A 49824-nucleotide genomic window follows, 5' to 3' on the forward strand; every position below is an offset into this window, starting at 1 on the left:
TGCCCTTGGCCTCCAGCGACTGCACGTCGCTGGCCTGCAGGTCGAGCACGAGATCTGCATCGCCGCGCTCGACGAGGTTGGCACGGGTCGCCGGCTCCGGCACCGATTGCACGATGACGCGCTTGAAGTACGCCGGCTTGCCCGGCGATCCGCGATTCCAGGCCTCGTTGCGCTTGATGATCACCTGCTCGCCCGGCTTGAAGCTCTCGACCGCATAGGCGCCGCTGCCGGCGGTGTGCTCCTTCAGCCAGGCCGTGGCCCAGGGATCGTCAGCCGTCGCGTGCTCTTTCGCCACTTTCGAGTTGATGATCATCGGGTAGACGGTGGCAAGATTAGGCAGCGCAAGCTTGTCGGGTTTTGGAAGCGTCACCTCGATGGTGAGGGGATCAATCACCTTGAACTGATCGGCCGACGTCAGCGAGCCCGTCAGCAGCTGCGCCTTGCCGAGGATCGGCGCGGTGACGCAGCGGTCGAGCGACCACTTGACGTCTTCGGCCGTGACCGGCGAGCCGTCCTGGAACTTTGCATCCTTGCGCAGGCGGAAGGTGATCTTCAGGCCGTCGGGACTGACGTCATAGGATTCGGCGAGCTCGCCGGTGATCGTGTCGAGGTCGAACACCCATTTGCCGTTGAGCTGCTTGCGGCCGAATGCCACCAGCCGGTCGTAGGTGCTCATACTCAGCGCGAAGGATTCGCGGGTCGAGCCGGGGATGTTGGGATCGAGCGTGTTGACGGACGCGCCGGTGACGTAGCGCAAGGTCTCTGCCCTGGTTTGCGCTTGCGACGGCGCAGTGGCGACGAGCAGCAGCGCAGTGGTAGCGAGAACTGAGGTCGCCAGTCTGAAAGACACAAAACGCATTGGTTTTTCCCTGAATTTCGAACGAAAACGCCAGCAAGGCAGGTTCAGAAGGAAGCAAGTTGCGCGCCAGTCCGATCGGACATTTCGAGGGACGCGACGTCGCGACGGCGCATGGGTGATCACAGCGATTCCCCCATTTCTCGCGCCTGACGCGTCACCACGGCCTGCGGCACGTCATAGGCGCTGAGCGAATCCCAGTGCCGTTCGACATCGGCGCGAAACAGGCCGCGCGTCAGGCCGTGGACCAGCTTTGGAACGGCGGTCGTCATCGCATTGATCGACGAGCCCGACGGGCCGAAGCTCATGGTCGAGGCGACGGCGAACAGATGGATGTCGGCGATCCACGGCGTCTTTCCGGGCACACGCTCGATGAAGGCATAGTCGTCGGCGAGATAGGGAAAGCGGCCGAGCCGTTCGTTGCGTTCGTCTTCCGGCGGCTGGTAGCGGTCGGCCCAGGTCGCGATGTTGCCGGCACATTTGGCGAGCTCGCCGCGGTCGGCAAAGTCCATGTCGATGCCGGTGCCGCAGATGACGAAATCGGCGGTGATGGCGCCGCGCGGCGTCTGGAGTTCAACGCCGTTATCGGTCTTGCGCGCGGCTTCGACCGGCGCACCCTCGTGCAGTGTGAAGTTGGCGTGACGCGCGCAGCGGTCATAGGTCGGCTGCGGAAATCCCTCGCGCATCTCGAGGATCTTGCGCATGAAGCGCCAGCGCCAGGCATCGTCGAGATCGCTGAGATGACGCAGGAAGCCACGAAAGGTCAGCCAGCGATAGGGCTGGATCACCTGGATCTGCGCACGGCGGCACAGCAGGTGCACTTCAGCCGCACCGGCCTCCAGCGCAGTCGCCGCATTGTCGAAGGCGGAGGCGCCGGCACCGATGACGGCGACGCGCTTGCCGCGCAGGCTTTCGAAGCCGATGTGGTCGGCGACGGTCGCAACAGAGCTCGCCGGCAGATGCATCAGCTGCTCCGGAATCATCCAGCCGCCCATGCCCTCCTGCCCTGTCGCCAGCACGATTTTGCGGGCATAGAGCGTTTCGACCTCTCCTGCCCGTTTCACGCGCGCAGCGAGCAGGCCGGCGGCCGCCGGCGCGATCTCCTTGAGCTCGCAAGCGTTGCGCACCGGCAAGCCGACCGTGCGCCGCAGCCAGAGCAGATACTCCGCCCAATGCTCGCGCGCGATCAGGCCGAGCTCCTGCCAGCTCGCCGTGCCGAAGCGGGCCTCGTGCCAGGACTGATAGGTCAGGCTGGGGATGTCGAGGTCAGGACCGGTGTAGTCCTTCGGGCTGCGCAGCGTCGGCATCCGGGCGTAGGTGAGCCACGGGCCCTCCTTGCCCTCTTCGGCCTTGTCGATCAGTAGGATGTTGCTGACGCGCGAGCGCAGCAGGCCGAAGCCGATGGCGATGCCGGACTGGCCGGCGCCGATGATGAGAACATCCAGCGCCGGCTTGCCGTCTGGCCCTGCTTTCGGTTCGAGCCACGCCGCGCCGGGATGCGCGATCCGAGCGAGATCGGCGTGCACGTCCGCTTCGAGCTGGATGAGCGCCTCACTCATGCCGCGAGCCAGCCTCCGTCGACCACCATCACGGTGCCGGTCGTGAACGACGAGGCATCGCTGGCGAGATGCAGCGCGGTCTGCGCAATCTCCTCCGCCCGGCCGAACCGTTTCATGGCGTGGCGGTTGCGCGAAGCCTCGCGCACTTCCTCGGAATTAGCGTGACGCGCAAAGCTGCGGCGAAGCATCGGCGTGTCGATCGCGCCGGGAGCGATTGCGTTGACGCGGATGCCGTCGGCGGCGAAATCCACCGCCATGGTGCGCGTCAGGCTGATGATCGCGCCCTTGGCCGCGATATAGGCGCTATTGCCCTTGCCGCCGGCTATGGCGAGCTGCGAGGCCAGCGTGATGATCGAGCCGCTGTTCTGCCGCTGCATCTGCGGCACCGCCGCCCGCGCCCACAGCCAGGTGCCGCCGACATTGGCGCGGAACACCGCATCCCAGTCTTCCAGGCTCGTCGTCAGCACCGTGCCGCCGCAGGAGAAGCCGGCCGCGGTCATCAGGATGTCGAGCCGGCCATGCCGGGCCACGACGTCGCCGACGACGGTTTCGGCGAATGCGCCATCGCCGACGTCGCCGACATGCGTCGTCGCTTCGCCGACCAGGCTCATTGTTTCCTCAAGACCGGCGGCGTCGCGATCGACCAGAGCAAGGCGTGCGCCCTCCTCCGCGAACAGTTTTGCGCTGGCGCGGCCGATGCCCGAGCCCGCGCCGGTGACGATGGCCGTGCGCCCCTGCAGCCGCATGTCAGATCCCCTCCCTGTGCTGCATCCACCAGGCGCTCATCGCAGCAGCCGAGTCCGCACAGCCGAACCGCGCGCGCCAACCGAATTCGTCGGCCATTCGCGTCACTGAGAGCGGCGCGCGATCGCCCCCATGAAGCTTGATGAAGGTCTTCTCGCCCGGCTCCGCCAGCCGACACTCCAGCCCGGGATGCAGGGCCGCAAACGCCTCGCCCCATTGCAGCGCCGACCAGGCCGTGCCGCTGGAGATGTTGTAGAGCCGGTGGCGCGGCCGCTCGGCTTCGATCAGCACAGCCACAGCCTCGGCAGCGTCCGGCGCGTAGGTCCAGTCCTTAATGCCCCGCGCCGGCAGCAGCGCCGGTTCGCCGCGCGCAAACTCCGCCAGAATCTGAAACTGGAGGCTTGGCGTGTCGCGCACCTTCCCGATCCGTTCCCACGGACCGAACACTGCGCTTAAGCGCACACTCAGAAAATCGCCTCCCCACAACTCGGCAAGCCGCGCAACGCATCTCTCTGACGTGAATTTGCTGATCGCGTAGAAGGAGACGGGATCGCACGGCGTCTCCTCGTCCAATATCGGATAGCGTTGCCCCGCCGCGCCATAGGCGGATGCCGAGGACAGATTGATCACGCGCCGAACACCGCGGCGGATCGCAGCGCTCAGAATCGGGAACTGAGCCATCACATTGATCTCGAGGATGGTCGAGGTCATGGACCGCTCGAGCTGCTCCCCGGCGGTTATGGCAGCGCCAAGGACCATCGCATCAAAGCCCTGCTTCACAAGTGCGTCGATCCGCTCGACGTCCGAGATCTCGCCCTGAATAGTCGTGAGCCGCTCCCGGTGGTCGGCAAAGGATCGCTCCGCTTCAGCCGGAAGTTGCTTACGATCATACAGCGTCACCTCGTGCCCACGCGCGAGCAGCACCTCGGCGAGATTCAGGCCGACAAAGCCGGTGCCGCCGAAGATGACGATCCTCATCGCGCGCAATCCGCCATCACAGCAGCCTGGCTCCAAAATTCCGTTCGGGATCCATGTCGGCGACGAGCCGGCCGGTCGGCCTGGCCGCCTCGCCGCCGCTGCGTGCGAGGAATTTTCCGCTGCCGGCGCTCGCGAGGCACTTGTCGCCCTCGATGATCACGCGGCCGCGCGAGAGCACCGACACCGGCCAACCCTTGAGCTTGCGACCCGCGAACGGCGTGTAGCCGGCGAGGTCGTGCATCATCTGGTCCGCGATGGTGACCTCGCGGCTGGGATCCCAGATCGCGATATCGGCGTCGGCCCCGACGGCGATCGAGCCCTTGCGCGGATGCAGGTTGTAGATCTTTGCGGGCGCCGTCGCGGTCAGCTCGACGAACTTTTCGAGGCCCAGCCGTCCCTTCGACACCATCGCGTCGAACAACAGCGGCAGCCGCAGCTCAAGGCCCGGCAGGCCGTTGGCGACCTGCTTGAAATTCGGGTTCGGGCCGGCGCGCAGCTTGCCGGTCTCGTCGTAGCGATACGGCGCGTGGTCCGACGAGATGGTCTGGAGATCGCCGAGCGAGAGCGCCTGCCACAGCGCCTCCTGGTCGGCATGCGTGCGCGGCGGCGGGCTGCACATCCACTTCGCCCCCTCGGCGCCGGGCTTGTCGAGATCAGCGGCGGTCAGAAACAGGTATTGCGGGCAGGTCTCGGCAAAGACCTTGAGCCCCTGCCCGCGCGAGTCGCGGATCACCTTGGCGCCTTCGGCTGTCGAGACATGGAAGATCATGATCGGCTGGTCGATCAGCGCCGCCATGCCGATCAGCCGGGTGAAGGCTTCCGCCTCCGAGACGCGGGCGTGGCTGACGGCGTGGTATTTCGGCATGGTGTAGCCGCGCGACAGCAGCCGCTTCACCATCCAGGCGATGATGCCGTGGTTCTCGGCATGCGCGCACAGCATCGCACCGGACTGGCGCGCCGCGAGCAGGATGTCGAGCAGCGGCTCGTCGTCGACCTTGAGCCGGTCGTACGTCATGAAGATCTTGATCGAGGCATGGCCCTGCTTCACCAGCGCGGGAATGTGTTCCTCGACCGTCTCCTTGGTCGCGTCCGCAATGATCATGTGAAAGGCGTAGTCGATCACCGCACCCTTCTTCGCCAGGGCGTGATAGTCGGCGACGACCTGTGGCAGCTTCATGCCGACATGTTGCGCCGCGAACGGAATCACCGTGGTGGTGCCGCCGAAGGCGGCGGAGACGGTGGCGCTCTCGAACGTATCGGCGTTCATGATGCCGGCGGCCGACAGCTGCTCGATATGGGCATGGCTGTCGACCCCACCGGGCAGCACCAGCTTGCCGCGCGCGTCGATCTCGCGCCTTCCGGGAGGAAGCCCGCGGCCGATGGCCGCAATGGTCTCGCCGGAGACGGCGACGTCGGCCTCGAAGACATCGGTCGTGGTGGCGACGTGGCCGCCGCGGATGATCAGGTCGTAAGCGGGTTCAGTCATGAGGCACTCCGTGATAGGCTCGAGGCACGTTCGCTTATTCTCGCAGGAAGTCCATCATGTCCCGGCCGCGCATTCTCGTCATCAACCCGAACTCCAACCACAAGGTCACGCAGGGGCTGGAGGACGCGTTGAAGCCGCTCGATTTCGAGGGCGGGCCCGAGGTGGTCTGCCAGACGCTGGCCGAGGGTCCGTTCGGCATTGAAAGCCAGGCGGACGCCGATAGCGTTGCGATCCCGCTGCGAAAGCTGGTCGAAAGCGACAACAGCTCGGCCGCCTTCATCATCGCCTGCTACAGCGATCCCGGACTGCAGGTTTGCCGCGAAGGCACCGACCGCCCGGTGTTCGGCATCGCCGAGTGCGGCGTGCTGACGGCGCTTTCCCGCGCGGAGACTTTTGGCGTCATCGCGATCGCCCAGCGTTCGATCCCGCGTCACATGCGCTATCTCAGACAGATGGGCCTGACCGACCGCTTTTCCGGCGAGCGGCCGCTGAACATGAGCGTCGCCGAAACCGCTTCGGGCGAAGGTACGCTCGCCAAGATGATCGAGGTCGGCCGCGCGCTGCGCGACGAGGACGGCGCCCGTGCCGTCGTGATGGGCTGCGCCGGCATGGCGCGCCACCGCCGCGCGCTGGAAGACGCGCTGCGGATTCCCGTCATCGACCCGACACAGGCGGCCGTCACCATGGCGCTGGGTACGGTGCAGTTCTCGGCTCACTAGGCGTCCTTCAGCTCTTTGGTGTCCTGGCGCGCGAGCCATTGCGCATGGCTTTCGCGGACCAGGGCAAACGTGTCGCGCTGGGTGGTGTAGAGATTGCCGAACATGCGGCCGATCGGCCGATAGGCGTCGAGATCGACATACATGTTGGCGGTATCGACCAGGCCCTGGCGGGCGTGAACCCGCAAGACCTCGCCGACCAGGAGCTCGCGATCGGGCGAGAAGGTCAGCACGACATGGCGCCGGCATTCCAGCGCGAAGGGGGCCGCGGCGAGGCGCGGCACCTTCACGTCGACGGAGGGAAGCGTGGCCAGGCCCGTCGCGGCGACCTCGCTGGCGCCGGAGGGAAAATCGACCGCGCAGTCGTTCATCGCGCCTGACAGCGCCTCGTCCACCATGTGCACCACGAACTCGCCGTCGCGATGGATGTTGCGGGTGGTGTCCTTTGGCGCGTGATCCGGCTTGTGCTGGAGTCCGAGCACGATCAGCGCGGGACTCTCGGAGAACACGTTGAAGAAGCTGAACGGCGCGGCATTCACCGCCCCGTTCTCGTCCAGCGTCGTCACCAGCGCGATCGGCCGCGGCACCACCACGCCGCACAGCAGCTTGTAGCGATCGCGCGGATCGAGTTCACGCAAGGAGATGCCTTTGTCAGCCATCGGCGTCACGTCTCCGGCGGCGGCACCGCGCCGGTCTGGCTGGTGATCAGGCCGTAATGTTCGATGCGGCGATGGCGAGCGAAATCGAAGATCGTGGTCTTGCCGAAGGCCGTGGCGTCGAGGTCGCAGGCGTGGACCAGCACCTCGTCGTCTTCGCTCTTGGCCTCGGCGACAATCTCGCCATTGGGATCGACGATCAGGCTGCCGCCGAACAGCGCATGACCGTCCTCATTGCCGGCCTTGGCGACTGCGACCACCCAGGTCGCGTTCTGATAGGCGCCGGCTTGCACCGAGAGGCGGTTGTGGAACAGGCGCTTCTCGACGCCCTCCTCGCTCTTCTCGGCATTCACCGACGGCGTGTTGTAGCCGATCAGCACCATTTCGACGCCCTGCAGGCCCATGACGCGATAGGTCTCGGGCCAGCGGCGGTCGTTGCAGATCGCCATGCCGATGATGCCGCCGAGCTCGCGCCAGACCTTGAAGCCGAGATCGCCCGGCTCGAAATAGCGCTTCTCCAGGTGCTGGTGCGAGCGCTTGCTGTCGTATTCCACATGGCCCGGCAAATGCACCTTGCGGTATTTGCCGACGATCTTGCCGGTTTTGTCGGTCAGGATCGCGGTGTTGAAATGATGACCGTCCGGCGTCAGCTCCGCATAGCCGAAGTTCATCGCGATTCCGTGCTGCGCCGCGCGCTCGAACAGCGGCCTGGTCGCCGCGTTCGGCATCTCGCGTTCGAACCAGATGTCGAACTCGGCGCGGTCCTCGACGTACCAGCGCGGGAAGAACGTCGTCAGCGCCAGCTCGGGATAGACGATCAGGTCGGCACCCTTGCTCTTGGCTTCGTCCATCAGCGCTATCATGCGTTTGACCACGGCCTCGCGGCTGTCGGCTTTCTGGATCGGGCCCATCTGGGCGGCGGCGACATTGACGATGCGCATCAGCGAATTCCTGATTTCTTGAGTTTCTTGGCGAGGCTTGGGATCGCACCTTCAGGGGCGTGTTGGCGCGCGCAGCATATCGCAGCCTCGCGCTGTTTTTCCAGCCGAGCAGCTTTCATGCCGTCCGCCCCCATTCGGCATCCTGCAACAGCCGCCAGTTGACCTTGTTGCTAGCGGTCCGCGGCAGGGACTCGACGAAGACGACGGCGCGCGGCGCCTTGTAGCTCGCCATCGCGCTCCGCGCCCAGCCGACGATGTCGCCCTCCGACGTCGTCGCGCGCGCGGCGTCATCGAGCACCACCAGCGCCTTGACGGTCTCACCGCGATAGCCGTCCGGCGCTGAAATGATGCAGCATTCCCGGATAGCCCGGTTCTGGTACATCGCCGCCTCGACCTCGGCCGGCCACACCTTGAAGCCGCTGACATTGATCATCCGCTTCAGGCGGTCGACGGCGAAGAAATAGCCGCCGGCATCGCGGTAGCCGAGATCGCCCGTGCGCAGGAACCGCTTGCCGTCCCGCTCGATGAAGGCTTCGGCATCCGCCTCCGGCCTGTTCCAGTAACCCTGCAGCACCTGCGGCCCGTGCACGACGATCTCGCCGACCACGTTGTCGTCGAGCTCGACCAGGCTGTCGGGGTCGATCACCCTGGCATCGGTCTCGTGCACGGCGATGCCGAGGCACTGCCGCTTCGGCGCCGCCATTGGATTGAGGTGCGTTGGAGACATCGTCTCGGTCATGCCGTAGCCCTCGACGAAATCGAGCCCAAACCGCCCCTTCAGCCGTTCCGCGACGGCTGTCGGCATCGCCGCGCCGCCACCAGTCAGCACCTTGAGCTTCGCAAAACATTTGTCGCGGAAGCTGGCGCTGGCGAGCACATCCACGATCATGGTCGGCGCGGCGTTCCAGAATGTGACGCCATAGGTCTCGAACAAATCCGGCAGCAGATCCTTGTCCCAGCGCGCCATCAGCAGCAGCGTGGCGCCGGAGACGATGGCGGCATTCATCGAGCCCTGCATGCCCGCGACATGGAACAGCGGCATGAAGCCGGTCATCACGTCGCTGCCATCGAGCCCATACCAGCGCGCCTGCAAGACGGCGGTGAACAGCGCGCTGCGATGGGTGTGCATGCACGCCTTGGGCTTGCCTGTTGTCCCTGAGGTATAGGGCAGGATCATCAGATCCGCCGGCCCCGCCTCCATCGCACCCGGCTGCAGGTCCTGCATTATCGCGGGCGACCACGAATACCAGCCCGGCGATGACGGCGGCTCCAACGGCGCTTCGGTCACGCATGATGGCAGCGTGTAGGGCGTCGCGGCTGGAACTTCGTCGCGGTACCGCGCGACAATCCCATGCGTAATCGCCTCGCCTACCAGCGGTGCAAACACATCGCTTAGCTCGCTGCCGATGATTGCAACCCTGGCGCCGCTGTCCGCGGCGAGATACGCGATCTCGGCGGTCTTGTTCATGGGATTGACCGGCACGATCACGCCGTTCGCCCGCATCGTCGCATAGTAAGCGATGACGTACTGCGGCGAATTCTGCAGCGCGATCATGACGCGGTCGCCGCGCTTCACTCCGCAAACGCCTTGCAGAAAGCCGGCCATGGCATCGACCCGGTCACGCAGCTCGGCGTAGCTCAGGCTCGCCCCGTAGAACATTGTCGCCGGATGCGAGGGACGTTCACGTGCAGCACGCGCCAGCGCGTCGTAGAGCGTCCCCTCCGGCATCGCGAGATACCAGGGCTCGTTCGCCGGCCAGGCCGGTGACATCAGGGACGTTGTGTGGTTCACCCGTGCTTCTCGTCAGCGATATCCAGGCCGTGGTCGAGCGCGTCCAGAAGCTGGTTAGCCTCCCTCTCGGAAATCACCAGCGCCGGCGCCAGGAACAGCGAGGTCTGCTCGCCGCTGGTACCGATCACCGCGCCTGCTTCCAGCGCGCGTTCCGCGACGCGCGAAGCAATCGGCACCTCGGTGGTGTCGGCGTGCCAGGTGCGCCAGTCCGGGCCGTGCAGCTCAACCGTCCAATGCAGCCCCTGCCCCGCTACGCGCTGCACGCTCGGATGCTTTTGTGCGATCGCGAGCAGGCGGCGGGCGAACAGCTTCTCGAGGCTCGCGATGTGCTCCAGAATCTTATCGTCGCTGACGACCTTCAGATAAGCGCTCACCGCAGCCATGCTGATCGGATGACCGCGCAGCGTGCCGTAATTCTGCCAGCTCGTTCCCTTCAGCCGCTCGACGATGTCTTTCGACACCACGACGGCAGCCACAGCGGCCGCGCCGCCACCGAGCGACTTTCCGAGCGTCACGATATCGGGGCGGCTCTGCGCGCCCTGGAACGCGAACCAGCGGCCCGCGCGGCCCGCGCCGGTGACGACCTCGTCCGCGATCCAGTACGAGCCGGCCTGCCGGGCGCAGCGCGCGACCTCATCCTGATAGGCACCGTCGTAATAGATGCCGCCCTGGGTGTAGTCGATGATCGTCGCTGCCGTATCCGAGAGCAGGCGCGGAGCATCCGCCAGATATTCACTGGGCGGCGCTTTGTTGGCCGGCGCGCCGTAGATCGCGCCATGCGGCGCCGGCAGGATCCGCACCGGCGCCATCGGTGCCGGCATCTTGGAGCCGCCGGCGTGCACGGCGAGACCGCCGTGCCATTGCGGCTGCACGGTCATGCTGCGCGACAGGCCGGTGATGCCGTGATAGGCGCGCTCGCGCGTTGCCAGCGCCGAGCGCTGCGTCAACGCCTGGCACAGCGACAGCGCCATGTCATTGGCCTCGCTGCCGCTGATGCAGAAGCGCACCGCGCCGACCCAGTCCTCTTCGCCCTTGAAGGCGATAGCCATCAGATCGTCGGCGGCCTGCTCGCGGCCGACCCAGGTCCAGCCCTCGTTGACGACGGGCGTATCCGCCGCGCGGCGGATCGCCTCCACCATTGCGGGATGGCGGTGGCCGAGTCCGCCGCCGGTGTTGCTGCCGTCGATCAGCTTGCGGCCATCCGCAAGGTGAAAGTAGACGCCCTCGCCGCCGACCACGGCCATCGGCGCAGCCTCGCCCGCATTCAGCCCGGTTCGCAACAATCTGCTCATCGCCACTGCCTCACTCCGCCGGAACGGCGCCGTAGCCACCGCCACCGCACATCTCGATCGTGACGAGATCGCCTTGCTGCAACACCAGGTTCGACTTGCCGTCGATGGCGACGTTGGCGCCCTGCCGGACCAGCGAGATGCGGCAGGCCTCGCCGGGAGAGCCGCCCTGCATGCCCCACGGCGCCATCACCATGCGCTCGATGCAAGTGGTCAGGTGCATCGAGGGCGCCAGGATGCGGTAGGTGCGGACGGAGCCGTCACCGCCGCGATGTGCGCCCGCGCCGCCGGAATTCCGGCGAATCGCCTGCTGCTCGAGCCGGATCGCGTAGTTCGCCTCGATCACCTCGACCGGTGTGTTCGAAGTGTTGGACAGATGCACGCGGGTTGCGGACGTGCCGGCGCGATCGTGCCGCGCGCCTTCACCGCCGCCATGGACCTCGTAGAGCATCTTCCACGACCCGTTCGGCCGCGGCTCGGCAAAGAACAGCACGCCCGCGGTGGTCGCCCCGCCCGCCGACAGACGCTCGGGAATGGTGTCCTGCATGGCGCGAAAGATCGCATCGACGATGCGCATGGAGGTCTCGTGATTGCCGGCGGCAACGGAGGCGGTCCAGCCGGGCTCGAGGATCGAACCCGGGCGCGTGATGATGGTCAGCGGCCGCAGTGCGCCGGCGTTCTGCTGCATGTCGCGTCCGCTCATGATGCGCGCGGCATAGGCGACCGCCGAGCGCGCCATGAACGGCGTCGTGTTGCAGAAATTGGAGACGCGGTCGCAGCTTCCGGAGAGGTCGAAGGTCGCTTCATCCCCGCGAATGGTGATCTTCACATGGATGCGCGCCGGCGCATTGTTTGCGCTGCCGTCGTCGAGATAATCCTCGCCCTCGTAGACGCCATCCGGAAGATCGCGCAGTGCCGCCCGCATCTCGATTTCGGAGAGGTCGTGCAGGCGCGACTGCGCCGCCATGAAGACTGCCTTGCCATGCTCGCGGCAGAGCTCGACGATGCGCTTCTCGCCGGCCTTGGTCGCCGCGATCTGGGCAAGGAGATCGCCCTCGCAGGATTCGGCATCGCGAACGTTGGCCTTGAGCAGCTGCACGATCGGCGTACTGAGGCCGGCGGCAGTCGCGATCAGCACCGGCGGAATCCGCATCGCCTCCTGGAACGTATCGACGGCCTTGGCGAAATAACTGCCGGGCCAGGTGCCGCCGATGTCAGGCCAATGCGCAAGGCTGACTGCGAAAGCCACGATCTCGCCCTCGAAGAAGACGGGGCGCACGACCTTGACGTCGTTGAGATGATTGCCGCCGAGCGCGCCGACATTGTAGATCACGACGTCGCCGTCGTTCAGGCCATCGCGCGGCATCACCTTCAGGAGTTCGGGGATGGTGTAGGCCATCGCGCCGAGATGGATCGGAATGTCGCGGCCCTGCCCGACCAGGCCGCCATGGCCGTCGGTAATCGCCGATGACAGGTCGCCGGCCTCGCGCAGGAGCGGCGAGCGCGCCGAACGCGTCATCACGAGGCTCATCTCCTCGGCCGCGGCGGAGAGCCCATGCCTGATGACCTCGACGACGAACGGATCGAGCTTCATGCCGCCCTCCGCGTCAGGAACAGATTGCCCGATGGATCGGGCCTCGCCTGCCAGCCCGGCGGCACCACCACGGTCGACCAGGCGTCTTCGATGATGGCGGGACCATTGATGGTCTCGGTGAGCGACGCGCGGTCGACGATCGCGGTTGCGATGTCGTGGAAGCCGTCGAACGAGCAGGTGCGCGTGGTCATAGACACTGCCCTCGCCGCGGTCGCCGGCCGGCTGACAATTGTCGTCGACGGGCGACGGGCCTGCACCCGCACCGACTCGATAACGCAGGGTTCGCCGGTCGCATAGCCGAACAGCTCATGATGCCGCGTCAGGAAGTCCTGCTTCAGCCTGGCAACGTCGAGCGGCAGCGTGAAGGATACCGGAATGGCGTCGTTCTGCGCGGCGTAGCGCATCAAGGCCACCAGCTCGACCTGGATCTCGGCCTTCGCAACATTGTTGGCGAGAAGCGGCGCCGAGGCATCGGCAATCAGGGCCTCGATCCGTTCCGAGACGCGCGCGAGATCGATGCCGTCGAGGGCAGCGCGAAGGGTCTGCTGCTGCAGGAAGCTGAAATCGGCAGTGAGGCAACCCAGCGCCGAGAACGCGCTCGAGGCACTGGGCACGACCACCTCTGCAATGCCGTAGAGATCGGCGAGGCCCGCGGCATGCATAGGACCGCCGCCGCCGAAGGCGAGCAACGTACAGTCGCGGCCATCGATGCCGCGCTCGACCGTGACACGGCGGAGCGCGCGGGCCATGGTCGCGTTCGCGACCTTGATGATGCCGAGCGCCGTCTCCGTCAGGCTCAGCCCGAGCGCGCGGGCAATCGGCGCGATGACGCGCTTTGCGGCCGCGATGTCGATCCCGATGCGATCACCAAGCTTGGTCTCGGGATTGAGATAGCCGAGCACCGCATTGGCATCGGTGATGGTCGGCTCCGTGCCGCCGCGGCCATAGCAGGCCGGGCCCGGCTCGGAGCCGGCGCTTTCCGGCCCGACCGTCAGGCCGCCGGGACCGTTGCGCACGATCGATCCGCCGCCGGCGCCGATCGAATGCACCGCGAGCATCGGCTGGCGCAGCGGCTTGTCGCCGAGCATGCGGCCGTCGGTCATTTCGGCCTGGCCGTCGATGATCAGGCACACGTCCGTCGTGGTGCCGCCCATGTCGAAGGTCAGCATCCGCGCGCAGCCGAGCTGGCGCGCGATGCTGACCGACGCCGAGACGCCGGCCGCCGGGCCCGACATCGCCATCACCAGCGGACGCCGCTTCACCGCCGAAATCGGGACCATGGCGCCGGCGGAGTGAAACACCTGCAGACCGGGCCCGATCGGCAGCCGCTGCTCCAGCTCGCTGAGATATTGAACCGCGATCGGCATCGCGGCCGCGTTGAACACGGTTGCCGAGGTTCGCTCATATTCGCGCGCCTCGGGATTGACCTCGTGCGAGAGCGAGACATGGGCGACGACGCCCCTGAGCCGCTCGCCCAGCATCTTCTCGTGGACTGGATTGGCATAAGCGTGAAGGAGCGCGACCGCAACGCTCTGAACGCCGGTGCCTTTCAGCCACGCCACCAGGCGTTCGATCTCGGCTTCCTCGAGCGCCTTCAGCACCCGGCCCTCATGATCGAGGCGCTCGGCGAGCCCAAAGCATCGTTCGGGCGGCACCAGAGGCGGCGATTTCGGCGGAATGTCGAGCCGATAGAGATCGCGCCGGCGATAGCGGGCGATCTCGAGCACGTCGGCAAAGCCTTCGGTCGCGACCAACGCCACCTTCGGCAGCCGGTTCTCGACGATCGCGTTGGTCACGCGCGTGGTGCCGTGGACGAAGCGCTTGACCTCGCTCTTGCGCAGGCCGACCGCCTCGATCGCCTCCAGCATCGCCTGCACCGGTGCGTCGGGGCGCGACGGCACCTTGGCAATCCGCGCTTCCGCGGAATCGCGCCGGATCGCGATGATGTCGGTGAAGGTGCCACCGATATCGGTGCCGACCTCCCAGTGATTGCCGGAATCGCTCATCTGCACAGTCAGCTACGCATGACGTTCATCATCATTCCCTGTCATGCCATCACGTGCGAGCGTGCGACAGAGCGATGGCCGCGGGATAGGGCCAGAGTTGTCGCAAACCACTGGGCCAGCACAGCCACCGGCATTGCGCGGCGCACCATCGACTGCACGTTTTAGTGCAGCGCTGCTCGCGCAGAGAGCAGAAGCACACGAAGCAGAAATGTGCAGCCCACCCCTGGATTCTTCGAGGCAAATAGAAGCGCCCGTTGCACTGCAATCGGATCGCGCGAGGTCGCTTGTCTAATTTGCAGGCGATCGAACGGCGGTGCGGGAGAGAGGACTGACCAGGAGCTATGCACGGAGGTCGGCTCAGCCTCTCTTTATTGTACGGTCAGTAAGCGAGAACATCACCGGCCGCTGGTGGATAACCGGGCGTAGCACCCGGCGTGCCGTTTCAAGCTGCTCAGGCTGCCAGCCATGCCCGCAAGCGCCGCCAACCGATGACGATGCCGGTGATGGAGAACATCAGCCCGAGCGTACAGAGCCCGACGATGAGAGCGTCACGCAGCCGCGCATGAGCCAGCAGAATCGGGAAGTCAAGCGTGTGCAACGCACTGTAAAGCCAGCGATAGGCGCGGCGCGACGGGTCCAGCCTTTGCAGCACCTTGCCATCGGCAGCATCGACATCGAACCAGAGATCGCCGCACGTTGTGCGGTAGACGGGGACCCCCGGAAGTGCGGATTGCGCTGGATAGCCGTCGTTGCCGGCGAGCAGGAACGGTGCGGCACAGCCGGCGCCAAGGCGCGCTGTCAGGTCGCCGATCTCCGGCCTATCCAGATATGCCGACTGTCCGCGTGGCACGTCCCCTGCCTTGATCAAAGCCTGACGGCCGAGACCAACCCGGTCGCGCCGATAGACCTTGGCGCCGAACGCGAACCATTCGACCTCGAGCGCCGACGGCGATATTGGCTGCAGCGATGAAGCGTCTCGCCAATCCGGGGCGGCATCGACCACGGCGGCCTCCGCCGGCGTCAATTGCCCGCGCGAGAACAGCCGGCCGTGATCCATCGACAGCCAGCCGCTGAAGATCCAGGTCAGCACGAACACGGTCACGACAAGACCGATGATGTGATGCAGGGCGTGCCAGTCCCGATAGGGCGACGAGAGCTGGCGTCCCCGTATCTTCACACGCACGATTCCGAGCACCGCGCCAAGCAGTGCTGCGATCAGGGCCAGCAGCGACAGCGTCCAGACCACGCGATCCCACAGCGCCCAGCTGCTGCGCAGAATTGTCGGATAGATCCAGTGCAGCACGCTGCCGGCCCAGTTCCACGCGCGCTCGCTGCGCGTCGTATCCAGGACGATTTCGCCGGTCAGCGACGAAACGTAGACCTCCGTTCCAGGGGCATCGCCGAGAGCGGCGCGAAACAAGGGGCGATGCCGATCAAAACCGTTCGGCACGCTCCACTGATCGTAGTCCGACCGCGCGACGATTGCAGCGCGCACCGCCTCAAGCCCGCGCTGACGTGAATAAGCTTGCACGATGGTGAGCGCGACATCGGCTGATGTCACCGACGCGTCTCCTCCATCGGAGGCGCGAACCGCTCGCGAACCTGCGGAGCCCGAGACGACGTAGACCGGTCCATCGCTCCGCTGGATCAGCCGAACACGTGTCGCATCGGCAATCCCGCTCGCCGCAACGGCGTCCGCGACCGAGATCCTCGTCCCGTCGCGATCGACCGGCACAAGTCCGGCAAATCGCTCCGCTTCCGTCAGCGACGGAAACGGGACGAAGTGCATGACGATCCCGCTCGCGAACCACATCGCGAACAACAGACAGAACGCGATGCCGAGCCAGCGATGCGTGAGGACGATCGCGCCCATCATGCGCTCAGGGCCTCACCATTTGAACGCGGCCGATATTTCATAGGTGCGCGGCGCGCCCAGGAGGATCTGGTCCGGATAGAACGGATCGCCCCAGATCGCATAGCGCTTATCAGTGATGTTGCGGACACGGAAGGTCAGGCGGGCCTGGTCGACCGCATTGAACGCCGTCTTGGGGATGTCGACGAAGGCGTAGACGTCGGCCACGGTGTAGGCCTTCATCGTCACGACGTTGGCGTCGGTGTTGTAGCGGTCGCCGACATGACGACCGGTGATGCCAAGCTCCACCGGCCACGGTGTGAAGAAGCGATACGACGCGCCGGCGTTTGCGACGATACGCGGCACGTTTGGCGGCGTGTTGCCCGAGAACGAGCCGCCGGCAAAATTGTAGTCGGCATAGCGCGCATCGACATAGGCGATGTTGCCCCACAGCCGCAGCGGCTCGATCGGGCGTATCGAGGCGGCAAGCTCGATGCCCTTCGACTCCTGCCGCCCGGCGATATTCAGCTGCATGCCGCCGGCGGCCGCATAGACGTTCTTGCGCACGATGTCGTAGGCCGAGAACGACCATTCCGCCCGGTTGTCCCAGAACAGGTGCTTGACACCGGTCTCATAGGTGCGCGCGGTGGTCAGATCGAGCGGCTGGGTGGGCGAGAGCAGGAAGATGTTGTTGGCTGCGACGTCGGCGCCGGTGGCGTACTGGCTGAAGAAGGTCAGGCCGGGAACGGCCTCCCAGGTGTAGCCGATGCGGCCCGTCACCGGCGCCCAGTCTTTCGTGAACGGGAAGCCCGCCTTCACGATCCCGTTCTTGTCGGTCGAATTACGGTCGAGCCCGATATGCTCGACGCGGAGGCCGCCGATCAGCGCGAAGCTGCGCGTCAGCTTGAGCCTGTCCTCGAATGACAGCGCCTCGTTGTCGATGCGTGCGGTCTGCTGCTGCGTCGTGAGCAGGCCGTAGAAACCGCGGTTGGGGTCGACCAGCGAAACGGAATCGCCGGGAAAGTTTGCCGCGCCGGGCCTGACGAAATCGAGATAGCTCGACGACAGCGTCGTGACCAGCCGGTTATCGAAGCCCGCAATATTTGTATCCCAGATCAGGTCGGTGATGTTGCCGACCAGCCGCTGGCTGTGGGCGACATAGAAACGCTCGCGATCGACCAGGTTCGTGGTGGAATTGAACGCCTCGATCTCGTTATTGAACCAGATTCGTTCCGCGCCATAGCCATAGGCCTGACTTTTCAGCGTGAGGTCAGGCGCGAGCTTCAGCTCGAATCCGCCACGCAGCCACACTTCCTGCGCCACGTTGCGGTTATCGAGAACGTTGTAATTGGTGTTGAAGGTGCGATCGTCGATGGTGACGGCACCGAGATTCGTTCCGTTGTAATTCGAGACGTAATTGCCGGAGACGATCCCCGTCGTCGCGTGCGAACCGCTGAAGGCGACCGGCACCAGCGGCGCGCCCCAATAGGCCTTCGAGCGGTCTTCACGATATTCGACCGCACCCCAGATCCTGAGGCTGTCGGAAACACGGTAGTTGAGCTGGCCGGACGTGCCGAACGTCCTGACATTGGTGTCATCGGCAAAGCCGTTGAGCGTGGAGCGGCTGATGTCGAAGCGATAGTCCAGTCCCTGCACATTGGTGCTGCCGCCGGAGCCGTAATGGGCACGGAACGAATTCAGCGAGTCCCAGGAGAAATTGGCATCGTTACGGGCAGGTCCGGTGTGGGGCTGCTTGGTGACGAAGTTGATAGCACCGCCCGCGGCGCCCTCGCCCGAAATCAGCGAAGCCGGGCCCTTGAGGAATTCCACCGCTTCCAGATTGGCGGTATCCACGATCCGCGAGGTCATGTTCTGCGGACCGATCTTGATGCCGTTGTAGAGCGTGTTGATCTGGCTGTTGGTGAAGCCGCGCATGGAGAAGGCGGAAGGTTCGGCCGGGTTGTCGCCCGAGGTGACGCCGACGGCGCCCTGCGCCACCTCGGACACGGTGCGATAGCCCTGCTCGCGCATCGTTTCGGCCGAGATCACCTCGACGGTCGCGGGCGTCTGCCGCACCGTCAGGCCGAGCCGCGAGGCGCTTTCGGCAACGGCATTGGTGTTGAGAGGCGTCTGTGCCGTCGAATCCGGCATGACGGGTTTTGGCGCGGCGGATACAGCCGCCGGCCTGCGCGCTGCCGCGCGACGCGCGCTCTGCGCCGCTCCTGCTGCCTGTTTGGCCGGCTTGCGCGCCTGGGCGGGCGACACCTCGATGGGTGGCAGGGACTCCCGGGCCTGCTGCGCCAGAGCGGCAGGCGGACCAAGAGCGGCGAAGGACGTGAACGCGGCGGAAACCAGCAGGACGCGGCGCGGTCGTGCGATACGGATGGAAGACACAGGTCAAAACCTCGGTATGACGTCAGTGGCACGTCACAGCGAACGAGGTTTCACCTTCGGCTTTAGCCGTCCGATGAAGCCGAATGTCTGTACTCCCCGACCGACATCTTCGCGTGTGACCACGGCTGACGGCAGGTCTCCTGGCTCGCGGGTCGTAACCGCTTCGTCGCCTTCCCGGGACCGAGGACCCAGTGGCTCGTGACGAAGGATTCACCGCTTACAGTTGCGGGGGCAGCCGCGGCATTGGGGACAATTTTCCCCGCACCGCATTCCCTTTTCATTCCCTCTCGGGAAAACCGTCGCGAGCATCTAGGATTACCACCAAGACAGAGTCAATGTGCCAGTTGCGGCGTTGGGGCCACAGCAACCAACTTCCCTGGAGATGAGCATGGAAGGCGAGACCTTCCTCTGGTTGATCAGGCATGCGGCCGTCGCGGGCGTGCCCGGGACGATCCATGCGGCCGATGCGCGGCCCGACCTCGGCGATCACGCCACATTGGCGGCCCTGAGGCGGCGCTTGCCCGCGGATGTCGCCGGATATGCCAGCCCGTCGCGGCGCACGGTCGAGACGGCGCGCGCGCTGGGACTCGAACCGGAGCTGGTCAGCGAATTCGGCGAGCAGGATTTCGGCGACTGGACCGGCCATCGGCATGACGAACTCGCCGCGACCGGCGGCGAGGCCTACGCGCAGGTCTGGCGCGATCCCGCGCACGGGCGGCCGCCGAATGGCGAGAGCTTTGCGGATCAGGTCGCCCGCGTCCGCCTGGGCCTGGCGCAGATTGGCGCAGGCTCCGCGGCGCTGGTCGTTCATTCCGGGACCATTCGGGCCGCGCTTTGCATCGCGCTCGATCTCACACCGGAAGCTGCGCTGCGCTTCGTGGTCGATCCGCTGTCGCTGACCCGGATCGACCGGCTCGCGGGCGGCTGGCGTGTCGTCTCGGTCAACCAGCGCGTGGCTTGAGCCGCATCAAGACGGCCGATCCGGCACGTTGGCCTGCGCGAACGTCGCCATGCCGTTGTGAAGTGCGCAAGCCGAGCGGACCAGCGGCAGCGCGATGGCGGCACCCGATCCCTCGCCGAGCCTGAGATCGAGGCTGATCAGCGGCTGCACATTCAGCGCGCGCAACACCAGCCGATGTCCCTGCTCGGCCGATTGATGCGAGGGCAGCAGGAATGGCTGGCAGGGCGGGTTGAGGCGCGCCGCCGCCAGCGCCGCCACCGAGACGATGAAGCCGTCGATCAACACGGGGATACGGCGTTGCGCGGCCGCGATGATCGCGCCCGAGATCGCCGCGATCTCGAGGCCGCCGACCGCGCACAGGATCTTCTCGGCCGCGGCTCCGGCGACGCCGTGGCGCGCGATCGCCGCATCGATCACCCGCGCCTTATGCGCCCGGCCCGACGCATCGACGCCGGTGCCGCTGCCCGCGATCTCCCCGGCGCTCACACCGAGCAGGCTCGCAGCAATCGCCGCCGACGTCGTGGTGTTGCCGATCCCCATCTCGCCGAAGATCAAGAGATCAGGCCGGTCGGCCATGGCGCGCACCACCGCGCGCTGGCCGGCCTCGAAGGCGAAGGCCAATTCCTTGGGCGTGAGCGCGGCCTCGACACTGAAATCGCGCGTGCCGCTGCGCGGCTTGTCGGTGACGATTCCCGCCATCTGCGCCTCGGCCAATGTGCCGGCGTCGACCACCTCGAGGCTCGAACCCAGCTCGCGCGCCAGCACCGAGATCGCGGCGCCTCCGGAGGCAAAATTCGCCATCATCGCGATGGTGACGGCTTGCGGATAGGCCGACACGCCCTGCGCGACGATGCCGTGGTCACCCGCGAAGATGATGATCGGCACCCGCGCAGCGCGCGGCTGCCCGGTCGCCTGCAAGCCCGCAAGCTCGATCGCGAGCTGCTCGAGCCGGCCGAGCGCGCCGGTCGGCTTCGTCAGTTGCGCCTGCCGCGCAATGGCCGCCTCGCGATGAACAGCGGAGACCTCGGGGCAGTTCTGGGTAACCCATTCGGGAAGCATGCTGCTCAACGCCTGCGTTTGAGAATATAGCTGTCCATGATCCAGCCGTGCCGCTCGCGCGCCTCTTGCCGCAACGCGACGATGCGCGAGCCGACCTCGGCCAGCGCGCCGGACATGAGGATCTGATCGGGCATGCCGAGATAGGCCCCCCACCAGATGTGAAGCCCGGCCGGATCCAGCGACTGGAACGCCGTGCCGCCATCGAGCATCACGACGACGGTATCGACGCCCTGCGGCCAGCCGCCTTCGCGCAAGCGCCGCCCCGTCGTGACCAGGAACGGCTCGCCGATGTCGTTGAGCGGCAGCGCATGCGCCGCGCACAGCGCCTGGATCGAGGTGATCCCAGGCACGACTTCGATTGTCGGCAACGGATTCAACCGCCGCGCAATGCGCAGCGAAGAATCATAGAGCGAAGGATCGCCCCAGATCAGCAGCGCGACCTTGCCCTCATCTTCGAGATGCCCAGCGATCGTCTGCGACCAGGTCGCGGCCACCGCATCGTGCCAATCGTCTACGCCCTTGCGGTAGTCCGACTCGGTCGCATCGCGCACGGGAAGATCGAATTCGGCGATGCGCGTCGTTTTGTTGGTGAGCACACCGGCGCAGATCGTTCGCCTGAGATCGGCGAGATCGGATTTCGCAGTCCCCTTGCGCGGGATCAGGATGAGATCGGCCGCGTTGATGGCGCGGGTCGCGGCGCGCGTGAGCTGCTCGGGATCGCCGCAACCGATGCCTATCAGGGAGAGCGTGAGCATCGCGAGCGCGACGGGCGGCCACGGCGGCCGCCCTTTCGCTTGTCTCTCAGGCCGCGTTGTGAAGGCGCGGCGTGACGAGGCCGGGCGCGGTGACGCCACGCAGCGACTTCGCCAGCGCCAGCACGGCGAGATCGGCCAGCGGCTCGATCACGATGACCAGCGCATAAGCGGCAGCGAACGTCGCAATGCTGGCGAGGTTGCTGATCGCAAAGCCGGAGCCATAGAGCGCCCAGAACGCCACCCATGCGATCACGCCGGCCTGGTAGGTCGTCGAAAGCGCCAGCGCCTGACCGTATTTCAAATCGACATAGGCGGTGTTGCGGGCAATGATCCGCGTGGCGATCGCCTGGATCGCGAACAGCGGCACCAGCAGCGTGGTGACGTTCATGCCGTATTGCGGCAGGTCGACCGGCTCCAACAGCATACCCTGAAGCAGCAGGCCAAAGGCAAGGCCGAAGGCCGCGGGCGCAGCGCCGAATAACAGGAACAAGGTCGAGCCGAGGATGAAGTGCACCTCCGATACCCCGACCGGGAAGTGCGGCAGGATCTCGAAGAAGACGAAGACGAGAGCGGTGGTGGCCAGCGTCCGCGCAGCGAACGAGCCGATGCCCTGCTCGCGCACGGTCTCGACCGCCAGCTTCAGCGCAACGCCGCCTGCGGCGATGCCGGTTGCGTAACTCAGCACGAGCTTGGCGCCTGTGACCAATCCTGGTTCGATATGCATGGCTCAGTTCCTTCCTGCCGTCACACCCGACGGCCTTGGCCTCAATACGTGCACGGCCGGTCTCCTGGCTCGCGGTTCACTGGTTCTCCGGCCTTCCCGGACCTTGCGGGTCCAGTGGCGGTTCGGAGGCCCTCACCACTTACAGTCGCGGGGGCGGCTGGGGTTTTGGGCGCCGCAACTGGGTCCGCCCATCCCCATTCCCGATTATGCTCCGGCGCTTTGCGCCGCGTCGAGCACCATGCCTCTCTTGTGTGCCCCTTTCGCATTGCAGGCGTCAAGGGGCGAACCGCTGCCGGAGCCGTCATGCCGGATATTCTCCCGCCAGCGCACCGAACAGGATCACGGCGGCGGTGGAAGCGGCGCCGCCGCGCGCAAGCTGCTCGGCGAGCTCGGCAATGGTGGTGCGGACCAATCGTTCGTCAGATCGCCCGAGGGATTCGGCGAACAGCGCCGGGGTGCCGGCGGCGAGCCCGTGCGCGATCAATTTTGCGGCAAGCGCCGGAAACGTGCGCCGGCCCATATAGACCACGGTCGTCGCCTCGGGATCGGCCAGCGCCGCCCAATTCAAATTGGGTGGCAGCTCGCCGGTGACGTCGGCACCGGTGATGAACTGCACGCGGCGGGAGGTATGCCGGCGGGTCAGGGGAATACCGGCCTGCGCGGCGGCAACACAGGCGGAGGTGACGCCGGGAACGATCTCGTAGCCGATGCCGGCATCGCGCAGCGTCTCGATCTCCTCCTCCAGCCGGCCGAAAATGCCGGCATCGCCCGACTTCAGCCGCACCACGCGGGCGCCGGTTGCGGCGTAGTCGACCAGGAGACGGTTGACGTGGTGCTGCTTGGTCGAAGGACGCCCGGCCCGCTTTCCCACCGCGACGAGATTGGCACCGGGCCGGGCGAGATCGAGGATCGCGCCGGAGGCAAGATCGTCATAGAGCACGACGTCGGCCTCGCGCAGCCGCGTAGCGCCCTTCACCGTGAGGAGCTCGGGATCGCCGGGGCCGGCGGAGACGAAAGTGACGAAGCCGCTCACCGGTCCTCCGCGATCAGATGGAAGAACGTGCCGGTGGCATGGCCACGACGCGAGCCGGTTTCGGCAATGACCGCGCCGGTGGCATCGTGCACGATCGCGAGCGGCGTATCGGGCTGGGCGAGGATGGTCGAATAGTGGAACTCGTGGCCGCGCAGGCGCGCGCCAGGCTTATGCCCCGGCATCGGCGCGGCCAGTTCGGCAAGACGATAGCCGAGATGCATGCGGCGCTTGGCAAAGCTGGTCTCCAGGCCGAGCAGCCCTGTCATCTCATGGCGGATACCGTCGGCGTCGGTCAGGCCTGCACCCAGCACCATATAGCCTCCGCATTCGCCATGCACCGGCCGCGTCTCGGCGAAAGCGCGCAGTCCGCTGCGAAAGCGCGCATTGCCCGCGATCTTTCCTGCATGAAGCTCGGGATAGCCGCCGGGCAGCCAGCACACGTCGGCGCTCGCGTCGGGCACTTCATCGGCCAGCGGCGAGAACGGCACGATCTCGGCGCCCGCCGCGCGCCAGGCTTCCAGCATATGCGGATAGACGAACGAGAACGCCGCATCGCGCGCCAGCGCGATGCGCTGGCCGGGCGGCCTCACGTTCAAGCCGTTCGCCACAGCTTGCGGCGACCATTTGCCTGCCGAGTGGAGCACCGCATCGAGATCGACGTGCTCGGCGACAAAGCGCGCGGCTTCGTCGATCAGCTTGCCGATCTCGGCCTGCTCCTCGGCCTGCACGAGGCCGAGATGCCGCTTCGGCAGGCTGATCTCGGCATGGCGCGGCAGCGCGCCGAACACTTTGATGCCGGCCTCGTTCAGCGCGCGCCGCACCAGATCCTCATGGCGCGGGCTGGCGACGCGATTGAGCACGACGCCGCCAAGGCGCACGCCGGCGCGGTAATCGCGAAGGCCGGCGGCGATCGCTGCCGCAGTCTGCGCCTGGCCGGAGGGATCGATCACCAAAACCACCGGCCAGCCCAGCATCTCCGCGATATCAGCTGTCGCTCCGGTGCCGGAGACGCCGCGCGCAGCGACACCGTCGAACAGGCCCATCGATCCCTCGGCGAGCACGACATCTGCATTGCCGCCACGGCTGACGAGATGCGCGACGGCGCTGCGATCCATCGCCCAGCTGTCAACGTTGACCGAGGCGCGTCCCGTGGCGGCGGCGTGGAAGGCGGGATCGATATAGTCGGGCCCACTCTTGAAGCACTGCACGTTCAGGCCGCGATTGCGCCAGGCGCGGGCCAGCGCCAGCGTCAGCGTGGTCTTGCCGACACCGGAGGCCGGCGCGGAGATGACGAGGCTCGCCGCCATCACGACGCCTCCGGAAAGCGCGGCTCGGCACCAACGGGCCGGTAGCGGCGGTCGTAATCGGCGGCGTAGAGGCGGCTCTCGTCGAAATCGGCAGCGCCAAGCGTCTTGCCGACCAGGATCAACGCGGTGCGCTCCATCTCGCCACCCACGGCCGCATCGAGCGTTGCCAGCGTCGCGCGCACGATGCGCTGCTCCGGCCAGCTCGCGCGCCAGACGATCGCGACCGGGCAATTCGCGCCGTAATACGGCGTCAGCTCGGCGACGACCTGGTCGAGCAGATGGATCGACAGGTGGATCGCGAGCACCGCGCCGGTCGCAGCGAACGCAGCGAGCTTCTCGCCCCCGGGCATCGCGCTGGCCCGGCCCGGCGTGCGCGTCAGCACGACCGTCTGAGCAAGACCGGGCAGCGTCAGCTCAGCCTCGAGCGCGGCCGCGGCAGCCGAGAACGAGGGAACGCCGGGTGTCACCGAGTAGGGAATCCCCAGCGCCCGCAAACGGCGGAGCTGCTCGCCCATCGCCGACCAGATTGAGAGATCGCCGGAATGCAGCCGCGCGACATCCAGGCCTGCCGCATGCGCGGCTGCGATCTCGGCGATGATCTCGTCGAGCGACATGGGCGCGGTATTGACGATGCGCGCGCCGGGCGGGCAATGCGCCAGCACGCCCTCCAGCACCAGCGAGCCGGCATAGAGACAGACTGGACAGGCCGCGATCAGGTCGCGGCCCCGCAACGTCAGCAGATCGGGCGCGCCCGGCCCGGCGCCGATGAAATGCACCGTCATACGCCGTCTCCTTCGGCGATCGCCGCGGTCGCACTGCGATCCTGCGAGACGACCCGTGTTGCAATCAACCGCGCGTGCGGACCGGCGACCACGAGCGCTGCAGCCTCGGCCACAGATCCGGTGCCGAATTTCTCCGCGACGAGCTTCGATTGCGTGGGCGTGTCGATGCCGGCCAGTGTCGCGACCGGAACAGCCCTGATCGGCACGCCGCATTCACGAGCGAGTTGCTTCAGCGCCTCGGTGTCGGCCTTGTCGCTGACAGTTGCCATCGCCGCAAGCCCTTCCGCACCGCCCGCAGCCAGCAGCGCTTCGCGCAGCGAAGTCAGCGTCACGTCGCGCTTGAAGCCTAAACCGGCGACCTTCATCGCACCACACTCCACTGCACCACGGGGCGTGCCGCCTCCCACGACCGATAGCGGCCGAGCGGGACGGCATGCGAAATTTCGGCCCGCATCAGTTCGCCGCCGTGACGCTGATGCAGCTCGCCGAGCAGAGCTTCCGTCTCCAGCGTCACAGCATGCGCCACGAGCCGCGTACCCGGCGAGAGCCGCGTCCAGATCGCATCAAATAACACTTCGTCGAGACCACCGCCAATGAAGACGGCATCCGGCGCTTCCAACCCGGCAAGAGCTTCCGGTGCCCTGCCCGTGACGACTGTGATCCGATGCGTCAGACCGAAGGCGGCCGCATTCTTGCGAATGTTCGCGACGCGATCCTCGCGCGCCTCGATTGCGGTAGCCGTCCCGCCGCACAGCGCCCACTCCACAGAGATCGATCCCGATCCGGCGCCGATGTCCCACAGCCGCTCCCCCGGACGCGGCGCCAGCGCGGAGAGCGCCAGTGCGCGGACCGGCCGCTTGGTGATCTGGCCGTCATGGACGAAGAGGTCGTCTGGCAGGCCCGAGCTGCGCGGAATGCCCTGTGCGCCCCTCGCCTCCACCGCTACCGCAACCAGATTGGCAGCGCGATCATCAGCAAAGTCCATTGCGCAATACTGCTGGACAGCTTCGCGCGGCCCGCCGAGCGCGGCGAGAGTCCAAAATGCGGAAGCGCCCCAGCCGCGTTCCGTCAGCCATTTCGCAAGATCGCCGGCGGCTTTGCCATCGCGCACGAGGCAAATGATGCGCGCGGCGCGCACCAGGTGCGGAGCGAGACGTTCGAATGATACAGCGTGCAGGCCGAGGCAAATGGTCGACTCCAGTCGCCAGCCCAGCCGCGCGGCCGCAAGCGAGAACGTCGACGGTGACGGATGCGCGATCCACTCGTCGCTGCCGAGCTTCTCGGCGAGGCTTGCGCCGGCGCCATGCCAGAACGGATCGCCGGAGGCGAGCACCACCGTCGGCCGACCGCGGCAGCTCAGCACGACATTCGCATCGAACGGCACCGGCCACGGACGGCCGCGGCTGCCAATTTCGGCAAGCGCAAGATGACGCTCGCCGCCGAACACGGTTTCGGCCCTGGCAAGCGCCTTTCGGCTTGCCTCCGACAGCCCAGCAAGGCCATCTTCGCCGATACCGATGATGGTCAGCCAGGGATCAGACATGATTCGCGCCCTCATTCTGGGCGGAACGGCCGATGCGAGCCTGCTCGCCGCGGAGATCGCGCGCGCCGGCATCGACGCCGTCTATTCCTATGGCGGCCGCACCCGCGCGCCGGCCGATCAGCCGCTGCCGACCCGCATCGGCGGGTTTGGCGGCGTGAGCGGGCTGACCGACTACATCCGCCGCGAAGGCATAACTCATGTGATCGATGCGACACATCCCTTCGCCGCGGAAATGAGCCGCAACGCCGTCGAGGCGTGCGCGCAGACGGGCACGCCGTTGCTTGCGCTGGAACGCGCGCCCTGGATCAAGGCGGCCGCCGACACCTGGCTGGAGGTGGTGGATGTCAACGCTGCGGTCGCCGCACTGCCGGACGCTCCGGCAAACGTGTTCCTCGCCATCGGCCGCCAGCACATCGCGCCGTTCGCGACGAAGCCGCAGCACGCCTACACGCTGCGCTTCGTCGATCCGCCCGAGGCGCCGCTGCCCTTCGCGGCCGATGTGATCGTGTCGCGCGGCCCCTTCACCTTCGACAGTGAGCTCGAGATGCTGCGCACGCGCGGCATCTCCTGGATCGTTGCCCGCAATTCCGGCGGCGACGGCGCACGCGCCAAGATCGACGCGGCCCGCAGGCTCGGCCTTCCCGTAATCATGATCTCGCGACCAGAGCTGCCGGAGCGCCGGCGGGTCGAGCGCGTCACTGACGTGATGCAATGGCTCGGTCATTCTACCCGCCTCGGCGCATAGACCCAGCGGCCGACGCGGCGTGTCTGCGAATTGCCGAGGATGACAAGCGTGCGCATGTCGGCCATCTCGGGCGTCGCCTGGCTCAGAGTCACGATCTCGATCTTTTCATCAGCCGCGCTGATCGCGCGCGCGAAGATCATGAGACGCTCGCCGCAGCCGGCCTCGCGAAGCAGCGCCAGCGCACGGCCGAATCCTTCCGGGCGGCTGGCCGAGCGCGGGTTGTACATCGCGATGGCAAAATCGGCTTCCGCCGCGAGGCGCAGGCGTTTCTCGATCACGGTCCACGGCTTGAGATTGTCGGAGAGGTTGATCGCGCAGAAATCATGTCCGAGCGGCGCGCCGGCACGCGCGGCGGCCGCCAGCATCGCGGTGACGCCGGGCAGCACGCGGATCGGCAGCTCCCGCCATTGCGGCGCCTGTTCGAGGGCCTCGAACACGGCGGACGCCATCGCGAACACGCCGGGATCGCCGGAAGAGATGACGACGACCTGGCCGCCGTCGGCGGCAAGCCGCAGGGCCTCGCTCGCACGTTGCAGCTCTTCGCGATTGTCGGAGGGATGCAGGGTGAGCCCAGGCCGCGGCGGCACGCGTGCGACATAAGGCGCATAGCCCAGAATATCGGTCGCCGTCGCAAGCGCCGCCGTGACCTCCGGCGTCACCAGCGCGTCGCTGCCCGGCCCGAGGCCCGCGATGGTCAGGGTGCCCGTCATTCGGCGGCGTCCAGATGCCGGCCCTTGCCGTGCACGAGGACGATCGCGAAGTAGGGGCAGTCGGCCGCGTCGATCTCGGCGAGCCGCACCACGCGCTCGCCCGGCATGGTGCCGCGCTCGACCAGCCAGGCATCGTCGAGCCGCCCGGCGCAGCGAAGCGCGCGGCGCACCTTTGCCAGATTGCGGCCGGTCTTCATGACGACCAGCGCATCGGAATCGCGCATGCGGCGTTCGAGCTCGGCCTCGGGGAGCGTCCCCATCAGCACCGTCGTCACGTCGTCGCCGAGCGCGATCGGCTGCCCGACGCCGTTCCAGCAGCCGACCATGCCGGGAATGCCGGCGATCACCTCGATCTCGACGCGGCCTTGCAGGCGCGTGTGCAGATGCATGAAGGAGCCGTAGAAATAGGGATCGCCCTCGCAGAGCACGACGACGTCGACGACGCGCGAAAGCCGCGCCAGGCGCTCGGCCCATTCGTCATAGAAATCTGCGAGCAGTTGCACGTATTCGGGGCTGTCGAAAGCAATCTCGGTCGTAACCGGATATTCCATTGGATATTCGGTAACGCCCGCAGCCAGCATGCCCTCGACGATGCGGCGCGCCTGGCCGGGCCTGCCCTTCTTGCGAAAATAGGCGACGTGGCTAGCGCCCCGCACCGTACGATCGGCACGCACGCTCATCAGATCAGGATCGCCGGGGCCGAGACCGCAGCAGATGATGCGTCCCATTTCTATTCGCTCCGGCTTGCCAGCGCGTTCACGGCAGCAACCGTGATGGCGGAGCCGCCGAGGCGGCCTTCAACGGTGAGCGCCGGTGCCGGCGGATCGGCCATCAGCGCGGCCTTGGATTCGGCCGCGCCGACGAAGCCGACGGGACAGCCGATGATCGCAGCCGGCCGCGGACAGTCGCGATCCTCCAGCATGTTGAGCAGATGAAACAGCGCGGTCGGTGCATTGCCGATCGCGACGATCGCGCCATCAAGATGCGGCCGCCACAGCTCCAGCGCAGCGGCCGAGCGCGTGTTGCGCATGGACTGCGCCAACGCGGGCACGGCGGGATCGCCGAGCGTGCAGATCACGGCATTGGCGGCGGGAAGTCTTGCGCGCGTAATGCCTTCGGAGACCATGCGCGCGTCGCACAGGATCGGCGCGCCCTTCTGCAAGGCCGCCCGCGCGGCTTTCGCCATACCAGGCGTGAAGCGGATATGCGCCTCGAGGCCGACCATGCCGGCGGCATGGATCATCCGCACCACCACCGGCTCCTCGTCCGGCGTGAAGCGCGCGAGATCGGCCTCGGCCCGGATGGTGGCAAAGGATTGCCGGTAGATCACAGCGCCGTCGGTCTCGTAGGTGTGCGGCATCAGTTCCCTCCGACCAGGATGGAGGGATCGCTGACGATGTCGGCGCCGTTCAGCCCACGCAGGGCCGGCGCGTCGCGGGTTGAGCCGTCGCGGACGAGATCGAACCCGGCGCGCGTTGCAATCAGCGTGACCGCAGCCGCGCCGGAATGGGCGCAGCCCTTGCCGCAGCCGGAGACGTGGAGCCGCGCGTCGGCGGCGATGCGCGGCGCCAGCGCCGCGGCTAGCGCGCGCGTATCGGCATGGGCCTCGCGGCAGCGCGGCGCGCCGCTGCAGGCGATGACGCGCAGCGCCGGATCATGGGGCCTCGTGATGAGCCCCGCCCCGCTCGGCATCTCGCGCTTGCCCTCGCTCAGCACCATCCGCCAGGGCGTCATGCGCAGCGCATGGCCGCAAGCAGAGAATTGATGCAGCGTCGCGTGCAGCATCTGCCCGAACGCCACCCCGACCATTGCGCCTTGCGGATAGTGCCCGGGCCGCACCGCGGCCATCACCGGCGCAGGCTCGGTCTCGCCGCGCAAGGATTGAGGCAACACGGCGCCGGATGCGATGTGAGCTGCCATGCGCCCACGCCCGCCTTTCGCACCGCCGGAGATGAGGAACCAGCTTGCGAGCGCCAGCGCCGCGCTCACAGCCTGGCCGCGATCGACGGAGCGGCCGAGCTTGGCGCCGTCCGCCCGCACCAGGAGACCGCCCGAGCGGTCGCGCTCGATGCGGATGTCGGCGGAATCGCCGGCGAGAACGCGCGACCGCCCGTCATCGATGGCGAAGCCGAACTTGGTGGGAAGGGCAAGGCCGGAATCGGCGAGCGCCTCTTCGAGCTCCGCCGTGAGCGACTGCGTTTCGTCGCCGTTGCTCCAGAACGGCGTCACCAGGATGTTGCGCCTGGCTTCGATGTCGGCGTCGGGATCGAGCAGTGCCAATCGCGCAAGGCCGTCGAGCAACGGCCGATGGCCGTCCTCCTGAACGCCCCTGATCTGCAAGTTAGCCCGGCTCGTGACGTCGATCAGACCATTGCCGAAGCGCTCGGCGAGTTCCGCAAGCCCGGAGATTTGCGGCGCTTCAAGGCGCCCGCCGAACGGACGCACGCGCACCACGAGCCCGTCGCCCGATCGCATCGGGCGCAGTGCGCCGGGACACCATCCCTTAACCGTGGCCGTGCTCATGACGCCTCCCGCAGCGCCGCTGCAATCGAATTGCGGCGGGTTCGCCAGAGCGAGGCTTCGTGCAGGCGCGTGAAGCAGGTTTCCATTGCGGCGAGTGCGGACGGATTTTCGCGCGCCATGAAGGCGCGGACGTCGTCGTTGCCGAGTGTCGCGTCGTAATAGAGGTCGAACAGATGCGGCGGCACGGCGCCGGCGAGATGTGCGAAGGCGGCCATGTGCTCCAGCGTCGCGGTGATCTCGGCGGCGCCGCGGAAACCGTGGCGCATCATGCCGGCGATCCAGTCCGGATTGGCCGCGCGTGCGCGAACGACGCGCGATATCTCTTCCGTCAGCGTGCGCGCATGCGGTTCGCCCGGCCGTGTCGCATCGAGATGATAGAGCGACGGCGCGCCTGCCCCGAGGTGCGCGGCTGCTGCGGCGATGCCTGCCTCATGCGCGGCATAGTCGGCGGCGAGCAGCAGATCGGTTTCGGGCAAGTCCTGGACGTGGACAAAAGCATCGGCGGACGCGAGACGCTGTTCGATACCTGCGCGATCCCGCTGCATCGCGCCATCTGCAGAGAACGCCCAGGACGATGCCGACAGCCACGCTTCGCCAGCGGCCTCGCGCGTCTCCGGCGTGAAGGCATCCGGGATCGCCGACAGGCCGACGCCGTATTGTCCGGGCCGCGGCGCGAACACGCGGCGCGCACGATGCCGATAGGGGTTCTCATCGCCCTCGTCCTCGCGCGCGGCGAGCGCCTCGGCGGCGGCTTCGAACAATTGCGCCAGACCTGCGAAGACGTCGCGGAACAGGCCGGATACGCGCAGCGTCACATCGATGCGCGGGCGGCCGAGCTCGGCCGGCGCGATGATGTCATAACCGGTGACGCGGCCGGACGCATGATCCCAGCGCGGCGCGAGGCCGGCCAGATGCAGCGCCATCGCAAACTCTTCGCCTGCGGTGCGCATGGTCGCCGAGCCCCAGAGATCGACGACGAGACCCTTCGGCCAGTCGCCATGATCCTGCAGATGGCGCCGCAGCAGCTCTTCGGCGAGCTTGATGCCTTGGGCATGCGCCGATGGCGTCGGCACCGCGCGCGGGTCGACGGCGAAGAGATTGCGCCCTGTCGGCAGCACGTCCTGACGCCCGCGATACGGGGAGCCCGACGGCCCCGGCGCGACGCGTTTGCCGGCGAGCGCGGAACGCAATGCATCGCGCTCCGCATCGGCACAAGCGCCGCGGCCGAACACGTGCAGGCCGTCGCCGAACTGGCTCTCCTTGAGATCGCAGACGAAGCGGTCGATCCGCGGGATGGCTTCGGCTGGTGCTGCCGAGGCATCGAGGCCGAGATCGTCTTCGAGGCCCGCCACTCGCGCCTCGTCGCGGATCGACGCGATCAGGCGTTGGCGACGGGCGGGATCGAGGCCGTCAGCGGTCGAATACTCATCGAGCAACCGTTCCAGCCGACGTAGACCTTCCGGCACCGCGGATGTCTGAAGCGGCGGCGGCAGATGACCGATCGTGACCGCGCCGATGCGCCGCTTGGCCTGCGCGGCCTCGCCGGGATCGTTGACGATGAAGGGATAGATGACGGGGAAATCGCCGATCAGTGCTTCCGGCCAGCAGCTCGAGGACAGCGCCACGGATTTTCCGGGCAGCCATTCCAGCGTGCCGTGCGCGCCCATATGCACGACGGCATCGCAGCCCTGCTGCCTGAGCCAGAGATAGAATGCGACATAGGCATGGCGCGGCGTGCGGGTGAGATCGTGATAATCGGCATCGCGCGAGGCCGCATCGCCGCGCTCGGGCTGGACTGCGATGACCGACTTGCCGCACGCGATGGCGGCGAAATGGAATACGCCGTCGCGGCAGCTCGGATCATCCTCCGGTGCGCCCCAGGCTTGCGCGAGATCGTCCTGCAAGGCTTGCGGTAGCCCCGACAGCGCCGCACGATAATCGGCAACACTCCAAGCCAAACTCTGCTTCAACAGTGTCTCGCCGAGCGCATCGACCGGCGCAACGTCGAAGCCGACCTCCGCGAGATCGGAGATCAACGCCTCGACCGACGCCAGCGCATCGAGACCAACGGCGTGCGCGATCTGATGCGGACGGCCCGGATAGTTCGACAGCACGATCGCCAGCCGCTTCTCACCGACAGGCGTCTCTGCGAGGCGCCGCCAAGCCGCGACGCGCGCGGCAACGGCATTGACGCATTCCTCATCCGGCCTGTGCGCCAGATGCGAAAACTGCAGATCCGGATCGCGCTGGCCGGCCGATTTGAAGCTCACCACGCCGGCGAACAGGCGGCCGTCGACCTCCGGCAGCACGACATGCATCGCGAGATCGCCGGGCGACAGGCCGCGCAACGATTCCGCCCAGTCCTCGCGCCGCGCCGTGGAGAGCGCGACCTGGAACACCGGACAGGACGCGGCATCGAATGGCGTCGTGCCGTCGTCGCCAAGGGCCGAGAACGCCGTCGCATTGACGATCGCCGCCGCAGGATGTTGCGCCAGATGCGCGCGCAGCCAGTCGGCAACGCCCGGCGCCTTCAGCGAGGTGACGAACGCGCCGTAGGCGTCAAATCCCTTCTCGCGCAGCGCGACAATCAAGGCGTCAACCGGCCCCGTATCGGCGGCGGTGAGATAGGAGCGATAGAACGTCACGAGTGCGCGCGGCTTGCCCTCGCCGCCCGCCGGCGCGGCAATGACGCCGCGCGCGGGATCGTAGAATCCCATCTCGGGCACGGTCATCTCCCCGATGACCGGGCCGGCATAGAGGCCTGAGGCCAGCGCGAGCTGCGCGATCGCCGCTTGCGCGGCGACCGGGCCACCGGTGTCGCAGAGCTCCTTGAGCCGACGCAGCGTCGAGACCGGCAGGGTCGAGTACCCGTCCAGCCGCGTGTCGTCGCGGCCGTCGGCCGGCAGCACCGCCAGCACGATGCCGCGATCCTTCGCGAGTTGCTGGAGCGCCGCAAGCCCGTACGCCCAATAGGACTCCCCGCCGATCAGGCGCACCAATATGCCGCGCGCCTGCGACAGCGTGCGCTCGATGTAGGTGTCGACCGACAGCGGATGCCGCAGCTCCGCGAGATTGGCCAGCCGCAGCGACGGCAGGCTGCCCCGACCGCGCCGCCAGCCGGCCGCGAACGCGGCCAAATCGGAATCCGAATACGAGAGCACCACGAGATCGGCCGGGTCCTGGCCGATGTCTCTTGGCGTCGCGGTCTCCTCGAGACCGCGGCTCTCGCGGAAGACGACGTGCATCAGATACCAAGTCCTGCCTTGATGGCGGCCTCGTCGATATCGCCATGCTCGCCGATCACGACGAGCTTGGACTGCCTGTGACCCGCGCCCCATGGCTTGTCGAACTGATGGCGCACCCGCTCGCCGACCGCCTGCAGCAACAGGCGCATCGGCTTGCCCGCGACCGCGATGTAGCCCTTGGCCCGCAGGACGTTCTGCTCGCGCGCCAGCTTCTGGACGGAGGCAACCAGTGCCTCGATATCCGCCACCTCCGGAAGGTCGATCACGACGGAGGCGAAATCATCATGCTCATGCTCTTCCTCGCCGTCGTGATGCGAGGGCCGCGCGGCGAGATCATTCTCGGCCGCAGCGCCGAGGCCGAGGATGACGCGCGCATCGATCGCGCCGTCGGTGACCGGCAGCATCGGCACGCGGCGCGGCATCTCGGCGGTGATCGCCGCCTTTGCGGCTTCGATGCCTGCGGCGCCCGCAAGGTCGGCCTTGGTCAGCAGCACGATGTCGGCGCAGGCGATCTGGTCCTCGAACACTTCCGACAGCGGCGTCTCGTGATCGAGATTGTCGTCCGCCGCGCGCTGCGCTTCCACCGCAGCCGGATCCGGCGCGAAGCGGCCGGCCGCGACGGCCTCGGCGTCGGCCAGCGCGATCACGCCGTCGACCGTGATGCGCGAGCGGATCTCCGGCCAGTCGAACGCCTTCAGCAGCGGCTTTGGCAGCGCCAGGCCCGAGGTCTCGATCAGGATGTGATCGGGCCGCACCGGCCGCGCCAGCAATTGCTCCATGGTCGGAATGAAATCGTCGGCGACGGTGCAGCAGATGCAGCCATTGGCGAGCTCGACGATGTTCTCCTCCGGGCAGTTCGCATCGGCGCAGGACTTCAGGATCTCGCCGTCGACGCCCTCGCTGCCGAACTCGTTGACGAGCACCGCGAGCTTCTTGCCGCCGGCATTGCTGAGCAGATGCTGGATCAGCGTCGTCTTGCCGGAACCGAGAAAACCGGTGACCACCGTGACGGGGACTTTTGCGAGCGAGTTCATTCAGCGGCCTCCGGCACGACGGCAATGGGGGGAATGCGGGCAAGCGACTGCTTGCGGAAGATCTCGGGACGGCTGCGCCATGGCACGATTCCGTCGGGCGCCGCCGCGTAGGCCGCAGCGCCCGCGACCACGTCCTGCGCATTCGCATCGGACAGGCGGCCATAGACATAGGACCAGCGGCCGGGCGCGCTGAGCGCGACCGAGCAGCCTTGGCTGCAGGCCGACAGGCATTCGACGGGAACCACGCTGACGCCCTCGGGCACGCCGGCCTCGAGGATCGCGCCATGCAGGCGCTTGCCGGGCGTCGTCTCGCCCTCGCCAAGCGTCTGGCCGGCGCGGCAGGTGATGCAGACATGAAGTGTGACGGTCATCGCCTCTTCCAGATAACAGCGGGAGGCGATGAGGCGCACGGACCATTCTCCAGAAAGGCCCGCTTCCCCGTCGCGGAACACCCCGTCCGCCGGTCCAAAACTCGTCCGCGCTGGCAGGTCTCCCGGCTTGCGGAGCAGGGTTTTGGCCCTTCGATCCCCGCCTTCCCGATTCCAAAAGGAATCAGTGGCTTCGGGCATCTCTCCGGTCACGGTCGCGGGGGCGGCTGCAGTTTGGATCCAGATCTTGCCGATTCGGACCCTATCGCATTCCCTCTTCGCCTGTCATAGGACAGGAACCAACGCCGGGCCACCATTTGCCGGTGGCCGCCACTTGTCAAGCCGAAGGACCGGGTCCCATGACATCTGAACCGGATACCCAAACAGCCGAGGAAACCGACATCAGGCATGCCCAGAAAATGGCGAAGAAGAAGGCCGCCCGCGACAGGATCATGGCGACCAAGAGCGGCGAAAAGGGCCTGATCATCGTCCATACCGGCGCCGGCAAGGGAAAATCCTCCTCCGCCTTCGGCATGATCGTCCGCTGCGTCGCGCATGGCTTCCCTTGCGCGGTGGTGCAATTCATCAAGGGCGCCTGGGATACGGGCGAACGGCGCCTGCTCACCGGCCATTTCGGCGATCTCTGCCAGTTCCACGCGATGGGCGAAGGCTTCACCTGGGAGACGCAGGACCGTGCCCGCGACATCGCCGCAGCGCGCGCCGGCTGGGAGAAGGCCAAGGAGCTGATCCTCGACGAACGGCTGCGCATGGTCGTGCTTGACGAGATCAACATCGCGCTGCGCTACGATTATCTCGATATCGCCGAAGTCGTCGAGTTCCTGACGACCCAAAAGCCTGCGATGACGCATGTCGTGCTCACCGGGCGCAACGCCAAGGACGAGCTGATCGAGATCGCCGACCTCGTCACCGAGATGACGCTGGTCAAGCATCCGTTCCGTTCCGGCATCAAGGCGCAGGCCGGCGTCGAGTTTTGATGCTGATGAGATCGGATTCTAATGCTGCGCCAAGGGAGGTATGCTCCCTCCCCCGCTTGCGGGGGAGGGTTGGGGAGAGGGTATCTCCGCAATCGAGAGCCCCCAAGAGGAGAAAACCCTCACCCGTGCCTTCGGCACGACCTCTCCCGCAAGCGGGAGAGGTGCAACGAGCCCGCAGCTGCTTGATTCAACTCAATCCCATTCCGCTTTAAAAGATATCGATGGCACGCGCATTGATGATCCAGGGGGCCGGCTCGGACGTGGGCAAGTCGCTCATCGTCGCCGGCCTCGCGCGCGCCTTCACGCGCCGCGGTCTACGGGTGCTGCCGTTCAAGCCGCAGAACATGTCGAACAACGCCGCGGTCACGGTCGACGGCGGCGAGATCGGCCGCGCCCAGGCGCTGCAGGCGCTCGCCGCCGGTGTCGAGCCGCACACCGACATGAACCCGGTGCTGCTCAAGCCCGAGACCGATGTCGGCGCGCAAGTCGTGGTTCACGGCAAGCGCATCGCGACCGCACGCGCGCGCGACTACGCGGCGATGAAGCCGTCGCTGATGGGCGCGGTGCTCGAGAGTTTCGAGCGCCTGAAGGCGCGCGCCGATCTCGTGCTGGTCGAAGGTGCCGGCAGCCCGGCCGAGGTGAATTTGCGCAAGTCCGACATCGCCAATATGGGCTTTGCCCGCAAGGCGAATGTGCCGGTCGTGCTGGTCGGCGACATCGACCGCGGCGGTGTCATTGCCCAGCTCGTCGGCATCAAGACGGTGATCGACCCCGACGATGCCGCGATGATCTCCGGCTTCGTCATCAACAAGTTCCGCGGCGACCCCACCCTGTTCGACGACGGCTACAATCTGATCGAGCAAAAGACCGCATGGCGCGGGTTTGGCGTGCTGCCCTGGTTTCCGCGTGCTGGCGAGCTGCCGGCCGAAGACGCGCTCGGCCTGCGCGATGCGCGCAAGCCGGGCCGATGCAAGATCGCCTGTCTCGCGCTGTCGCGGATCGCCAATTTCGACGATCTCGATCCGCTCAAGCTCGAGCCGGGTGTCGATCTCGTGATGGTGCGCCCGGGCGAGGCGATCCAGGGCGACGTGCGCCTCGTCATCATTCCCGGGTCGAAATCAACCCGGGGCGACCTCGCCTTCCTTCGTGCGCAGGGCTGGGACATCGACCTGCTCGCCCACCACCGCAGGGGCGGCCATGTGCTCGGCCTCTGCGGCGGCTATCAGATGCTGGGACGCAGCGTCGCCGACCCCGAAGGCATCGAAGGACCTGCGGGCGACACGCCGGGCCTCGGGCTTCTCGATGTCGAGACGGTGATGAGCCCGCAGAAGACGCTGACGCGCGTTGCGGCCGTGCACGCGGCGACGGATCAGCCGATCCAGGCTTACGAGATCCACATCGGCCGCACCGACGGCCCGGATCGCGCCCGCCCCTTCGCGAGGCTGGACGGCGAGCGTGAAGGTGCGATCTCGCGCGACGGCCGTGTGCAGGGCAGCTATCTGCACGGCCTGTTCACGTCGGATAATTTCCGCAAGGCATACCTCGCCAGGCTGGATATTCCCGCGGGCGACGAGCCCTATCACGCCAGGGTCGAGAGCGCGCTCGAGGCACTGGCCGATCACATGGAAAAGCATCTCGACGTCGAAGGCCTGCTCGCGCTAGCGCGCTAGGGCCTCGGCAAGGCGCGTCCATTCGGCTTCGCTGCCGGGCAGCCCGAGACGCAGCCATGTCGGCTGTTGCGCGAAGACGCGGGACCAGATGTGGACGCGCGCGAGCTTGTCTTGAGCGGCCCGCGCGTCAGGCGTCTGGTAAAGACGGAACAGCGGTGTGCCGCCGATGAGCCGCCAGCCTTGCGAAGGCGCCATCGCGTCGAGACGAGCACAATCATGGGCGAGCCGCGCCGACGTAACCTCGGCCCAGGCCTCATCGCGCAATGCACGACAGCCGATTTCGATCGCCGCGCCCGAAACGGGCCATGGGCCGGACATTGCGGCAAGCCTGCCGATGTCGGCGGCATGACCGATGGCGAATCCGAGCCGCAGGCCGGCAAGCCCGTAAAACTTGCCGAACGAGCGCAGCACCAGCAGTCCCGCCTGATTCGCCTGCGGCGCAAGCGACAGCTGCGGAACGGCGTCGGCAAAGCTCTCGTCAATGACGAGACGGCCGACGCGCGGCAGCAGCGCCAATAGATCCTGTGGCGCAGAACGCCGGCCATCCGGATTGTTTGGATTGACGACGATGGCGAGGTCCGCGCCCGGCAGCGCGCCAAGCTCTCCGACTTCCTGCACCTCCCAGCCTGCGGCAGACAGCACGCCGGCATATTCATTGTAGGTCGGCGCGAAAATACGCGCGCGACCGGGCGGCACGAGTTGCGGCAGCAATTGGATCGCAGCCTGCGCACCGCCAAGCGCAACGATTGGCGCGCCGGTGCGGTACGCGTGCCCTGCGGCCTGATGCAGCGCCTCGATCTCGGCACGTGACGGCAGCGCGCTCCACGCGCGCGCGCTCACCTCGCCCACGGGATAGGGCAGCCGGTTGATGCCGGTCGACAGATCGATCCAATCCTCCGCGCGTCCGCCAAAACGCTGCTGGGCCAGGTCCAGATTTCCACCGTGCTCGCGCATGCCCCGTTGTTTCATGCGAAGGCCAGGATCGCAAGCAGGCCTGCGACCAGCAGCATGGCGCGACGGTAGACGGTCAGCGCCTCCGCGATGTCGGCGGCGCGCGGATCGCGCGCGCCTTTGTTCAGCCAGGGCTCGTCGGTCGCGCTGCCGTGATAGATGCGGGGACCGCTGAGCCGCACACCGAGTCCGCCCGCCATCGCCGCTTCCGGCCAGCCGGCATTGGGCGAGCGATGATGGCGTGCATCGCGCGTCATGCAGGCCAATGCTTCCGACCGTTGCGGTGCCAGCAGCACGAACAGGAATCCGGTCAGCCGCGCCGGGATGAAATTGGCGACATCGTCGATGCGCGCTGCCGCCCAGCCAAAGGCTTCGTGCCGTTCGCTGCGATGGCCGATCATGGAGTCCAGCGTGTTGATCGCCTTGTAGCCGAGGATACCGGGCAGGCCGAACAGCGCGCCCCAGAACACCGGCGCGACGATGCCGTCTGAGGCGTTCTCGGCAAGGCTCTCGATCGCCGCGCGCGCGATGCCGGCCTCATCGAGGCTTGCGGGATCGCGGCCGACGATGCGCGAGACCGCATCGCGCGCGGCGGCGACGTCGCCGGCAAGCAAGGGCATGGCGACGGCCGCCACATGATCATGCAGCGAGCGCAGCGCGACCAGCGGCCAGGCCAGGATGCCAATCAGCACGATCTGGATCCAGCCCGAAGGAAGCAGTGATTGCAGCGCCCAACCGAGCGCCACGGAGAGCGCAATCACCGCAACCGCGGCGGCGGCGCCAGCGGCTCGGCGCGATGCCGGCGGATCGGACGCGCGATTCCAGGCACTGTCGACGGCCGCAATCAGCCCGCCCAGCCAGGTGACGGGATGGCCGATCCGCGCGAACAGCCACGCCGGCCAGCCCAGGAGGGCATCCACCGCCATCGCCACCACCATCGCGCCCGCAAAGTCCACATCTAGCTCCTGTCCCGCCCCTGTTGCGCAAGACGGCGGCCGAGTGCAAGCCCCTCGCCGCCTGATTTCGGCTTTGTCTTTGGCCGCGTTTGATGATTAGTGCTGCGGCAGGAGACCTTCATGGCCGTCATCTTGATCACCGGCGGGGCGCGATCGGGCAAGAGCACCCGGGCGGAAGCGCGCGCGCGCAGCTTTCCCGGCCAGCTCGTCTATATTGCGACCGCCGAGGCGCTCGATGGCGAAATGCAGGAGCGCATTGCGAAGCATCGCGCGCGGCGCGGAACCGACTGGATCGAGCGCGAGGCGCCGCTCGATCTCGTGCAGGCCCTGGTCGAGACCGAGGGCGGCGGCGCGAGACTGGTCGATTGCCTGACGCTCTGGCTGTCCAACCTGCTGCATTCCGAGCGCGACTGGTTACGCGAGGTGACGCGCCTCGCAGACGTTCTTCCCCGCCTGCGGAGTCCGGTCATCATGGTCACCAACGAGGTCGGTCTCGGCATCGTGCCCGACAACGCGCTGGCGCGCAGCTTCCGCGATGCCGCCGGGATCATGAACCAGATCATTGCCGGTGTCGCCGACGAGGTCGAGTTCGTCGTCGCCGGCCTGCCGATGAAGCTGAAATGATCCCGCGCGCCGAACTGCTCAAAGACATCTTTGCCGATCTCAGGATGGCGACATCGTTCGTGACGATCCTCCCGCTGGCATCCTCGAAGCCGGCTGGTGACGGCGCGATCGCGCGCGCGACGTGGGCGCTGCCGGTCGCGGGACTGCTGGTCGGCCTCGCCGGCGCCCTGGTTTACAAGATCGCCACTCGCTGCGGACTGACGCCGAGCCTTGCCGCGTTGCTCGCGCTGGCCACGACCGCCCTCATCACCGGCGCGCTGCACGAGGACGGACTTGCCGACACCGCGGATGGACTCGGCGGCGGCCGCACGAGCGAGCGCAAGCTCGAGATCATGCGCGACAGCCGGATCGGGACCTATGGTGTCTGCGCCCTGATCCTGTCGTTCGGCCTGCGCTGGAGCGCGCTTGCGACGATCGCAAATCCATGGGCCGTCATGCTCGCGCTGTGTGCGGCGCACGTGGCTGCCCGCGCCGGCGTGCCGGCCTTCATGTCGCTGGTCCCGTCGGCGCGGCCTGATGGGCTGTCAGCCAGCGCCGGGGCGCCGCCCGGCCGTAGCATCGCCATCGCCTTCGCGCTTGGAACGCTCGCGCTTGCCCTGGCGTTGGGGCCAGCCAAGGCGCTGGTCGGCCTGATCCTGCTGTCGCTTGCCGGCCTGTTACTGGCGCGGCTTGCCATCCGCCAGATCGGCGGGCAGACCGGCGACATCCTCGGCGCGTTCGAGCAGACGGGCGAGATCCTGATCCTGCTAGTGGCGGCGTCCTTCCAGATGGGGCGATGACCTCATGGTCGAGTTCGACGATACCTTCCGCCAGCACTTGCGCGAGCTGTTCGTGTGGCGGCGCGACGTGCGCCGCTTCCGCAGCGATCCATTGCCGGAGGGTGCGATCGATCGCCTGATCGAAACCGCCTGCCTCTCGCCTTCGGTCGGGCTCAGCCAGCCCTGGCGCTTCGTCACCGTCGATGACGGCGCGCGGCGCCGGGCGATCACCGACGATTTCAAGGCGTGCAACGCCGATGCGCTCAATTGCTATTCCGGCGAGCGCGCGGCGCGCTATGCCACGCTGAAACTGTCGGGCCTCGAACAGGCGCCCGGCCATCTCGCTGTGTTCGCGGACAAGGCCAGCGATATCGGCCACGGGCTCGGCCGCGCCACCATGCCGGAGACGACGGAATATTCCGTGGTCGCCGCCATCACCGCGATGTGGCTCTCAGCGCGTGCCGAAGGCATCGGTATCGGCTGGGTTTCGATCCTGACCCCCACGCGCATACACGGAGCTCTCGACGTGCCTGAAACCTGGAAGTTCATCGCCTATCTCTGCATCGGCTATCCGGAAGTCGAATGCGACCAGCCGGAGCTCGAGCAGGCCAAGTGGGAGCACCGACGCGGCGCGGACGAGTTCACGCTGAGGCGCTAGCAGAGACCAGCGTATCGAAACGCCCTCGATGTCTGGAGGTGAAGACCAGGCCGGAAAATCGCGACTTTAGCGTCGCACGAAATTCGCAACACAGCGAAATCGAATTTTCTGGAATTCATCAATCTGACCCTACCTCAGTATGGTCACGTCATACCCCCGCACAATGGCGACGACCAAGAGTTCTTGCTATCCATGAACGCAGAGTGAAACGCAACGGAACCGGCCCCGCGAGCCGGCAGTTGCAGGACAAGGTCCGGCGGCGTAGCGCCCGCCGGCCTGTCTCCGAATCCAGCGGCAGGATGCCGCTCGAAGACCTGGTGTCGACCGTCACATTTGGTTGCCGAGAGTACGCCATGAGAAACATCGCCGATCTTCTCGTGCGGTTTTGGCAAGGGTACCAGCCTGCATCCGAAACTCAGGTTGCGGCCGTGGCCGAACACCGAGATCAATCCAGCATGGCTGATTTTGTCCGCATCCTGCAGGCCTACGATCAAGACCAGTGGGGCGACCGCGTCCGTTCGCGAGCAGTAGCGCAATACTCGGGGTTGATGGTGCCGCCCGGCCCGTGATTGAAGTCCCAAACCGGAGTCTCGGTTAGTCTAGCTCTGAGTTCGCCGTCCGCACGGCCGTCTCCTCCTCCCGGCCAAACCGCTCGACCAGGAAATCGATGAACAGCCGCACCTTCACCGACAGGTGCCGGGTCGGCGGATAGACCGCGTAGAGCGCCAGCGGCGGCGCGGAATAGCGGTCCAGCACCGTGCGCAGCTCGCCTTTCTGCAACGCATCGGCCGCAATGAACTCCGGCAGCAGCGCCAAGCCCCTGCCCTTGATCGCGACGTCGCGCAACACCTCGGCATTGTTGACGCAGAGCGACCAGGCCGGCTGGATCCAGTGGTCGCCGTCACTGCCTGTGAGCTTCCACTGATTGCCCGTGAGCAGGAAGCCGTAGGTCAACGAAGCATGCTCGCGCAGATCCTGCGGATGCTTTGGCGTGCCGTGCCGCGCCAGATAATCCGGCGACGCGCAGATCATGCGGGCCACCGGCATGATTTTGCGTGCGATCAGGCTGGAGGATTCCAGCTCCGCGATCCGCAACGTCACGTCAAAGCCGTCCTGCATGGGATCGAGCAGATCGTCGCTGAGCACGATCTGGAGCTGAAGCTCCGGGTAACGCGCCATGAAATCGGCGAGCACCGGCCCGAGCCGGATCGTGCCGAACGACATCGGGGCGTTGACACGCAGCAGGCCCCGCGGTGCCGATTGCGCCTGCGTCACCGCCTGGTCGGCTGCCTCGATCTCCGCGAGAATCACGACCGCGCGCTCGAAATAGCGCTGGCCGTTCTCGGTCGGGCTGGCGTGTCTTGTGGTGCGGTTCAGCAGCTGGACGCCAAGGCTCTCCTCGAGGTCGGCGATGTACTTGCTGATCGCCGAGCGCGACAGCCGCAGCTGCCGGCCGGCCTCGGCAAAGCTGCCGCTTTCCACCACCTTCACAAAAGCCCGGAGGCTGCCGAGCTTATCCAAGGGGGCGCCTCGTCGATTGTTTCCAAATCGTAGACATAGCGGTCATATTTGCACGGATTGTCCCCAATCCAAACCGGAACGATATTTCCGGCCAGAGCAAGACCGCTCCCTGAATGGAGGACGACAATGTCTGGACTGCACCACGTCACCGCGATCGCCGGCGACCCCATCCGCAATTTCGGCTTCTACACGCGGGATCTCGGCCTGCGCTTCGTCAAGAAGACGGTCAATTTCGACGATCCCGGCACCTATCACTTCTATTATGGCGACGAGACCGGCCGCCCCGGCACCATCCTGACCTTCTTTCCGTGGGCGGGCGTCTCGGCCGGGCGCCGCGGCGTCGGCGAGACCCACCAGACCGCCTTCCGCGTGCCGCAGCGCTCGCTCGGCTACTGGACCCAGCGCTTCACCGAGAAGGGCGTCGCGTATGAGGCGCTGGAGAAGCGCTTCGGCGAGTCCGTGCTGCCGTTCACCGATCCCGATGGCATGGCGCTCGCGCTGGTCGGGGTATCAGGTGCCGAGAACGAGCCGGGCTGGAGCAATGGCGACGTGCCGGCCGAGCACGCGATCCGCGGCTTCCACGGCGTGACCCTGCTGCTCGACAGCGCGGCGAAGACGGCTGCCATCCTCACCGACGTGTTCGGCTTCAAGGAGACCGGGCGCGAGGGCTCGGTGATCCGTTTCAAGGCGCCAGGCGATGTCGAAGGCAGCGTCGTCGACATCTACGAAGCCAAGGGCTTCCTGCGGGGCCATCAGGGCGGCGGCTCCGTCCACCACATCGCCTTCCGTGCGGCTGACGATGTCGATCAGGGCAAGATGGCGCAAAGGCTCGTGAGCAATCACGGCCTGCATCCGACCGAGCAGCGCGACCGCAACTACTTCCGCTCGATCTACTTCCGCGAGCCCGGCGGCGTGCTGTTCGAGATCGCGACCGACATCCCCGGCTTCGCGGTCGACGAGCCCGTCGCGAGTCTCGGCCGCGAGCTGAAGCTGCCTGCTTTCCTCGAACCGCACCGCAAGCAGATCGAGGGCGTTCTGCCGAATCTGGAAGAGACCGCGTCATGACCGAGACTTCATTCATCCATCGCTTCGAGCCCGCGACCAGCGCGGGCTCGCCCCCGCTGCTGCTGCTGCACGGCACCGGCGGCGACGAGAACGACCTGCTCGGCCTCGGCAAGATGATCTCGCCGGGCTCCGCCCTGCTCTCGCCGCGCGGCCGCGTGCTCGAGCACGGCATGCCGCGCTTCTTCCGCCGCCTCGCCGAAGGCGTGTTCGACGAGGACGACGTGCGCCGCCGCGCGAACGAACTCGGCGACTTCGTCGCGGAGGCGCGGCAACGCTACGGCCTCGCCGCGCCGATCGCGGTCGGGTTCTCCAACGGCGCCAACATCGCCGCGGCGCTATTGCTGCTGCAGCCGGACGTGCTGGCCGGCGCGATCCTGCTGCGCGGGATGGTGCCGTTGTCGGATCCGCCCGAGGATCCGCCTAAGCCTGCGCTCGGCGGCAAGCCGGTGCTGCTGCTCTCCGGTCACGCCGACCCGATCGTTCCGGCGAGCAATTCGGCACGCCTCGCGGCGTTGTTGTCGGACACCGGCGCGCGCGTCGATCACAAGGTGCTGCCAACAGGCCACCAATTGTCGCAGGCCGATGTGGCGCTGTCCCGCGACTGGATCAGCACGGTCGAGGCCGAAGCGGCATGATCTGACGAGCAGCGCCATGTGTAGGGTGCGTTAGCCTTGGCGGCCGCGCAAAGCGCGGTCGGCATGGCTTAACCCGCCGCTTCGGTCACTGCGCAGAGGGCGACCGATCGGAACACGGTCAAGCGATGCACGTTGAGCCGATGCATATGTGATCCATGGATACGCGTAGTGCATCCCGACATGACGACTTTCCTGGGTGTTGAGGCCTGCAACTTGACCGCCGCAGTGCCGGCGGCTGACGCGATCCTGTTCGGCGCGTCGGATGCCACCCCGTACCTTGCAGGTCAGACCAGCCATGCCGCAAAAGCGCCGGATGTCATCCGTCACGCGCTACGTCACTATGAGAGCGATCTCACCCGCTGGGATTTCGACCAGGAGGCCGAGCTGCTCGATCCGACCAAAACGAGGGTCTTGGACGGCGGAAACGTGCCGACCGACCCCATGACTCCGGAGCGCAACCGCGACGCGATCAGAGCAGCTACGCAAGCCGTCCTTTCGGCTGGCGCCGTTCCGATCCTACTAGGCGGTGATGATTCCGTCCCCATTCCTTTCTTCGAGGCGTTCCAGGACAGCAACGGACTGACCATCGTGCAGATCGACGCCCACCTTGATTGGCGGGATCAGCGAAACGGATCCGGCTATACCTTCTCCAGCACGATGCGGCGCGCCAGCGAATTGCCCTGGGTCAAGCGCATCGTGCAGGTCGGCTTGCGCGGCATCGGCGGCTCCGGTCGCGCGGAATTCGACGATGCAAAAGCGTGGGGCGCGAAGATCTTCACGGCAAGACATGTCCAGCATTACGGGATCGCAAGCGTGGTCGAGGCGATCGAGGATGACGGCGAGTGCCTGATGACCATCGATTGCGACGGTCTCGATCCATCGGTCATCCCCGGTGTGCTCGTCCCACAGCCCGGCGGTCTGTCCTACTTCGATGTGGTCGATCTCATACGGGGTGTCGCGACAAAGTCCAGAATAGTCGGCCTGGACATCGTCGAATACGTTCCCGAGCGCGATGTGCAAAATCTTGGAGCGATTGCGATCGCGCGGATCATCTGCAATGCGCTGGGCTGCATTGGGCGGCGGAAGGTATAGTGGTTCACCCTTCCGAGCACAGTCGTCTCAAGTCCACCATCCGTCACCGGGATAGGCAACACGATCCGCCGAAGAGATTTCCATCCCCACGCCCCTTCGAAGACGGCTGGCGTAGAATGCGAGAGGCGTTCCCTCGTTGTGCCGGCACCAGCGCACCTCGCCGATGAAGAGCGTGTGGTCAGCGATATCGATCGATTGGACCACCTCGCAGGCGAACTGCGCGATCGCCTGCGGGAGCACGAAAAATCCTTGGCGAGGCACGAGCGGCGAAGCGTCGCGCAACAACGGCCTTCCGGCGAAGTGCGCGCAGAGCGCAGCATCTTCCGCATGCAGGACATTGACCGAATAGACGCCGGACTTGACCACAGCCTGCCACGTCCGCCCGTGCATGAGTGAGACAAGCACGGTTGGCGGGTTTGCCGAAACCGTCGTGAAGCTGTTGGCGGTCATGCCGAGCGGCGCGCCATCCTGGTCGACGGTCGCGACGACCGCAATGCCCGTCGCGAACCGCGATGCAGCTGCCCGAAAACCGGCCGGTTCGGCAACGTGACCCATCACGCGCCTTCGACCGTGAAACGGCAGAGTGTCGCCCCCTTGGGCGAATAGTTTGGCACGTCGGCTGCGACCTTCCGGCCGATCTCCGAACCGAGCGCCGCGTCCATCGCAGCAGCGTCGGGGAAGAAGGCCTGGAAGATGCAGAAAGGCGCTTCCCCCGGTCCGAGTCGTTCGGGGAAAGCGTAGTGATGACGCACCAGACCGGGCAGCGTCGCTGCCAGGGGTACGTGCTTGTCCACGTAATAGGCCCTGAAGGCCGATGGATCGTCGGGCGTCGGGTAAAGGACGGTCAGGCAGTGCATTGGTGTTCCTCTCAGACATGGTTCAGCCAACCGCCTAGGACAGGATCGATTCCGTATGGCGGTTCGGCGTCAGGCGGCGATCCTGCCGCGACTATCGATCCAGGCGTGGATGCGTTTGTCGCTCGCCAGACGATCCCACTGGCGCTCCGGATAATTGAAGTTCTCGGTGAACTCGTCGCAAAGCGCCCGGTCCTGCGACATGGCGAAGATCAGCCGGCCCATGGCCTCCGATGGCGGCTGCAACATCATGTTGGTCCAGCGGGCAGCGGCAAGCACGCGGTTCTCGCGCGCGCGGTCGACCTCCTCGACGAAGCGCGCATCGAATGCCACCGCGCCGGTGATCGCCTTGCCGAGCTCGAAGGCCGCATATGAGGCCATGTTGGCGCCCTGGCCCATCAAGGGATCGACGACGGAGTGAACGTCGCCCAAGGCAATGGCGAGCTTGTCGCCGTCGAAAGCCACCCAGGACTGCCGCACCGTCGGCACCACCGCGCCTTGCAGCAGGTCGAGCGGCTGGGCCAGCCCGAAGCGGTGCGTGTCGATGCGGTCGTAGGTGTGCGGATGATGCTTTTCCAGCTTGTCCAGAAGGGTCTGGCGGAATGCTGCCGGGTTGTCATCGTAGCTGAGCGACACCAGGTCGGCCATGTCGCCGCCGGGAATGTTTTCCATCAACAGCGCCGTTTTCATGCCGCCGAAGCTCAGCGTGGGAATGACGATCATCTCGCCATGGCCGGGCGAGACGGACAGGGTGACGCCGCGCGGATCGTCGTCATCCGGGCTGCCATGATCGACGCCGTCGTACAGGCCGACGCAAAGCAGGCGCTGCGGCCGGCTGTATGGAGAGAGTTCGGGCCGGTGAGCGAACATGCGCCCGAGCGCGCCCTTGCCGGTGGAGACGACGAGAAGGTCGAAACGCGAAACCAGCGCGGGGATGTCGTCATCCTGAATGCTGGCATATTCGATCAGGCCGCCACGATCCTCGAAGTCCTTCATCAATGCCGGCAGGTAGATCCGATAATCCACCGCGCGGCTCGGCCGCTGAAATGCACCGCGGAACAGGAGCCCGCCGTTCGGGAAATTGAAGTAATGATCGTGGTGGTGATAGACCACCTGGGGATCGTCCCAGTGGTTCACTCCGAGCTCGATCTCGCGCGCGATGGTGACGCTGTGATGCGCGACGGTGTTCATCAGCCGTGTCGCCGCATATTGCTCCGGGGCGCGATCCGTCAGCACGGTTGCCATGATGCCCTGCTTCTGCAGGTAGAGTGCCAGATGCAGGCCGCCGATACCGGCCCCGAGAATGCCGATTGATTTGCTCATTCGCGTTCCTCCCCGAACGCAGGAAGGCTAGACCGGACCAGCCATGCCGTATATGGAATGGTCAGAATAATATAAATTCCGGCGAGGAATGAATGGACCGGATCGAGGCGCTGCAGACCTTCATCCGGGTGATGGAGGCAGGGAGTTTCACCCAGGCCGCCGACGACCTCGGTTTGGGGCAGCCGGCGATCAGCAAGCGGATTGCGCTGCTGGAAGCCGAGTTTCGCTGCCGGCTGTTCGTGCGCACCACGCGCAAGCTGCGGCCGACCCCGGAAGCCGACCGCGTGTTGAAGTACGCCAAGGACATTGTCGCGCTGCTCGAGAGCGCGGGCGCGCCGACGCAGAGCCGGATCGGCAATCCGTCAGGGACGTTGCGCATGACGGTGCCGACGTCGTTCGGCCGCTTCTTCTTCCGTGAGATCTTCGCCGAATACACCCGCCGCTATCCTGATGTCCGGCTGGACGTCAGTTTCACGGAACAGTTCGTCGACCTCATCGAAACCGGGACCGAGCTTGCGATACGGATCGGCAGCCTCAATTCGAGTTCGTTGGTAGCGCGGCGGGTGGGCACCATTAAGCGCCTGCTGGTGGCGGCGCCCGGACTGCTTGCGCGACATCAGGTGCCCTCGTTGCCGGATCATCTGCGCCGCATGCCCTGCGTCACCTACTCACGCCTGTCGCAGAAGAACCAGTGGACGTTCGAATCCGAAACCGGCCGTTACGTCGTGGACATCACGCCGGCGATGACCTGCGACGATGCGGACGTGATGACGCTGGCTGCATTGGAGGGGATAGGCGTCGCCGTGCTGCCGAACTGGTGTACCCAGGAGCACATCGCGGCCGGCCGCCTCGTCCATGTGCTGCCCGACTTCGTCGTGCCGCCGCTGCCCATGCATGTCGTCTATCCCGACCCGCAATGGATGTCACACCAGGCGCGACTGTTCCGCGATCTGATCATCGAACGTGCGGACGTCTTCACGCTCGTTGACCGCTTTCGAAACGCCGATCTCGCCGCTTCGGCAGCCACGGAAGTTAGCTCGTTCCGTTGAGCGTTCGGCGTCTGGAAAGGG

47 protein-coding genes and 3 riboswitches (1 of these 50 only partly in view) are annotated in these 49824 nt (G+C 66.6%); of the genes, 13 read left to right on the forward strand and 34 right to left on the reverse strand.

The window, feature by feature from the left end:
- The 5 genes from ACM43_RS16055 to hydA form a co-directional block, all read right to left on the reverse strand.
- Positions 1-859, reverse strand: partial view of an ABC transporter substrate-binding protein gene (locus tag ACM43_RS16055; protein ID WP_271541153.1) — the 5' portion only. 761 nt of this gene lie to the left of the window's left edge; only the first 859 of its 1620 coding nucleotides appear in the window; it begins with the start codon at positions 857-859; its stop codon lies off the left edge, out of view.
- 119 nt (positions 860-978) lie between these two features.
- Complete coding sequence (locus tag ACM43_RS16060) at positions 979-2415, reverse strand: NAD(P)-binding domain-containing protein (RefSeq protein ID WP_271541156.1); 1437 nt, start codon at positions 2413-2415, stop codon at positions 979-981.
- Positions 2412-3161 (reverse strand): SDR family oxidoreductase, encoded by a 750-nt coding sequence (locus tag ACM43_RS16065; RefSeq protein ID WP_271541158.1) that lies wholly within the window; start codon positions 3159-3161, stop codon positions 2412-2414. The genes ACM43_RS16060 and ACM43_RS16065 overlap by 4 nt, the downstream gene beginning before the upstream one ends.
- A gap of 1 nt (position 3162) precedes the next feature.
- Entirely contained in the window at positions 3163-4137 is a 975-nt protein-coding gene (locus tag ACM43_RS16070) for an NAD-dependent epimerase/dehydratase family protein (protein WP_271541160.1), read from the reverse strand.
- A gap of 16 nt (positions 4138-4153) precedes the next feature.
- Positions 4154-5623: a dihydropyrimidinase gene (hydA, locus tag ACM43_RS16075; RefSeq protein ID WP_271541162.1), complete on the reverse strand. Its 1470-nt coding sequence runs from the start codon at positions 5621-5623 to the stop codon at positions 4154-4156.
- A 56-nt stretch (positions 5624-5679) separates the two neighbouring features.
- Between hydA and ACM43_RS16080 the strand changes: the two genes are divergently transcribed.
- Entirely contained in the window at positions 5680-6342 is a 663-nt protein-coding gene (locus ACM43_RS16080) for an aspartate/glutamate racemase family protein (RefSeq protein ID WP_157282598.1), read from the forward strand.
- Here the strand turns inward: ACM43_RS16080 and ACM43_RS16085 are convergent.
- The 8 genes from ACM43_RS16085 to ACM43_RS16120 form a co-directional block, all read right to left on the reverse strand.
- Positions 6339-6998 carry a flavin reductase family protein gene (locus ACM43_RS16085; protein WP_271541164.1) on the reverse strand — a complete coding sequence of 220 codons (660 nt, stop codon included), beginning with the start codon at positions 6996-6998 and terminating at the stop codon, positions 6339-6341. The two genes, ACM43_RS16080 and ACM43_RS16085, sit on opposite strands and share 4 nt — an antisense overlap.
- Positions 6999-7003: 5 nt before the next feature.
- Entirely contained in the window at positions 7004-7936 is a 933-nt protein-coding gene (locus tag ACM43_RS16090; RefSeq protein ID WP_271541166.1) for an N-carbamoyl-D-amino-acid hydrolase, read from the reverse strand.
- Positions 7937-8051: 115 nt separating this feature from the next.
- On the reverse strand, positions 8052-9728 hold the full coding sequence (locus ACM43_RS16095) for a long-chain-fatty-acid--CoA ligase (RefSeq protein WP_271541168.1): 1677 nt from the start codon (positions 9726-9728) through the stop codon (positions 8052-8054).
- Entirely contained in the window at positions 9725-11020 is a 1296-nt protein-coding gene (locus tag ACM43_RS16100; protein ID WP_271541170.1) for an aminotransferase class III-fold pyridoxal phosphate-dependent enzyme, read from the reverse strand. The genes ACM43_RS16095 and ACM43_RS16100 overlap by 4 nt, the downstream gene beginning before the upstream one ends.
- A gap of 10 nt (positions 11021-11030) precedes the next feature.
- Positions 11031-12611, reverse strand: coding sequence for a hydantoinase B/oxoprolinase family protein (locus ACM43_RS16105; protein WP_271541172.1), 1581 nt, complete (start codon positions 12609-12611; stop codon positions 11031-11033).
- Positions 12608-14617, reverse strand: coding sequence for a hydantoinase/oxoprolinase family protein (locus tag ACM43_RS16110; protein ID WP_271541174.1), 2010 nt, complete (start codon positions 14615-14617; stop codon positions 12608-12610). Before ACM43_RS16110 ends, ACM43_RS16105 begins: the two co-directional genes overlap by 4 nt.
- A gap of 451 nt (positions 14618-15068) precedes the next feature.
- Positions 15069-16493 (reverse strand): PepSY domain-containing protein, encoded by a 1425-nt coding sequence (locus tag ACM43_RS16115; RefSeq protein WP_271541175.1) that lies wholly within the window; start codon positions 16491-16493, stop codon positions 15069-15071.
- Between the two features lie 12 nt (positions 16494-16505).
- A complete protein-coding gene (locus ACM43_RS16120) occupies positions 16506-18863 on the reverse strand; it encodes a TonB-dependent receptor (RefSeq protein ID WP_271541177.1) in 2358 nt (785 codons plus the stop codon).
- Between the two features lie 113 nt (positions 18864-18976).
- Positions 18977-19179: riboswitch (cobalamin riboswitch) on the reverse strand.
- A 72-nt stretch (positions 19180-19251) separates the two neighbouring features.
- Between ACM43_RS16120 and ACM43_RS16125 the strand changes: the two genes are divergently transcribed.
- Positions 19252-19824: a histidine phosphatase family protein gene (locus ACM43_RS16125; protein WP_271541179.1), complete on the forward strand. Its 573-nt coding sequence runs from the start codon at positions 19252-19254 to the stop codon at positions 19822-19824.
- A gap of 6 nt (positions 19825-19830) precedes the next feature.
- Here ACM43_RS16125 and cobT read toward each other — a convergent pair whose 3' ends face one another.
- The 8 genes from cobT to cbiE form a co-directional block, all read right to left on the reverse strand.
- Positions 19831-20883 (reverse strand): nicotinate-nucleotide--dimethylbenzimidazole phosphoribosyltransferase, encoded by a 1053-nt coding sequence (gene cobT / locus ACM43_RS16130; protein ID WP_271541181.1) that lies wholly within the window; start codon positions 20881-20883, stop codon positions 19831-19833.
- A gap of 5 nt (positions 20884-20888) precedes the next feature.
- A complete protein-coding gene (gene cobF, locus ACM43_RS16135; RefSeq protein ID WP_271541183.1) occupies positions 20889-21638 on the reverse strand; it encodes a precorrin-6A synthase (deacetylating) in 750 nt (249 codons plus the stop codon).
- Positions 21639-21684: 46 nt separating this feature from the next.
- A complete protein-coding gene (locus ACM43_RS16140; protein WP_271541185.1) occupies positions 21685-22362 on the reverse strand; it encodes an energy-coupling factor ABC transporter permease in 678 nt (225 codons plus the stop codon).
- A gap of 37 nt (positions 22363-22399) precedes the next feature.
- A riboswitch (cobalamin riboswitch) is annotated at positions 22400-22618 on the reverse strand.
- 45 nt (positions 22619-22663) lie between these two features.
- Positions 22664-23395 (reverse strand): uroporphyrinogen-III C-methyltransferase, encoded by a 732-nt coding sequence (gene cobA, locus ACM43_RS16145; RefSeq protein ID WP_271541187.1) that lies wholly within the window; start codon positions 23393-23395, stop codon positions 22664-22666.
- Entirely contained in the window at positions 23392-24702 is a 1311-nt protein-coding gene (locus ACM43_RS16150; protein ID WP_271541189.1) for a cobyrinate a,c-diamide synthase, read from the reverse strand. Before ACM43_RS16150 ends, cobA begins: the two co-directional genes overlap by 4 nt.
- Positions 24702-25484 carry a precorrin-4 C(11)-methyltransferase gene (gene cobM / locus ACM43_RS16155; RefSeq protein ID WP_271541191.1) on the reverse strand — a complete coding sequence of 261 codons (783 nt, stop codon included), beginning with the start codon at positions 25482-25484 and terminating at the stop codon, positions 24702-24704. Before cobM ends, ACM43_RS16150 begins: the two co-directional genes overlap by 1 nt.
- The gene (locus ACM43_RS16160) at positions 25481-25849 is read right to left on the reverse strand and encodes a cobalamin biosynthesis protein (protein ID WP_157282585.1); all 369 of its coding nucleotides are present in this window, start codon (positions 25847-25849) and stop codon (positions 25481-25483) included. The genes cobM and ACM43_RS16160 overlap by 4 nt, the downstream gene beginning before the upstream one ends.
- On the reverse strand, positions 25846-27027 hold the full coding sequence (gene cbiE / locus ACM43_RS16165) for a precorrin-6y C5,15-methyltransferase (decarboxylating) subunit CbiE (RefSeq protein WP_271541193.1): 1182 nt from the start codon (positions 27025-27027) through the stop codon (positions 25846-25848). Before cbiE ends, ACM43_RS16160 begins: the two co-directional genes overlap by 4 nt.
- Between cbiE and ACM43_RS16170 the strand changes: the two genes are divergently transcribed.
- Complete coding sequence (locus tag ACM43_RS16170; protein WP_271541195.1) at positions 27026-27772, forward strand: cobalt-precorrin-6A reductase; 747 nt, start codon at positions 27026-27028, stop codon at positions 27770-27772. The genes cbiE and ACM43_RS16170 overlap by 2 nt on opposite strands.
- Here the strand turns inward: ACM43_RS16170 and cobJ are convergent.
- The 7 genes from cobJ to ACM43_RS16205 are packed head-to-tail and all read right to left on the reverse strand — an operon-like array spanning position 27748 to position 35655.
- Entirely contained in the window at positions 27748-28482 is a 735-nt protein-coding gene (gene cobJ / locus ACM43_RS16175; RefSeq protein WP_271541197.1) for a precorrin-3B C(17)-methyltransferase, read from the reverse strand. The genes ACM43_RS16170 and cobJ overlap by 25 nt on opposite strands.
- On the reverse strand, positions 28479-29210 hold the full coding sequence (locus tag ACM43_RS16180; protein ID WP_271541199.1) for a precorrin-2 C(20)-methyltransferase: 732 nt from the start codon (positions 29208-29210) through the stop codon (positions 28479-28481). The genes cobJ and ACM43_RS16180 overlap by 4 nt, the downstream gene beginning before the upstream one ends.
- A 2-nt stretch (positions 29211-29212) precedes the next feature.
- Entirely contained in the window at positions 29213-29842 is a 630-nt protein-coding gene (locus tag ACM43_RS16185) for a precorrin-8X methylmutase (RefSeq protein ID WP_271541201.1), read from the reverse strand.
- The gene (gene cobG / locus ACM43_RS16190) at positions 29842-31005 is read right to left on the reverse strand and encodes a precorrin-3B synthase (protein WP_271541203.1); all 1164 of its coding nucleotides are present in this window, start codon (positions 31003-31005) and stop codon (positions 29842-29844) included. The genes ACM43_RS16185 and cobG overlap by 1 nt, the downstream gene beginning before the upstream one ends.
- Entirely contained in the window at positions 31002-34250 is a 3249-nt protein-coding gene (gene cobN, locus ACM43_RS16195) for a cobaltochelatase subunit CobN (RefSeq protein WP_271541206.1), read from the reverse strand. Before cobN ends, cobG begins: the two co-directional genes overlap by 4 nt.
- Positions 34250-35284 (reverse strand): cobalamin biosynthesis protein CobW, encoded by a 1035-nt coding sequence (gene cobW / locus ACM43_RS16200; protein ID WP_271541208.1) that lies wholly within the window; start codon positions 35282-35284, stop codon positions 34250-34252. Before cobW ends, cobN begins: the two co-directional genes overlap by 1 nt.
- The gene (locus ACM43_RS16205; protein WP_025035271.1) at positions 35281-35655 is read right to left on the reverse strand and encodes a DUF1636 family protein; all 375 of its coding nucleotides are present in this window, start codon (positions 35653-35655) and stop codon (positions 35281-35283) included. The genes cobW and ACM43_RS16205 overlap by 4 nt, the downstream gene beginning before the upstream one ends.
- A gap of 95 nt (positions 35656-35750) precedes the next feature.
- A riboswitch (cobalamin riboswitch) is annotated at positions 35751-35971 on the reverse strand.
- A 40-nt stretch (positions 35972-36011) separates the two neighbouring features.
- On the opposite strand from ACM43_RS16205, the gene cobO reads away from it, so the two are divergent.
- Together cobO and ACM43_RS16215 are read left to right on the forward strand one after the other, a co-directional pair.
- A complete protein-coding gene (cobO, locus tag ACM43_RS16210) occupies positions 36012-36647 on the forward strand; it encodes a cob(I)yrinic acid a,c-diamide adenosyltransferase (protein WP_271541210.1) in 636 nt (211 codons plus the stop codon).
- Positions 36648-36868: 221 nt separating this feature from the next.
- Positions 36869-38317, forward strand: coding sequence for a cobyric acid synthase (locus ACM43_RS16215; RefSeq protein ID WP_271541212.1), 1449 nt, complete (start codon positions 36869-36871; stop codon positions 38315-38317).
- Here the strand turns inward: ACM43_RS16215 and cobD are convergent.
- Positions 38306-39271: a threonine-phosphate decarboxylase CobD gene (gene cobD / locus ACM43_RS16220; protein ID WP_271541245.1), complete on the reverse strand. Its 966-nt coding sequence runs from the start codon at positions 39269-39271 to the stop codon at positions 38306-38308. The two genes, ACM43_RS16215 and cobD, sit on opposite strands and share 12 nt — an antisense overlap.
- 11 nt (positions 39272-39282) lie before the next feature.
- Positions 39283-40224 carry an adenosylcobinamide-phosphate synthase CbiB gene (gene cbiB / locus ACM43_RS16225; RefSeq protein ID WP_271541214.1) on the reverse strand — a complete coding sequence of 314 codons (942 nt, stop codon included), beginning with the start codon at positions 40222-40224 and terminating at the stop codon, positions 39283-39285.
- A 120-nt stretch (positions 40225-40344) separates the two neighbouring features.
- Between cbiB and cobU the strand changes: the two genes are divergently transcribed.
- The 4 genes from cobU (at position 40345) to ACM43_RS16245 (ending at position 42833) form a co-directional block, all read left to right on the forward strand.
- On the forward strand, positions 40345-40848 hold the full coding sequence (cobU, locus tag ACM43_RS16230) for a bifunctional adenosylcobinamide kinase/adenosylcobinamide-phosphate guanylyltransferase (RefSeq protein WP_271541216.1): 504 nt from the start codon (positions 40345-40347) through the stop codon (positions 40846-40848).
- Positions 40845-41627 carry an adenosylcobinamide-GDP ribazoletransferase gene (gene cobS, locus ACM43_RS16235; protein ID WP_271541219.1) on the forward strand — a complete coding sequence of 261 codons (783 nt, stop codon included), beginning with the start codon at positions 40845-40847 and terminating at the stop codon, positions 41625-41627. Before cobU ends, cobS begins: the two co-directional genes overlap by 4 nt.
- A 4-nt stretch (positions 41628-41631) precedes the next feature.
- Positions 41632-42264: a 5,6-dimethylbenzimidazole synthase gene (gene bluB, locus ACM43_RS16240; RefSeq protein ID WP_271541221.1), complete on the forward strand. Its 633-nt coding sequence runs from the start codon at positions 41632-41634 to the stop codon at positions 42262-42264.
- A 203-nt stretch (positions 42265-42467) separates the two neighbouring features.
- Positions 42468-42833: a hypothetical protein gene (locus tag ACM43_RS16245; protein ID WP_271541223.1), complete on the forward strand. Its 366-nt coding sequence runs from the start codon at positions 42468-42470 to the stop codon at positions 42831-42833.
- Positions 42834-42858: 25 nt separating this feature from the next.
- Here ACM43_RS16245 and ACM43_RS16250 read toward each other — a convergent pair whose 3' ends face one another.
- Complete coding sequence (locus ACM43_RS16250; RefSeq protein ID WP_271541225.1) at positions 42859-43785, reverse strand: LysR family transcriptional regulator; 927 nt, start codon at positions 43783-43785, stop codon at positions 42859-42861.
- A gap of 126 nt (positions 43786-43911) precedes the next feature.
- Between ACM43_RS16250 and ACM43_RS16255 the strand changes: the two genes are divergently transcribed.
- From ACM43_RS16255 to ACM43_RS16265, 3 genes are all read left to right on the forward strand, one after another.
- Entirely contained in the window at positions 43912-44850 is a 939-nt protein-coding gene (locus ACM43_RS16255) for a ring-cleaving dioxygenase (RefSeq protein WP_271541227.1), read from the forward strand.
- Positions 44847-45485, forward strand: coding sequence for an alpha/beta hydrolase (locus tag ACM43_RS16260; protein ID WP_271541229.1), 639 nt, complete (start codon positions 44847-44849; stop codon positions 45483-45485). Before ACM43_RS16255 ends, ACM43_RS16260 begins: the two co-directional genes overlap by 4 nt.
- Before the next feature lie 168 nt (positions 45486-45653).
- Positions 45654-46577, forward strand: coding sequence for an arginase family protein (locus ACM43_RS16265; RefSeq protein ID WP_271541231.1), 924 nt, complete (start codon positions 45654-45656; stop codon positions 46575-46577).
- 27 nt (positions 46578-46604) lie between these two features.
- Here the strand turns inward: ACM43_RS16265 and ACM43_RS16270 are convergent, their stop codons facing one another.
- The 3 genes from ACM43_RS16270 to styA form a co-directional block, all read right to left on the reverse strand.
- A complete protein-coding gene (locus ACM43_RS16270; protein WP_271541233.1) occupies positions 46605-47132 on the reverse strand; it encodes a flavin reductase family protein in 528 nt (175 codons plus the stop codon).
- Positions 47132-47434: an EthD family reductase gene (locus ACM43_RS16275; protein WP_157282565.1), complete on the reverse strand. Its 303-nt coding sequence runs from the start codon at positions 47432-47434 to the stop codon at positions 47132-47134. The genes ACM43_RS16270 and ACM43_RS16275 overlap by 1 nt, the downstream gene beginning before the upstream one ends.
- Positions 47435-47503: 69 nt before the next feature.
- Entirely contained in the window at positions 47504-48754 is a 1251-nt protein-coding gene (gene styA / locus ACM43_RS16280; RefSeq protein ID WP_271541236.1) for a styrene monooxygenase subunit StyA, read from the reverse strand.
- A gap of 92 nt (positions 48755-48846) precedes the next feature.
- Here styA and ACM43_RS16285 point away from each other — a divergent pair, with 92 nt between their 5' ends.
- Positions 48847-49803, forward strand: coding sequence for a LysR family transcriptional regulator (locus tag ACM43_RS16285; RefSeq protein WP_271541238.1), 957 nt, complete (start codon positions 48847-48849; stop codon positions 49801-49803).
- Positions 49804-49824: the final 21 nt, after the last annotated feature.

The organism is Bradyrhizobium sp. CCBAU 45321 (assembly GCF_028128975.1).
Classification (GTDB): Bacteria; Pseudomonadota; Alphaproteobacteria; order Rhizobiales; family Xanthobacteraceae; genus Bradyrhizobium; species Bradyrhizobium yuanmingense.

What these genes read in the sequence shown, in the direction of transcription:
- ACM43_RS16060 (WP_271541156.1), bottom strand. Translation starts at nt 2,415, where the DNA reads ATGAGTGAGGCGCTCATCCAGCTCGAAGCGGACGTGCACGCCGATCTC.
- ACM43_RS16065 (WP_271541158.1), bottom strand. Translation starts at nt 3,161, where the DNA reads ATGCGGCTGCAGGGGCGCACGGCCATCGTCACCGGCGCGGGCTCGGGC.
- ACM43_RS16070 (WP_271541160.1), bottom strand. Translation starts at nt 4,137, where the DNA reads ATGAGGATCGTCATCTTCGGCGGCACCGGCTTTGTCGGCCTGAATCTC.
- hydA (WP_271541162.1), bottom strand. Translation starts at nt 5,623, where the DNA reads ATGACTGAACCCGCTTACGACCTGATCATCCGCGGCGGCCACGTCGCC.
- ACM43_RS16080 (WP_157282598.1), top strand. Translation starts at nt 5,680, where the DNA reads ATGTCCCGGCCGCGCATTCTCGTCATCAACCCGAACTCCAACCACAAG.
- ACM43_RS16085 (WP_271541164.1), bottom strand. Translation starts at nt 6,998, where the DNA reads ATGGCTGACAAAGGCATCTCCTTGCGTGAACTCGATCCGCGCGATCGC.
- ACM43_RS16090 (WP_271541166.1), bottom strand. Translation starts at nt 7,936, where the DNA reads ATGCGCATCGTCAATGTCGCCGCCGCCCAGATGGGCCCGATCCAGAAA.
- ACM43_RS16100 (WP_271541170.1), bottom strand. Translation starts at nt 11,020, where the DNA reads ATGAGCAGATTGTTGCGAACCGGGCTGAATGCGGGCGAGGCTGCGCCG.
- ACM43_RS16105 (WP_271541172.1), bottom strand. Translation starts at nt 12,611, where the DNA reads ATGAAGCTCGATCCGTTCGTCGTCGAGGTCATCAGGCATGGGCTCTCC.
- ACM43_RS16110 (WP_271541174.1), bottom strand. Translation starts at nt 14,617, where the DNA reads ATGAGCGATTCCGGCAATCACTGGGAGGTCGGCACCGATATCGGTGGC.
- ACM43_RS16115 (WP_271541175.1), bottom strand. Translation starts at nt 16,493, where the DNA reads ATGATGGGCGCGATCGTCCTCACGCATCGCTGGCTCGGCATCGCGTTC.
- ACM43_RS16125 (WP_271541179.1), top strand. Translation starts at nt 19,252, where the DNA reads ATGGAAGGCGAGACCTTCCTCTGGTTGATCAGGCATGCGGCCGTCGCG.
- cobT (WP_271541181.1), bottom strand. Translation starts at nt 20,883, where the DNA reads ATGCTTCCCGAATGGGTTACCCAGAACTGCCCCGAGGTCTCCGCTGTT.
- cobF (WP_271541183.1), bottom strand. Translation starts at nt 21,638, where the DNA reads ATGCTCACGCTCTCCCTGATAGGCATCGGTTGCGGCGATCCCGAGCAG.
- ACM43_RS16140 (WP_271541185.1), bottom strand. Translation starts at nt 22,362, where the DNA reads ATGCATATCGAACCAGGATTGGTCACAGGCGCCAAGCTCGTGCTGAGT.
- ACM43_RS16150 (WP_271541189.1), bottom strand. Translation starts at nt 24,702, where the DNA reads ATGGCGGCGAGCCTCGTCATCTCCGCGCCGGCCTCCGGTGTCGGCAAG.
- cobM (WP_271541191.1), bottom strand. Translation starts at nt 25,484, where the DNA reads ATGACGGTGCATTTCATCGGCGCCGGGCCGGGCGCGCCCGATCTGCTG.
- ACM43_RS16160 (WP_157282585.1), bottom strand. Translation starts at nt 25,849, where the DNA reads ATGAAGGTCGCCGGTTTAGGCTTCAAGCGCGACGTGACGCTGACTTCG.
- ACM43_RS16170 (WP_271541195.1), top strand. Translation starts at nt 27,026, where the DNA reads ATGATTCGCGCCCTCATTCTGGGCGGAACGGCCGATGCGAGCCTGCTC.
- cbiE (WP_271541193.1), bottom strand. Translation starts at nt 27,027, where the DNA reads ATGTCTGATCCCTGGCTGACCATCATCGGTATCGGCGAAGATGGCCTT.
- cobJ (WP_271541197.1), bottom strand. Translation starts at nt 28,482, where the DNA reads ATGACGGGCACCCTGACCATCGCGGGCCTCGGGCCGGGCAGCGACGCG.
- ACM43_RS16180 (WP_271541199.1), bottom strand. Translation starts at nt 29,210, where the DNA reads ATGGGACGCATCATCTGCTGCGGTCTCGGCCCCGGCGATCCTGATCTG.
- ACM43_RS16185 (WP_271541201.1), bottom strand. Translation starts at nt 29,842, where the DNA reads ATGCCGCACACCTACGAGACCGACGGCGCTGTGATCTACCGGCAATCC.
- cobG (WP_271541203.1), bottom strand. Translation starts at nt 31,005, where the DNA reads ATGAGCACGGCCACGGTTAAGGGATGGTGTCCCGGCGCACTGCGCCCG.
- cobN (WP_271541206.1), bottom strand. Translation starts at nt 34,250, where the DNA reads ATGCACGTCGTCTTCCGCGAGAGCCGCGGTCTCGAGGAGACCGCGACG.
- cobW (WP_271541208.1), bottom strand. Translation starts at nt 35,284, where the DNA reads ATGAACTCGCTCGCAAAAGTCCCCGTCACGGTGGTCACCGGTTTTCTC.
- ACM43_RS16205 (WP_025035271.1), bottom strand. Translation starts at nt 35,655, where the DNA reads ATGACCGTCACACTTCATGTCTGCATCACCTGCCGCGCCGGCCAGACG.
- cobO (WP_271541210.1), top strand. Translation starts at nt 36,012, where the DNA reads ATGACATCTGAACCGGATACCCAAACAGCCGAGGAAACCGACATCAGG.
- ACM43_RS16215 (WP_271541212.1), top strand. Translation starts at nt 36,869, where the DNA reads ATGGCACGCGCATTGATGATCCAGGGGGCCGGCTCGGACGTGGGCAAG.
- cobD (WP_271541245.1), bottom strand. Translation starts at nt 39,271, where the DNA reads ATGCGCGAGCACGGTGGAAATCTGGACCTGGCCCAGCAGCGTTTTGGC.
- cobU (WP_271541216.1), top strand. Translation starts at nt 40,345, where the DNA reads ATGGCCGTCATCTTGATCACCGGCGGGGCGCGATCGGGCAAGAGCACC.
- cobS (WP_271541219.1), top strand. Translation starts at nt 40,845, where the DNA reads ATGATCCCGCGCGCCGAACTGCTCAAAGACATCTTTGCCGATCTCAGG.
- bluB (WP_271541221.1), top strand. Translation starts at nt 41,632, where the DNA reads ATGGTCGAGTTCGACGATACCTTCCGCCAGCACTTGCGCGAGCTGTTC.
- ACM43_RS16255 (WP_271541227.1), top strand. Translation starts at nt 43,912, where the DNA reads ATGTCTGGACTGCACCACGTCACCGCGATCGCCGGCGACCCCATCCGC.
- ACM43_RS16260 (WP_271541229.1), top strand. Translation starts at nt 44,847, where the DNA reads ATGACCGAGACTTCATTCATCCATCGCTTCGAGCCCGCGACCAGCGCG.
- ACM43_RS16270 (WP_271541233.1), bottom strand. Translation starts at nt 47,132, where the DNA reads ATGGGTCACGTTGCCGAACCGGCCGGTTTTCGGGCAGCTGCATCGCGG.
- ACM43_RS16275 (WP_157282565.1), bottom strand. Translation starts at nt 47,434, where the DNA reads ATGCACTGCCTGACCGTCCTTTACCCGACGCCCGACGATCCATCGGCC.
- styA (WP_271541236.1), bottom strand. Translation starts at nt 48,754, where the DNA reads ATGAGCAAATCAATCGGCATTCTCGGGGCCGGTATCGGCGGCCTGCAT.
- ACM43_RS16285 (WP_271541238.1), top strand. Translation starts at nt 48,847, where the DNA reads ATGGACCGGATCGAGGCGCTGCAGACCTTCATCCGGGTGATGGAGGCA.